The organism is Marinomonas sp. AWM4_232 (genome assembly GCF_056158325.1).
Genome location: NZ_JBSWTA010000001.1, coordinates 923,874 through 981,544 on the forward strand (window position 1 = coordinate 923,874; position 57,671 = coordinate 981,544).

Below are 57,671 nucleotides of genomic sequence, written 5' to 3' on the forward strand. Positions count from 1 at the left end.
AAACCTGATCGAAGGTTTGAACAATGCTTTAGTGAAAATGCAGGAAGACGAGCAAGCACGTCAGGCTGAAATCGAAGAGAAAGCACGCCAAGCGGCTCAAATCGCTAAAATGATCGAAGAAAGTGGTCTTACGATCGACGAAATCGCTTCACTAAGTGGCACTCGCTCTAATCCAACAAAAGGCAAAACTGTTAAGCCTAAATACCGTATCGAATGGAACGGCGAAACAATCGAGTGGAGTGGTCGTGGCCGCACACCAAAAGCCTTCCAAGAGTACTTTGATGCTGGCAATTCTCGCGAATCTGCTGAAATCAAATAATTTTAGCATTGCTAGAAAGGTCATACTTTCTATCGCTAAATAAAGTATGACCAAATAAAAAACCGACGCAGTATTATTACTAACGTCGGTTTTTTATTATTTGGCTTTTTAGCCTGCCTACTCTGCGCTTAAGCAAGCTTAGAATAAATCAAATCCCACACGCCGTGACCTAGGCGCTCACCACGCTGTTCGAACTTGGTCAATGGACGCCATTCTGGACGGGGATGGTAAGTATTTTTGCCCGCAGTATTCTCATACTGAGTTTGGGCCTCCATCACTTCCATCATGTATTCTGCATACGGTTCCCAATCTGTTGCCATGTGGAAAACACCACCCACTTTTAATACGTTCGCTACTTGTTGTGCAAACACTGGCTGAACAATACGGCGTTTATTGTGCTTCTTCTTGTGCCATGGATCAGGGAAGAACAATTGGAAAGTCGCAGCTTGGCCTTGTGGTAAGCAATCCGCCATAACTTCGATAGCATCGTGACAGTAGACACGAATGTTTTGGATTCCCGCTTCCGCTGCCAGCATCATTAGTTTCGCAACACCAGGTGGGTGCACTTCAATACCAATGAAGTCTTTCTCTGGAGCGTTCTTCGCCATTTCAACCAGTGATGCGCCCATGCCAAAACCAACTTCAATCACGACATCCGACTCGCGACCAAACACTTCTTGGTAATCAATTCGGCCTTGGTCTGCTTCCAAACCATAGGTCTTCCAGTTTGCATCGTATGCGCGTTGCTGACCTTCGGTCATGCGTCCACCACGGACCACAAAGCTTCGAATGGTTCGCTTTTTGATTTCAGGGTTTGTCGGTTGTTGTTCGTCTTGCATGAAATTGCCAATCTCGAGTTCAAATTTAAGGCGCGTATAGTACTAAAATCGAAAAAGAATGTCTGTTAATTCACCACTTTCTTATTCCAGCTAAGAAAGCTTTTTATCAATACGGCCCAACCTAGCAAATACATCAGGCCACCGATCGGAGTGATGGCACCTAAAACACGCATGTCGGTTAAAGTCATCACCATCAGGGAGCCTGCGAATAAAGCATTACCCAAGGCAAACAAACGAACAGCCCAGAAACAGCGTAGACCAACAACCATTAATACGACTACAAAGAGGCTCGCAAGACTATGATACATCAAATACTGACAAGCCGTTTGCCACCACTGTAGTGCCTGTTCTGACACCATGGCCTTCAGTCCGTGGGCACCAAACGCGCCAGCGGCAACCGATAACAATGCTTGCCCTGCGGCAATAGCCCCCCAGCGTTGTACGCTCATGGATACGTTATTCACATTCGATCCTTGGGATTGTCCTGAAATTATTGGAAGACGTTTAAATAGCCATTACTACCAACAGCGTAGTAGGTGTTGCCAGTACCAAATGCTAACGCCAAGACCGCTGAGCCCGTTGGACGCAAAGTATCTTTTAAATACAGATCCCAAGAACGCAGGACATCACCAGTAGCAACATTAACAAGATTCACACGACGGTTTTGCTGACCAAGTAACAACTGTCTATTGGAGGCGGAAAACACCGCCTGACTGATGGTCACATTACGGGACTGAAGTGCCCCTGTGTCAACGGTACTGACCTCCGCTCCGGTCAAACCAGACCAAACTTTGGCATCACCCAATTGCGCCGCGGCAAACACGTACGCGCCATCATCGGATAATTTCACCGTAGCCACGTTGTTATCTAACTGCCATCGCTGACGGGCTTCGCCAGTCGTTAAGTCCCACAGAATCACTTGGTAAAGGTCGTCACCAGTTAAAGCGTAACGTCCATCGGGGGTAACATCTACCGAACGCACAATAGCTCCGGTGCGAAGTACATGACGCACGCCGCCGTTTTTGATATCAAAATAGCGAGCAGTTTGATCGTCCATTCCGACCAGTGCAAAATCGCCATTTCGAGTAAGTTTGAGGGATTTGATCGAACCCGGAGTGTTCCAAAAGCCAACCGATTGGCCCGTCACAGTACTCCAAAGTACCATGGTGCGATCACCACCGGTGGCGGCAAAATCACCACTTGGATCGATATCGACACTGATTAATGGGGTGGCTTGTCCTGCGCTATGATTCCAGTTGTAGACCCGCTGTGAAGGGGTGTTTTTCCAATAACTGCCGCCATGTTGGATGGAGCCAACCAGAGCACTTGCGCCATTATCACTCAGCGCCGCTGAGTATAAACCTTGCACCGCCATGGCACTGGTTTTAACTGGTTCATCTGCGGAACACGCCACCAGTAACGAGGCACAAAGTCCCGCTAGAGTCCATCGACTAAGCGCTTTGCTCACTATGCGCTTCGTGCAGTTCCTCAATAAGTTGATTCTCGTAAGCAAATCGTTCATCCATCAAAACACCTAGGGCTTGAAGAGCAAAAGGCAAGTCAACAAGATGCTTATTGCAGTGCTCTTTCGTGTCGTATTTGTCATTGAATTCTAGCACGATACTGGTGTTAGCCGTAATTTCAGGCATCAGCTTGTGCAGACACTGCAACGCGGAGTCATCGTGAAACTCTTTCGCTTCAAGTGCTAACTGCTCGTATACCTCAAAATGCCCAGTGGAGACATAGTCCACCAGCATTTCACAAAACACCAACACTTTTGGCGTATCCGTCGGGGTGTACTCGCCAATGTCACGCAGGCTAACAAATGTCTCTACGAGTGCTTTTCTGTGCTGTAGCCAACGGTCGATGATCTCATGGACACCACCCCATCTTTCTTGCGCAGTCTTGCAACGTTCTAACATGACTTGTCTCCTCACTACGTTCTTATTGTGGTGGCCTACGAGGCGAGATGAGTCGCCTCTTCGCTCCCTGAAACCTAGCTTTTGTCGTTCGTTCTAATGAGTTTTTAGCATATTCCGATCTACATGCCCCTGCAAGAGACACTCTGACGCGTTTTGTTAACAATCTCTAGTGTTGTGTAACTAAGATCATTGAGCCGCTAAAATCATTTTGCTTTGAGTGCAACCCAAAGATTGGCCAGCGCCATACCGACAAAAGCCACTAACGTCCAACCTGGGATGCTCAGACCCAAGAAAGTCCACACCACATCTCCACACTCGCCCGTTCCCATTAACATTGCTTCAAGGATCTCTTGCCATGGAAACACTTCGAACATGTAACTCAAGCCTGGCAAACAGGCGGGAAGCTCTTCTGTAGGAAGACTTTGTAAGTACAAATGACGAATCGCCAAACCTGCACCAAATAAAGATAACACGACGATCGGCCAAGCCAGTTTCTTATGCCACGAAATACTGTCTCGTAAGGCTGATATAAAAGACACAACCCCAACAGCAAAAAAAGCGATACGCTGGAACATACACAGTGGGCAAGGCTCTAAACCCATTTGATATTCCATATAAAACGCGACGCCTAACAACGCGAACGCAACAAATGCTATCAAACCATGAAAACGGCGTGCTGATAAGAACGCAACCATAGTGAAAATATCCTTTTATTAATGCTTAACAGTGAACAGTTCCAAGCTAGACAGTAAAATCGTCAGAAAGTGCCTTGTACTACTGCCATATAAATAAGATGAGGGGTAGTATACTGACTAATGCTGTGAATTCGAGAGAGGAACTATGAAGCACATCACGAAATTAGGACTAAGACCGTTGCTGGCCGCACTGGCATGTCTGTTGGCTTTCATGACGCAGCCTGCGTTAGCTGAAGACGAAGCGGCACCTGTGATGCCAAGCTATATTGAGCTAACACCAGACTTTATTGTCAACTACAACGCTTCAGGATCACGCTTACATTACATCAAGACCAAAATCAGCCTACGTACTGACAGTGCCCGTGAAGGAGTTATTCTCGCGAACATGCCGCTTGTGCGTGATGCTTTAGTTATGTATCTCAGTGCACGCACCAAAGACCAAGTCACTGGCGCCATTGCCAGAGAAGAAACGCGTGAGCAAGCCAAAGTGGCGATCAATGAAGTACTTAAAGAAGAAACTGGCGCTGAGCCAGTGATTGACGTGCTGTTTTCGAGCTTTGTAACACAATAAGTAGATTTTCAGTCGCGGGTGCAACCCGCTCGTACGACCCGATTGTATCGGGGAGGAAAGCTTTTTTATCGCGGGTGCAACCCGCTCGTACGATTCGATTGTATCGGGGATGAAAGTTCTTTATATCGCGGGTACAACCCGCTCGTACGACCCCATCCCATCGGGGGATAGAAGCTCTTTTTATTGCAGGTACAACCCGCTCGTACGACCCGATTCCATCGGGGATGAAAGTTCTTTTTATCGCGGGTACAACCCGCTCGTACGACCCGATTCTATCGGGGATGAAAGTTCTGTATATCGCGGGTGCAACCCGCTCGTACGACCCGATTTTATCGGAGATGAAAGCTTTTTTATCGCGGGTGCAACCCGCTCGTACGACTCGATTGTATCGGGGATGAAAGCTTTTTTTATCGCGGGTGCAACTCGCTCGTACGACTCGATTCTATCGGGGATGAAAGCGCTTTTTATCGCGGGTACAACCCGCTCGTACGACACGATTCTATCGGGGAGGAAAGCCCTTTTTATCGCGGGTACAACCCGCTCGTACGACCCGATTGTATCGGGGAGGAAAGCCCTTTTTATCGCGGGTACAACCCGCTCGTACGACCCGATTGTATCGGGGAGGAAAGCTTTTTTTATCGCGGATACGACCCGATTGTATCGGGGAGGAAAGCTTTTTTTATCGCGGGTACAACCTGCTCGTACGATGCGGATTTTTCTATTAAAGCTCTTGGATATCGTTCGGGTCTACATAACCCTGCAAACGATCAGTCGGTTCGTTGTTGAAGAATTTATCCATCTGCTCTAGCAAATATTTACGCGTATCCGGTTGCATCAAGTTTAGGTGTTTTTCATTGATGATCATGGTTTGCAGAGCTTGCCACTCAAGCCAAGCTTGTTTTGAAACATGCGCCAAGATCTCTTGACCTTTAGCACCTGGAAGCGGCGCACGCTCTAGACCCTCTAACTCTTTCTGATACTTTTTACAAAATACGGTATTCGCCATGCCACTCTCTCATTCGTTTAACAGCTGATTCTATTACTAGGTTAATGGCGCTAACCTTACAGATTTCAAGCGGCTAGAACAATGCGCTAACCATGCCGCCTACAACAAAGACAATAACCACTTGCCAAATAGCGGGTTGTTTTACTCGGAGCCATGCGAACGCAAGTAGAACGATGACAGCCTGCCAGATCCCAGTCACACTAGCAGGCAAGATTGGGAAAATTAATGTCGCAGCTAATAGTCCCACAACGGCAGCATTGATCGCGTTCACGGCACCTTGCACCTGTGGATAATGCCCTACTCGCTGCCAAAAATGCTGACCTACTAACATGAGCAATAAGCCCGGTAAGAAAATCGCCAAGGTTGCCAGCAGCCCCCACAGTACCAAGCCACCTTCAGGGGCGAGTATCGCTCCAATATAAGTTGCCAAGGTAAACATTGGCCCCGGTACGGCCTGTGCAGCGGAGTAAGCTGTTAACAGATGAGTGGTTGAGACAAAGTTGGCCAGTTGCTCTGACATCAAGGGCAACACCACATGACCACCACCAAACACAAGACTTCCAGCTTGGAATAGCTGCGCCATAAGCGCTGCGCCGCCGTTACCGTTTATCAATGCAGCCATAACGAACAGAGCAACAAAGAGCCCTAAACTCACATAAGCAATATGCCGAGACACTGGCCCAGAGAAAGTTTTGGTCGGCGTATCAGCAAGCCAAACAGCCCCCACAGCTCCCGCTAGTAATACCAGCAGTAAACCACTCAAGCCAAAAGGCCAAAGTAAGATAAATACCATACTAAGCAAAGCGACTAGGCGAGTACGGTAGCTTTGACAAAACGAACGCCCCATGCCCCAAATGGCATCTAAAATCACAACGACTGCCATCAGTTTTAATGCGGCCAATATCCCTTGAAACACCACACCATCGGCAAATTGGCTGCCCAGTGCGGCAAATAAGCACATCAAGACAACGGAAGGTAAGGTAAAGCCAACAAATGCCGCCACGGCACCCAAAATACCACCTCGGTGATAACCCATGGCAAAACCGACTTGGCTGGAACCTGGCCCTGGCATAATCTGACTCAGCGCCACCCACTGGGCGTATTCCGTCTCAGTTGCCCAACCTAGGTGCTCGACAAACTCTTTTCGAAAATAACCAATATGCGCTGCTGGCCCACCAAAGCTGGTGCAACCAAGCAAAAAGAATTTCCAAAATACGCTGAAAAACATGGTCGTTTTGATGTCTCTATTAAATTTAATTTGAATTGAGTCAAGTTAAACTAAATTAACTGGCGCATACTTTGGTAAGTCTCCAATATCGTTCTCACGGGTGCAGGCAGCCCAAGCGCCAAAGCTTGAGCACGGGAGAACCACTGGTACTTACCTTGCTCCTGAATGGTGCTAGAAGCAGTTACCCAAAGCTCTGATGGCACAATATCTAAGTGATAATGGCTAAAGGTATGACGGAACGATGACAGACTGATGACATCCTGCACGCTTACCTTGAGCCGCTGTTCCGCTGCTTGAATAATGTCTTCGTCCTGAGCGACTTCCGGCAGGCTCCATAACCCCCCCCAAATACCAGTAGCGGGGCGCTTCTCAAGTAATACTTGGTCATCTGCCAATAACACCAACATTTGGGTCGTTTTTACAGGCTTCGCGGCTTTCTTAGGTTTAGATTTCGGGAAGTCTGTGGGCACGCCAGTTGCCAAGCCATCACAATCTTCCTGCAGGGGACATTCACCACAACGGGGTTTAGAGCGAGTACAAAGCGTCGCTCCCAAGTCCATCATCGCTTGAGTATACTCACCGCAACGATCAACGGGCATGTAATGCTCGGCCAGTTCCCACATGGCAGCTTCCGTTTTACGCTCGCCAGGCCAAGTGGGCACCGCATGATAACGCGCCAATACACGCTTTACGTTGCCATCTAAAATAGCCAATGACTCGTTTCGAGAAATCGATAAGATCGCCGCTGCGGTTGAACGACCGATACCTGGAAGTTCACACACACCCTCTTGAGTTATGGGAAACTCACCTTGCCAATCGTCCACTAACTTTTGCGCCGCTTTGTGCATGTTACGGGCGCGGGCGTAGTAGCCAAGCCCGCTCCAATGAGAAAGTACTTCGTCTTGAGGCGCTTTAGCCAACGCGTATACATCAGGGAAAGATTCCATAAAACGCTCGTAATAGGGAATCACTGTGGTGACTTGGGTTTGCTGAAGCATGATTTCAGAAATCCAGACACGGTATGGGGTTTTATTTTGTTGCCAAGGAAGGTGCTTGCGCCCGTGCTGGTCAAACCATCCCAGCACTCTTGGCGCAAAGTTGTGTTTCGGAATCATCGACTACCGTTAATTAAAAAAGTTATTAAGTTTGTTCTTTAGCTTATCCTCAAGCTCTTGTTTTGCTTCCTGCTTTTTCTCCTCTAAACGAGCTTTTTCTGCGTCAAGCTTCTCTTGGGCACGCGCTTTTTCAGCGTCCAGTTTTTCTTGAGCACGAGCTTTTTCCGCATCCAGCTTTTCTTGAGCGCGAGCTTTTTCGGCCTCAAGTTTGGCTTTCGCTTTAGCGATATCTTCTGCAGCAAACGCTTTAACAAAGCCTTTCACATCAGGTCGACAAAGACCCGCTGCATCCTCTAAATAGTTGCCCTCACAGACAATCGGGAATTTAACGTTGGCGATGCTTTCACTCACAGCACAGCTTTCATCCAGACCACTGCCAACCAGCGCCACGTACGTTTCGTACTTCAGACTGTTTGTTGGTAGAGAGATAGTACCATCGCCCGTCACTCCTAGGGTCAGCGACTGCATGGTGAGTCCTGGTGTCGACACTTGACCATTGACGATTTTCGCTGGGATACGCATGGTTTCAAAAGGCGTATCGTCTTGGAATGAGTCGTCATTCAAAGATTCAGTACGAGCCAACGCAATGCCTTTACATACCATCTGGGTGTAGTTAGTACCGATCAAAGCACCGTCAGCAATGTTCACTAACAAGTCGCCATTCAAGTTGCTGATCAGGTCATCAGTACGATTACCTTTAGTCGTCAGATCACCACTTAGATTGGTCGCACCACGTATTTTCTCAAGTGCCATAAAGTCATTAAGCAGCGGCAGAATTTGCACGCTATCAATGCTAGGTGACACGTTAATGCGAGGCGTTTTCCCCGTTACATCTAACAGGGCTTGCACAGTCGCTTGACCATCATAAAGACTCACTTGGGCTGGCGCGACGCGTACTTTACCATTGGCTTGGGTAGAATCCAGCTCCAGTTTGTCTAACTGTAGATTTTTTATTTTGATGTTATCAAACGCCACACCAATATGACCGTTTAATGAGCGTATCAATTCCACTGGAATCAGATCTTGCTCAGTGCCAGGCGACGCGTCCGCTGGCGCAGTGGCTTCTTCTGCATTTTGCTCAGCGTCTTTAGCTGGTGGTAAATAGCGGTCTACATCTAAGTTTTTACCCGCAATGGCAATGTCCCAATTAAGTGGATCAAGATTCACTAACGCATTGGCTTCTATGGCAGTGTCATCAAACATAATGGAGATTGGCTGCGCCTTGATTCGTTGTGCAGTGCCTTCTGCAACAATATTTAAACTGGCTTTTTCAAGCACGGAATCGTCAGCCATTTCAGGTAGCGCAATCTTTAACTTCGACAGCACTGCTTTTGGTGAAAACTGCTCCACATCCACCACTGCATTAAACTCTGGAGCGCTGAGCACTTGGTAAGCATTCACTTGCCCTGTAATATTCATACCCAGTGTATTGATTGCCAGCCCTTCAATGGACGCGTTTTCTTGAGGCAAATCAAAATCCAGTTGCGCCACATTCAGTTTCATATCCAATGGCGATACGGGCAACGTTGCGCCACTGACAGAGCCGTTAAGCGCTAGATTGGCCAATGAGACACTTTGGCGCTCTGCGAAAAGAGTGAAGTCTGCACCGAAATCGACTTCTGCCGTCAAAGGATTAGAGCCATCCAAGTTGGACTGCGTGATTTTAGCATCCAACTCCATTGGCCAAGACTCGTCCAAGCGTACATTTTTAAAGGTCACATTCGACACCACATCAGAGCGCATGCCGGTACGTTCATCTTCGTAGATGATGTGTGCATTCACCAAAGCCAGTTCATCCAGAGCAATCTCAGGCATGGTAAAGCCACTATCGCCACTGCTGTCAGTGGTCGTGTCAGTTGAAACGTCTGCGGTACTGGTTCCAGCAGTTTCCACTTGCCAATTTGGATGGCCGTTTTTGTCAACTTTTAGGTTAGCGGTGAGGTTTTCAAGGCGTACCGTGTCTACTTCAATTTTCTGTTGAAAGAGAGGCACTAACTGAACACCAAATTCTGCTTTAGAAAAGCTCATTAATTCAGGGTCATTACCTAGTGCGACACCAAAATTCTCAAGACTCAGACCTACTCGCGGATAGATCGACCAATCAATATCACCATCCATCCGTAATGTCACATTGGCTTTATCTTTGGCGATTGTCTTCAGTTCATCTTTGAACTGATTTGGATCGATAAATACCAGTACATAGATAATGGCCGCTACGATCAGTACTACGAGCGCCGCCAGCAACAAACCTAAACGCTTAACCCAAACCATATTGATTCCCACCCTTGGTAATCGAGAATTAGAGGACTTTTCAAATCATAGCATCTTAATTGTCTTTTTCGATCCACCTAATAGGTAGGAAAAGCATAGAAGCAAAGCCGTGCACGTTTTATAATAGCGTTCAAATCACATTCACTGGGTTGAAAACCTGATTTAAAAAGCGGAGAGTTCCCTACATGTCCAACCGGATTGCAACCGTCGAACGCAATACGCTTGAAACGCAAATTAAAGTCACTGTGAACCTTGATGGCACAGGTAAATTTAACTGCGAAACTGGCGTTCCTTTTCTTGATCACATGCTGGATCAAGTTGCTCGTCATGGCCTTATAGACCTTGATATTCATGCTGTTGGCGACCTACATATCGACGCGCACCATACGGTTGAAGACTTAGGTATCACACTTGGTCAAGCATTTGATAAAGCAGTGGGCGATAAGAAAGGCATCCGCCGTTACGGCCATGCTTACGTTCCATTAGACGAAGCCCTTTCACGCGTAGTAATCGACTTCTCTGGTCGTCCAGGTCTTGAAATGCACGTACCGTTCACGCGTGCCTCTGTTGGCGGTTTCGACGTTGATCTATTTTCAGAGTTTTTCCACGGTTTCATTAACCATGCAAAGGTAACTTTACACTTAGATAACCTGCGCGGAAAAAATACTCACCACCAAGCAGAAACTATCTTCAAAGCGTTCGGTCGTGCTTTGCGCATGGCATTAGAACAAGACGAGCGTATGGCAGGCCAAATGCCATCGACTAAAGGCTGCTTGTAATAGGATCCACCTACTCATGAGTACACAAACAAAGTCTATTGTTGCTGTGATCGATTATGGCATGGGCAACCTTCACTCTGTTGCCAAAGCCCTTGAGCATGTAGCAGATGAAAATACTGAGATCGTTGTCACCAGCGACCCAGCTGTCATTGATGCGGCTGACCGTGTTTTGCTACCTGGCGTTGGTGCGATTCGTGACTGTATCGCTGAAATGAAAGCACAAGGTCTCGTGCCAGCAATTCAAAAAGCCATGGCAGAAAAGCCCTTTATGGCGATCTGTGTTGGCATTCAATCCTTGATGGCACACAGTGAAGAAAACGGCGGCGTGGATTGTTTAAACCATTTTGATGGCAATGCTCTGTTCTTTGGCAACAGTCATAAAGACATGGACGGTACGAAACTGAAAGTACCGCACATGGGTTGGAACCAAGTGACACAAACGATGAACCACCCTCTTTGGGAAGGCATCGAAAGCGGCGCGCGCTTCTACTTTGTACACAGCTACTATGTGGTTGCAGGCAACAAAGACGAAGTAGCAGGCACATGTCACTACGGCCATGATTTCTGTGTGGCATTGGCGCGCGATAACGTATTTGCCGTGCAATTCCACCCTGAGAAGAGCCACAAAGACGGTTTGCAACTGTACAAAAATTTCATCCACTGGGATGGCAAGCCTTAGTCCACTAGATAGGAAATAACAATGGGATTAGCTAAACGTATTATTCCGTGCCTAGACGTGGACAATGGCCGCGTTGTAAAAGGTGTTCAATTCGTTGATATCCGTGACGCAGGTGACCCTGTTGAGGTTGCTAAGCGCTACAACGAACAAGGCGCTGACGAGATCACATTCTTGGACATCACCGCAAGCTCTGATGACCGCGAAACAACGGTACACATGGTAGAAGCCATCGCTGCTGAAGTATTTATTCCACTAACTGTAGGCGGTGGTATCCGTACCTGTGAAGACATTCGTCGTATGCTAAATGCTGGCGCAGACAAAGTGGGCATCAATACCGCTGCGGTATTTAACCCTGAGTTTGTTCGCGAAGCGGCAGAACGCTTCGGTTCACAATGTATCGTTGTGGCGATCGACGCTAAGAAAGTGAGCGCAGAAGGTGAGCCAGATAAATGGGAAATCTTTACCCACGGTGGCCGTAAGCCAACGGGCCTAGACGCCGTTGAATGGGCTAAGAAAATGGTTGATCTGGGCGCAGGTGAAATCTTGCTAACCAGCATGGACCGTGACGGCACTAAAAATGGCTTTGACCTTGGTGTGACACGCGCGATCAGCGAAGCGGTTCATGTACCTGTGATTGCCTCTGGTGGCGTAGGTAACCTACAACACTTGGTTGACGGTGTGACTGAAGGTAAAGCGGATGCAGTTTTGGCCGCCAGTATCTTCCACTTTGGTGAATACTCGATCCAAGAAGCGAAGGAAACCATGCAAGCTGCGGGTATTGAAATGCGCCTTTAAGCTTTCAGCTTTCTACAAAAATGGCCGCAAAATGCGGCCATTTTTATTTCTACTGTAGGACCGCGGTTTCCGCGGGAAATAGACTTTCCGTGCCAGCAAAAGCGTGTTCCTGCGCGCAGCGCAGTCCTACAGAGCTCAGTTTTAACAAATCGTAGGACCGCGGTTTCCGCGGGAAATAGACTTTCCGTGCCGGCAAAAACTTGTTCCTGCGCGCCGCGCAGTCCTACAGAACTCAGTTTTGACAAATCGTAGGACCGCGGTTTCCGCGGGAAATAGGCTTTCCGTGCTAACAAAAGCTTGTTCCTGCGCGCAGCGCAGTCCTACAAAGCTCGGCTTTAACAAATCGTAGGATCGCGGTTTCCGCGGGAAATAGACTTTCCGTGCTAACAAAAGCTTGTTCCTGCGCGCAGCGCAATCCTACAGAGCTCGGCTTTAACAAATCGTAGGACCGCGGTTTCCGCGGGAAATAGGCTTTTCTGTGCCAGCAAAAGCTTGTTCCTGCGCGCAGCGCAGTCCTACAAAGCTCGGCTTTAACAAATCATTGGACCGCGGTTTCCGCGGGAAATAGGCTTTCCGTGCCAGCAAAAGCTTGTTCCTGCGCGCAGCGCAGTCCTACAGAGCTCGGCTTTAACAAATCGTAGGACCGCGGTTTCCGCGGGAAATAGACTTGCCCTATAGAAGCTGCTTTTTAATGGCTTCGGCGATTTCTTCAGATTTTGAGTCGTGGTAAAGGTATTGCTTAATCTCGTTATCTTTGCCGATTACGTATAGACGCGCACTGTGGCTGACGGTGTAGTTTTTCGCATCACCTTTTTCAATACGGTAAAACGCGCCATATTGACGTACAACTCGGTCAACCTCTTCTTTTGTGCCTGTTAGACCAACAAAGCTTGGATCAAAGAAGTGGACGTATTCTTCTAGGTGATCTGGCGTGTCACGCTCAGGGTCAACACTGACGAATACTACTTGAACCTGTTGTTTCAGCTCTTCAGGTAGTTGCTTTAGACCAACTTTGACGTTGGCCAAGGTGAGTGGGCAAACATCTGGACAGTGTGTGTAGCCAAAAAACAGCAGTTTAAGTTTGCCTTCGTAATCACTTAAGGAAGCAGCTCCCGTTGCCGAAGACAAAGTAAAGTCCCCACCTATTTTCCCTGGCGTTGGGTTGGAGTCATTGCTTTTTTGGAAAGCCAATAAGGTTCCCACAACAGCCAGAATGGCCAACATAGCAAACAGCACTATGGGTTTTAGCTTCATGACGAAATCCTAAGGTTGCATGAGTGTAAATTGATAATGTAGTGGCTCAACGTCCGCATCAGGCACTGAGATCGCTAATTGCCAAGACATCGCTGAGGTAGTGCAAACCGGTATACGCAGCTCACCTTGATAAAGGTTTGTTTGCGCAACTCGTGTTAATTGAGTTTGGGTTATCCCCATATACATTTCTTGTCCGGTCAATGCCGCATTGAAATACGGCACTTGCTGCTGCGCATTTTCAGGTAAACGAAAGCGAACCAGCATGGGCTTATTTGCAACAATCGCAGATTCAAACGTTAGCTTAATGCCAGCGATTTCATCGCACATCCCTGTATTCACGTCACAATGTATGGCATCTGAAGAAGCAACGTTATCGACGGAGAACCAGCTGAAGGCGACCAAACCCGCCAAGATAAAAGCAATGCTAAACAATTTGATTAATGGAGTATGCATACACCAAAAAGTTCCTTTGTATTTGACGGGCTATGATGCCACAGAACGTCAATTCTGTAATCTTTGCGCAACTGCTTCGTGGTTTTCTTGCCGTGTGAAAGAAATGCCTTGTACAATCCGATCATCTTATAATTCGAATTAGGACAATTCCTCTTGTTGCGCAACATACATGACGCTCTGGCAAAACTCGACCAAAGCATGACTCAAAGTGGCGATCTGTCCGCTATCACTTTTCACCGAGGCGTAGAACGTGAAGCACTTCGCGTGTCACGACAAGATGGAAAAATCTCTCAGTTACCACACCCTACTGCGTTGGGATCACCTCTGACTCATTCTTCAATCACGACGGATTACTCTGAAGCATTGATGGAGTTTATTACTGGTGTCCATGACTCAGTAGAAGGTGTGATCAGCGAGCTACGAGACATTCATTTAATGACCAACCGCGTGCTTGATCAGCAAGACGAATGCCTATGGCCTGGCAGCATGCCTTGTGCTTTATCAAGTAACGCCGAAGTGCCGATTGCGTATTACGGTGAGTCGAACTCAGGCAAGCTTAAGCGAGTTTACCGAGAAGGCTTATCCAACCGCTATGGTCGCATCATGCAATGCATCGCAGGCATGCACTACAATTTCTCTTTTAGCGATAGTTTTTGGACGTTTTTAGCGGATTATCGCGGTGTCGACATTAGCACAGAGGAAGCATTAAAAGAGTTTAAGTCGCAGCAGTACTTCGCTTTGATTCGAAACTTCCGCCGTAAGTCTTGGATGCTGTCTTTACTGTTTGGCGCTTCCCCTGCGATTGATTCGAGCTTCCTGCCTAGCAAGCCAGACAAGCTCACCACATTAGGTGATCGGACTTGGGCGGGACTTAACGCCACTTCTCTTCGAATGAGTGACATTGGCTATCAGAATAAAGCCCAAGATGGTTTGTTTGTGTGTTACAACGAAGTGGATACCTATATCAATACGATCAAAGGGGCGCTAAAAACCCCTTATCCAGCTTATGAAAAGATTGGCGTAAAAGTAGACGGCGACTACAGACAGCTGAGCCATAATATTCTGCAGATAGAGAACGAATACTACAGTGACATCCGCCCGAAACGGGTTACGAAATCTGGTGAACATCCTAGTGCGGCGTTACAAAAGCGTGGCGTTGAATACATCGAAGTCCGAATTATGGACCTTGATCCAACGTCGCCGATTGGCATGAAGCCAGAGACACTGTATTTCTTAGATACCTTTTTAATGTGTTGCATGTTGCATGGAGACGACCGTCTTGGACTGGATGAGTGTCAGCAGCTACGTAAGACACAACAAGAAATCGCAACTCATGGTCGTGAGTTGGACACACCGTTTGATTTTGGTTTTGGTCCGATTCCACTGCGCGACAAAGTGTCTGAGCTACTGTCTCACATGCACGAGATCGCCAAGTTCTTAAGTGATCAAACTGGAAACTCAGCCTACTTAGACAGCTTGGGGCATCAACAAAACAAGCTAGCTAATCTGGATACCTTGCCAGCAGCACAAGTTTTACAGCAGTGTGAACAATACGGCAGTTATCAAGAAGCTATGCTGTCAATCGGCAAAGCCCAACAGCAAGCATGGCTAGCACAAGAAGTGTCGCCAGAATTACAGCAGCAGTTTAAAGACTGGGCGGAACAGTCCATCGCGGAACAAGCTAAAATCGAAAGCTGCGATCAAGTGGACTTTGATACATTCCTTAAGCACTACATGCAGCCACAGTAGTATCCGTGGTTGCATGCTATAGCTCATGATTAAGATCGTGTTTGAACGATAGGAACGACATAAAAAAATGGCTTCCCTACCTTAAGTACGGAAGCCATTTTCATATCTAGGTAAAGACTAAAATAGTGGCGTTATAGATTTACAGGAATCTCTGTCGGATTCTCAAGGTCCAACCACTCGGCAAGTTTCAATCGCAATTCATCCACACCATCGTTATTAAGGCCTGAGAATGTCTGCGCCGATCCTTCTACACCTCGCTTTTTCATTTCCTGTCTAACTTTCAACATGGTTGATTTTGCTGGCCCACGTTTAAGCTTATCGGATTTGGTTAACAGTGCGTGTACTTTAACGCCATTGGCCGCTGCCCACTCTAACATCATCTCATCGAACTCTTTAAGTGGATGGCGAATATCCATGACCAACACCACGCCCACTAACGAGCGGCGGTTCATCAGATAGTCCTGCATATGTGCTTGCCAATTCTCTTTCATGGCAACAGGGACTTTGGCAAAGCCATAACCTGGTAAATCCACCAAGCGACGATCATCCACATTAAGCCCAAAACAGTTGATTAACTGAGTACGACCAGGAGTTTTTGAAGTACGCGCAAGTTTACGCTGGTTTGCCAGGGTATTAAGTGAGGTAGATTTACCGGCGTTTGAACGGCCAGCAAAAGCCACCTCTAAACCTTGGTCTAAAGGACATTGAGAAAGCTTTTCCGCACTTTTAATAAAGTAAGCGGATTGAAATACGGAGTCGAATGGCGTCATAGATTGATATCAGTCAATGAGAAATTGTATCGCGTTATAAGTTTTTGCACAGTTGTATATAATGCGAGCCATTCTGCTTACTGGCTCAACGAGGCTGTGCCCGGTTCATACTGGTAAGCATAACAGAAATCGAAACATCTTGATGCCAGAAATAAGATGTTCAGCAACGTCGGTTTAAGCACATTCAGAGGCAGCGAATGAAAAAAGTTCTTATCGGTCTGTTAGTAACAGTTGGAGCAACATCCGTTGCGATCGCTGAAGGCAACCCTGAAGCAGGAAAACCACTCACCGCAGTGTGTAGCGCCTGTCATGGAGCAGATGGCAACAGCTTGGCACCTACATGGCCAAAACTAGCTGGTCAAAACGAGTCATACTTATTAAAGCAAATGTCAGACATCAAGTCTGGCGCTCGAAACGTTGCGCAGATGACCGGACTATTAAACGGTTTATCTGATCAAAACTTGGCCGACATTGCCGCTTACTTTGCCAGTCAAAATGTTGTCGTTGGCCAAGCAGATGCTGCCTTGGTTGAAGCGGGGAAAAACCTATACCGTGACGGTAACCCAGCAACCGGTGTACCTGCTTGTATGGCGTGTCACGGACCTGCAGGCAAGGGCCTCAACTCAGCGAGTTTCCCACAGTTAAGTGGTCAACATGCTGACTACACAGCAGCACAACTGAAACTGTTCCAGTCTGGTGAACGCAACAACGATGCGGCGAAAATCATGCAAAACATTGCGTTTAAAATGAATGAGCGTGAGATCAAAGCCGTATCAAGCTACATCCAAGGTTTGTATTAAAAACAAGGCTGTTAGCAGGCGACACCTATATGGTTTGCTTTTTCTTGATACAAAATCCTCCTTTGGGAGGATTTTTGTTATTAAATCCATGTAAACTCATTGTGGCAAACGAACTTTTTGTACGTTGAAGCATCCTATTACTATCCTCTTTTACGGGTGCAATTGAGCTATCACATTTTAGGAGCAAAACATGAAGAAGCTTTTTTCAGCCTTAATGGTTGCCTTACTATTGCCTATCGCAAGCGCTTGGGCGCAAGACTACAGCGATGGTAATGGCTACACTACAATCAAAAACCCAGTTCGTATCGCTAACCCTGACAAAATCGAAGTCGTTGAAATCTTCTGGTATGGCTGCCCACACTGTTACAGCCTAGACCCAATCACTCAAGCTTGGAAAAAAACCATCGCAGACGACGTTGACTTCAAATACATGCCAGCTGTATTTGGCCGTAACTGGTTAGCGCATGCTAAGGCATTCCATGTTGCTGATATTTTAGGGGTTGAAGAGAAGTTGCATGCAGACCTGTTTAATGCGATTCACCAAGATCACAAACGCATGAACAGTGAAGATGAGTTAGCGGAGTTCTTTACAAACTACGGTGTTTCAGAAGATGAGTTTCGAAAACAATACAATTCTTTTGCTGTAAACAGCCGCCTTTCTCAAGCAGATGCTAAAATTAGAGCGTACGGCGCTCGTGGCGTTCCAGGATTGATCGTTAACGGTAAGTACTTAGTCACCGCAGCAACAGCAGGCGGTAATAATAATATCTACTCCGTGGTTGACTACTTGATCGAGCAAGAACGCCAAGCGAGTAAGTAATAATGATTTAGGATGTACTCATGGCTCCAGCTCAGGACATAGTGATTGAAAACTTACTTAAAGCCCTTTCGCGCACCATTATGCTTGCCGAAGGAAATGATTCTGAGCTGGATAAGCAGCTGCAAAACATCCGCGCAAACTTAGGTAAATCCCAAGAACCAGAGGTGCTCCAGCAAACACTTCAAAAGCTGGAACCTATGGTTCTTAAATACGATGAAGACCGTCTTGCTCGTGCCCAAGCCTTCCGAGCGCATTTGCTACTGTTAATCGACACCATCGACGATCTACCAAATATTCAACTGCCAGCGCCCGAGAAAAAGCAACTGGAAAGCGATATTAGAAAATTGTGGCAATCTGCCTCTCATTGGCCAGAATTATTGGCGAAAACTATTGAGTTAGCGTCAAATGCTTTAAAGAATCCAGTCACCCAGAACAAAAACTACTCGTTGCTTGGACGCCTTTTTCGGCGCAAAAAAACACCTGAAACTCACAACAGTAATCAGTCTGACATCATGTCCCATGTCAGCCATACTTTAGCCGCCCTACTGACAAATATCTCTCTTCCAGAGGTTTATCGAGATCAATTACTGGACATTCAAAAAGCCCTAACAGGTAATAAAGACCTTAACCACTTACCTGCTTTGCTTGATGAAGTAATCAACCTAATCATGGTTGCTGTTGGTAAGACTCAAGAAGACTTAACAACCTACTTGAGCCAATTGAACCAGCAATTGGCAAGTATTAATGCTTCGATCTTGAGCAATTACAAAGTCCAGAAGAACATGTCTAGTAGTCGAAAAGATTTCAACGACACCTTTATGAAGCATGTGGACTCTACGCAAACAGACGTTCGAAATGCGACTGATTTGGATGCTTTAAAGCATTTAATTGATGAACGTATGCATACCATTACCGAAGCGATGACTTCGTTTCAAGATAAGATGCAAAGCCAGGAAAAGCAGGCAGCTCAATCCATTACTCAGCTTAAAAACAAAGTGAATCGAATGGAGCAGGATGCTAGTCAACTGCGCTCCAATATGCAGGAAAAGATTGCTCAAGCTCTGTCTGATGCGTTAACAGGTCTACCAAATAGAGCCGCTTACCAAGATACGATCTTTCCGCTATTAACTTCTGCGGCACAAACTAAGCAACCTCTTTGCATTGCCATTTGTGACGTGGACCACTTTAAGCGAATCAATGACACATGGGGGCACCTTGCTGGAGACAAAGTGCTGCAGCTTATGCCAAAGCAAGTTCAGAGCAGTCTTAAAAAAGAACATCTTGTTTATCGCTACGGTGGCGAAGAATTTATTATTGTTTTCCCTATGACCACATTGGATGAGGCGTATCAATACTGTGAAAAAATTCGTCTAGCAGTAGAGAAAACGCCTTTTAATATGAACGGCGACCCCATTTCAGTCACGATTTCCATAGGCGTTAGTTTATTCAATGGAAAAGAATCTCACGATGAGTTGTTCGAACGAGCAGATAAAAACCTCTACCAAGCGAAAGAACAGGGGCGCAATGGTGTTATTCGCGATAATTAAGTGGCTTTATCGTGCAACCTATCCAAAGACGCGGTTACAATACCTAAATTAACGATTTTAAATCTGTCCGCCTAAAGATGTATTAGGAACGAACTGTTATGCAAGATAAAGACAACACCACCCATTTTGGCTTCAAAGAAATTCCAACGGATCAAAAAGTGGACGCCGTAGCGCAAGTTTTCCACTCAGTTGCTGCGAAATACGACATTATGAACGATCTAATGTCCGGTGGTATTCATCGCCTATGGAAACGACACACCATTAGTCAGTCCGGCGTCCGTGCAGGACAAAAAGTTTTGGACATCGCGGGTGGCACAGGCGACCTAACCGCCAAATTCTCGCGTCTTGTTGGTCAATCAGGTCAAGTCGTATTAGCAGACATCAACGATTCTATGTTAAAGGTTGGTCGTGATAAGTTAGCAAACCTTGGCATCGTCGGTAACGTGCAGTGCGTTCAAGCCAATGCTGAAGAACTGCCTTTCCCAGACAATACATTTGATTGCATTACCATTGCCTTTGGCCTTCGCAACGTCACAGACAAATCAAAAGCGTTAGCGTCCATGCAACGCGTATTAAAACCAGGTGGCCGTTTATTAGTACTTGAGTTCTCAAAACCAGAAACGGAATGCCTGAGCACTATTTACGATCAGTACTCTTTCCGCTTGTTACCGTTTATGGGCAAAGTGATTGCCAATGACTCAGAAAGTTACCGCTACTTAGCCGAATCCATCCGCATGCACCCTGACCAAGAAACCCTAAAGGGAATGATGGAAGAAGTGGGCTTTGAACGTGTCAGTTACCAAAACATGACTGGCGGAATCGTAGCATTACACAAGGGATTTAAATTTTAATCATGTGGAACAGTGCCACTCGTTTTCTTCGGATCGTTGCCACCGTTATACGCTACCGTCTTGATACCTTCATACCGATTCAGTTATTGCCTTGGTATTTAAAGTATTCGGTCGGTTTAGTTTTAAGTATTGGACGTAAACGTCTAGATAAGAATCGCGGTACACGTTTGCGTTTAGCGCTGGAGTCTCTCGGCCCGATTTTTGTTAAATTTGGCCAAATCTTGTCTACCCGTCGCGACCTATTGCCCGATGATATCGCAGGCGAACTGGCTAAGTTACAAGACCGTGTTCCGCCGTTTTCTGGTGAATTGGCCACGTCCATCATCGAGAAAGAGCTGGGTGCAAGCGTTGATGAAATATTCAAAGCCTTTGACCGCAAGCCTTTGGCTTCTGCCTCCATCGCGCAAGTGCATACCGCAACACTAAAGTCTGGTGAAGAAGTCGTTGTTAAGGTTATCCGACCTAATATCGAAAAGACCATCCGACAAGATATTAAGCTGCTGTATACCCTCGCTCATTTCGTTGCTAAAACCAGTTCAGATGGGCGCCGTTTACGCCCAGTAGAAGTCGTACAAGACTACGAATACACCATTCTAGATGAGCTAGATCTTGCCAAAGAAGCCGCTAATACCGGCCTATTACAGCGCAACTTTGAAAACTCAGACTTGCTCTATGTGCCGCAAATATACTGGGATTACAGCCGTCGCAACGTGATGGTGATGGAGCGCATCTCAGGTATTCCTGTCGCAGACATCCCGGCATTGCGTGACAAAAACGTCAATATGAAAGTGCTGGCAGAGAGAGGGGTTGAGATCTTTTTCACCCAAGTGTTCTCACACAGCTTCTTCCATGCAGACATGCACCCAGGCAATATTTTTGTCGATCCATCGAACCCTGATAAACCTAAGTACATAGCCATTGATTGCGCCATCATGGGCAGTTTGGACGATGCGGACAAAAATTACTTGGCTCGCAACCTACTCGCATTTTTTAAGCGTGATTACCGCATGGTAGCTGAACTGCATGTTGAAAGTGGCTGGGTCCCTAAAGGCACACCTGTGCATGCATTTGAGTCTGCGATTCGCAGTGTTTGTGAGCCCATGTTTGCCAAGCCGCTCAAAGAAATTTCTTTCGGGCAGGTATTACTTGGCCTCTTCCAAACAGCGCGACGTTTTAATATGGAAGTTCAGCCACAGCTTGTGCTGCTTGAGAAAACGCTGCTTAACATCGAAGGTCTAGGTCGTCAGCTTTATCCTGATCTGGATTTATGGGTCACTGCGAAACCGTTCTTAGAGCGTTGGATGAGTGAACAAGTGGGACCGAGACGTTTATTGGAAGAGGTGAAGAAACAAGCACCTGAGTGGGCTGCCCATCTACCTCAGATACCTAATCTTGTGTTTTCAACAATGACCCATTTGTCGCAGCAAGAAATCAGGATCCAAGATCAAACTCAGGCGTTAGAACAAATTCGCAAAGAGTTACGCCGTTCGCGACGCAACCAACCCTTTAAATTACTAGGCTTACTCGCTTTGGGTGCTGCTTGGATTACTACCGATAACATTGCGCTAGAGCATCTAGCACAAGCGGATATTTTAAGTTTGGCCCTGTTTTTAGGCGGCGTATACCTGCTAGTATTAAAACCGTAACATTTGAGAGACTATAATGAATATTGATGTGTTGGCTGAACTTGCCACTACGTTAGAAGAACGAAAGTCTGCCTCTGCTGACTCGTCTTACGTCGCTAGCCTACATGCAAAAGGGTTGAACAAAATCCTTGAGAAAGTGGGTGAAGAAAGTGTCGAAACCATCCTTGCCGCCAAAGATGCGCAGGCAACTGGGGATAAAAAAGACGTTATCTACGAAACCGCAGACCTTTGGTTCCATACACTTGTGATGTTGTCTCATCTGGAACTTGAACCTCAAGATATTTTAGATGAGCTGGCGCGCCGTTTTAATTTGTCTGGCTTAGAAGAAAAAGCCAACCGTACTAAGTAGGAGTTCCACTATGGGTGGCATCAGTATTTGGCAATTATTAATCGTCTTAGCAATCCTAATCTTGATCTTTGGCACTAAGAAACTGAAAGGTTTAGGGTCTGATCTAGGTGGCGCTGTTAAAGGCTTTAAAGAAGCCGTTAACAACGACGAAGAGCAAAAGGACGGCCAAACCCAAGCGAAGGCTATCCAGGACGAAAAGAAACAAGACGATAAGAGCGCTTAATCTGTGTTCGACATCGGCTTTTCAGAATTACTGGTTGTTTTCGTTGTCGGGCTATTAATTCTGGGTCCAGAGCGATTGCCTATTGCAGCGAAAACAGCTGGGTTATGGATCCGTAAAATTCGTCGTAGCATCCAATCTGTGCAACGAGAAATCAATGCTCAGTTGGACCAGGAAGAGCTGCAGCGCTCTATTAAAGAAACCAACGACCGAATTATGCGTGAAACAGCCCAGTTTGAGCAGGATGTTGAAGCTCCCTCACCAGCCAAATCAACTACTTCGGCAGCACCTGAAGCTTCTCCTGAGAATGTTCAGACTCCCGAGAACGCGCCAGCAACGACCACTAAATCAACGGACGAGACTCAGTCTCGCGCTTAGTTTACATTGGGAACACCCAAATGAGTCACGAAGAATCCGCTCAAGCCCCTTTGGTTACACACCTAGTTGAGCTAAGAAATCGCTTGTTAAAGTCCGTATTACTTGTGCTGGTTATCTTTGCAGGCCTGTACTCTTTTGCTAATGAACTCTACTTGTTTATCTCTGAACCTCTGAGAGCTCTCCTTCCAGAGGGCAGTTCGTTGATTGCAACAGAAGTCGCTTCCCCCTTCTTAGCACCACTAAAACTGACCTTCGCTCTCGCCGTGTTAGTTGGCATTCCTTATATTCTGTATCAGGCTTGGTCGTTTATCGCCCCAGCTCTGTACAAAGAAGAAAAGACCGTCGCAATACCTCTGCTGATCTCCAGTGTAATTTTGTTTTACTGCGGTATTGCCTTTGCCTACTTCGTGGTTTTGCCATTAATTTTTGGCTTCTTCACATCTGTTGGTCCTGGCGAAGTCGCTGTCATGACAGATATTAACAACTACCTAAATTTCGTGCTTAAGCTGTTCTTCGCTTTTGGCGTGACATTTGAAATTCCCGTAGCGACTTACCTGCTAATCAAAGCAGGAATAGCCACCGTAGCAGGACTTTCGAAAAAACGCCCTTACGTGTTCTTAGGTTGTTTTGTAGTTGGCATGTTAATCACACCACCGGATATCTTCTCACAGACTTTATTGGCCATCCCAATGTGGCTGCTATTCGAGTTAGGTCTGCTTGCTGGTCGTAGCGTGCCAGTCGAGGAAGACGAAGAAGAAACCGAGACAAGCAAGGCTTCATAAGCCTTTGTACGAGCGGGTTGCACCCGCGATAACAGTTCCCTTCCCCGATGAAATCGGGTCGTACGACCGGGCTGTACCCGCGATAACAGCTCCCTTCCCCGATGAAATCGGGTCGTACGAGCGGGTTGTACCCGCGATAACAGTTCCCTTCCCCGATGAAATCGGGTTGTACCCGCGATAATAGCTCCCTTCCCCGAGCAGATTCAGGTCAAGCTGAAAGTTAATCCAACATGAAAGTCACAGGGCCATCGTTGGTGAACTGAACTTTCATATCCGCACCAAAGCGCCCTGTTTCAACTTTGTCATATTGCGCGCGCACTTTCGCAACGAAGTCATTAAACAAGCGCTCGCCTTCTTCTGGAATAGCAGCCGTGGAGAAACCAGGACGCAGGCCTTTTTTGGTTTCTGCGGCTAAGGTAAATTGCGAAACCAATAAAACCCCGCCACCTATTTGCTGAACATTTAGGTTCATTTTACCTTCGTCGTCACTGAACATTCGATACTTTAAAAGCTTGTCCGCTAGGCGCTGGGTATCGGCTTCCGTATCCCCTTTCTCGATTCCAACCAACACCATTTGCCCATGATCAATTGCACCAACGATCTCGCCATCTACTTCGACTTTCGCAGCCAAAGAGCGCTGCACTAAGACTTTCATCCATTTGCTCCTATTATGTGTTCAGTGATTTTGTTCTACACAAATCGCAGGCAAAATAAAAGCGCCCTAAGGCGCTTTCATTCCGCTCAAGACCTTGCGGTCTATTTGCTGCTGCTCGATAACGTATTAACGACCTGCGCGTTTACGCTCGTTTTCAGTCAACAACTTCTTACGTAGACGGATGCTTTCTGGCGTTACTTCCACCAGCTCGTCATCTTCGATGAACTCAAGCGCTTGCTCAAGTGTATGACGTACAGGTGGTGTAAGCGTCAACGCTTCGTCTGTACCAGAAGCACGAACGTTCGTTAGCTGCTTAGCTTTAGTAGGGTTCACTGTTAGGTCGTTTGAACGAGAGTGCAAACCGATGATTTGACCTTCGTATACTTCTTCACCGTGACCTTTAAACAGACGACCACGATCTTGAAGGTTGAATAGACCGTAAGACAATGTCTTACCTTTCACCATACTGATCAATACACCGTTCTGACGACCAGACATATCACCATCTTTCACTGGACCGTAGTGATCGAAGATGGAAGTCATGATACCTGAACCAGAAGTCAGTGTTAGGAACAAGCCACGGAAACCGATCAAACCACGAGAAGGGACGATGAACTCAAGGCGAACACGGCCTTTACCGTCTGGCTCCATGTTGGTTAGTTCAGCTTTACGCAGACCTAGCTCTTCCATGATCGAACCTTGGTGTTGCTCTTCTACGTCGATAACCACTTGCTCATATGGTTCTTGAATAACACCGTCGATCTCTTTCTGAACTACTTCAGGACGAGATACACCTAGCTCAAAACCTTCACGACGCATGTTTTCGATCAATACCGATAAGTGAAGCTCACCACGGCCTGATACGATGAATTTGTCTGGAGAATCACCTTGTACCACACGTAGCGCTACGTTGTGGATAAGTTCTTGGTCTAGACGGTCTTTGATGTTACGAGACGTTACAAACTTACCTTCTTTACCAGCGAATGGTGAGTCGTTAACCATGAACGTCATGCTCACTGTTGGCTCATCAACCGTTAGTACTGGCAATGCCTCAACACAATCAGGATCACAAAGCGTGTCAGAAATACTTAGGCCGTCGATACCTGTGATACATACGATATCACCTGCCGCAGCTTGCTCAGTATCAACACGTTGTAGACCGTGGTAGCCCTTAACGTTAAGAACACGACCTTTACGCTCTTTACCATCAGCAGATTTAACGACTACTTGCTGGTTTGGAGACAGTTTACCACGTGTAATACGACCGATACCGATAACACCTACATAGCTGTCGTAATCCAATGCAGATACCTGCATTTGGAACGGTGCTTCTGGGTCAACTTCAGGCACAGGAACATTATCAACGATCATTTGGTAAAGTGGTTCCATGCTGTCTTCTAACGCTTCTGGATCGTTACCAGACAAACCGTTCAATGCTGACGCGTAAATAACAGGGAAATCTAACTGTTCTTCTGTCGCACCAAGAGAGTCAAATAGGTCAAAAACTTGATCCATTACCCAGTCAGGACGTGAACCTGGGCGGTCAATCTTGTTGATAACAACGATTGGCTTAAGACCACGCTCGAAGGCTTTAGAAGTTACGAAGCGAGTTTGTGGCATAGGGCCATCCACTGCGTCAACCAATAGTAATACAGAGTCAACCATCGACATTACACGCTCTACTTCACCACCGAAGTCGGCGTGTCCAGGTGTGTCCACGATGTTGATGCGGTAATCATTCCATTTAATAGCGGTGTTTTTCGCTAAGATGGTGATACCGCGCTCTTTTTCTTGGTCGTTTGAGTCCATGATACGCTCAGAACCCATTTCTTTACGGTCTAGCGTACCGGATTGACTAAGAAGCTGGTCAACCAGCGTTGTTTTACCATGGTCAACGTGCGCGATGATCGCGACGTTACGTAACTTACTGATATCAATAGACATTAAAATTTCTCTGCATTTAGCGACATGGAATGAGGCAACACGGCAAGCGGGACTTCGGTACGCTAACTGCCGCCTAGATTCATCATTCGGGGTAAAATTCGCGCAATTGTACCCTTATCTTTGTGAACTTCCTATGAAGTTCCCGAAAAAATACAAAAAAAGTCCAAATCGTTTCAACTACCGCAATTGCCCATAACTAGTTTTTAGGAACGGTTACCTGACGCCAAAATTGCTGAGCAATACTTTCCATCTTTTCCGACAATTCATACAGCTCATCACAAGCCCCAGAGTTTTCTCGACAGGTCTCAACAATACCTGCAGCATCGGTTACGGCATTTGCAATGCGCTGGTTAATCTGCACAGCGACTTCGCTTTGTTGATTCATAGCTTCGGCGGTTTGCAAGGCTTGATGATGGATCTGCTCCAAGCCTTCTCTCACTTCTGAAACAGCCGTATCGGCTCGCGCGGACTCGTCATAGTGACGCTCTACCGATGCAACAGCAGCATCCATTTTTTCACAGGGGACTTATCTAATATGCGCTCTTCTCCTTGTTGCCTATAAGCCATACTTTAACGTCCTCCATTGATAGAGGTCGAGTTTATATTTCTGTAGAGCATTAATATTGACACGTGTCATAGTTCCCAAAAAAGACACATATCATTACATTGCAATGAAAAATTGATGATTTGATCAATTAATTCTGGATTTACGTTTACAGATATGAGTTATTAAATGTTTATTTTTGCCTAGTTGGTTTATAAAATTTACTTACTAGATACTCATAAGGTGCGTTATGGACTCTTTGTATGGAATTAAATCCACTATATACAGCTAAAAGATACGCAAAGTTTTATCAAGACAAGTCTTCAGGCAAGACTAAATTCTATAAGCAGCTAACGCATCTGCAACCTGGCTTCCCACTATTAGAAGTACTTAAAAACGAACACATTTTGTTAAACCGTATACGTCACTACTCTATCGAAAGAGCAGTTGGCATTACGAGCGTGGATCGTTCAACACTACTAGAATTAGAGTATTTCGAAGGCAAACCACTAGAAAGCTGGATTCAGTCGAGGAAGATACCATTAAGTGAAGCTCTTAATATAGCTATTAAGATCTCCGAAGCAGTTAGTTTCGTACATAACTCAGGCTACATTCACTACAACCTTTCAGCTAAATCGATATTGCTTTCGATGCAACCAACACAGATTTGCATTTGTCGATTTACCTATGCTATCGCTCATAACAGCCGATTACACAAGGAGCATAAGTACTTCCCATCGCAATCAAGCGAATTCTTAGCGCCGGAAATAAATATTAGCGAAACGATATTTGCTAATGAGCAAATTGATATCTATGCACTAGGTCTCATATTTGAAAGCTTAATTAAGTCATCTATCGAAGCTCAAAAACTCAATAATGAGCTATCTGACTTAATCTATGCAAAAGATATTATTGAGAAACTAAGTGCAATCACAAATAGAATGAGTGCTAAAAGCCAAAGTGAACGTTATAAAGATTTGAGTTCAGTATTGGTAGACTTGAAAATTTGCAATGAATCACTCCTTGGAGGCTCTCCATTACCTGATTTTGAAATTGATGAGTGCAGTTTCTCCACGAAAGTGTTTCATCACTTATTGCCTGAGCGACAAACTCAACTTAAAGAACTCTGCCAAACACTTGAAGAAAACCAACGTGCAAGCAAAAGTCAGTACATACATGTCCAAGGACCATCAGGCATTGGAAAGTCAACTTTTATACAAGCTGCTTTTCGAGAACAATCACAGAAAATCTTGTTTGCAAAGATAAAATTTGATCAATATCAATCTGTGGCGCCACTTGAGCCACTTTTTTTGTTGTTAAGAACACTGATAAAACATACTTTACTGCTGGCGCCAGATAGCTTATTAAAAATAAAGCAACACCTAAATAAAGAGCTAAGTAGTTACTCAGGAGTACTCGTATATCGGATTCCTGAACTGAGTTTTCTTATTGATATCGACGACTCTAGACCTCAACTCCAAGCAAAAGAGTCTAAAGCCTTTTTTCAACACTCACTTGTCACCATTCTTAATACCATCACGAGATTCTCTAAACCCGTTTGCTTATTTTTGGATGATGTTCAGTGGGCAGACAGCAACACATTTGACTGGCTTGAAGAAAGTTATGACCAGCTTCAACGATGTAGCATAATTTTAGCCTATCGCAATACATCTGCAGACTTATCGGATGGCCATAAACGGCACATATTGTCGCTAAAGAAGCTGCATACCCAACAGCATTCGATAGAGTTGGCTCCTATTTCTGAGGAAGCCCTTGTAAGAACATTTTACAAGCAATGTCAACTCACAATTCCCAAAGCTAAAAAGTGGGCGCAAGACATTATAAGGAAAACGCAGGGAAACCCTTTTTTTGTAAATGAATACCTACAACAAGCACAAGATAAAGGCTTTATTTCCCTAGATTTGAAAAACGGTGATTGGTTATTTGATAGCAACCAACTGGAGGTTATTCCTATCTCCAGTAATGTATTGGAAACCCTATCTCAGCGTTTCAATGAGTTATCAGCAGAACAGAAACAACTACTTTCTATTGCATCAAGTGTTGGAGCAACTGTACCAAACCACCTTTTAGAAGCTCTAATCCCCCATAAAAATGTCGCAGACCTGATTAAAAATAGTATTGATGCTGGATGGCTTCTCCCAACACCTTCGAGTATGACGACGTTTCGTTTTGCCCATGATAGGCTTCAGCAAGCAGCACATAATACACTAAGTAATGCCTCTACTCTAAAAACTCATTTTGACATTGCCCACTACTACAAAAAGAACTCTCAATCTGGTGAAGCCTTATTGAAATGTGTGCACCACTTTCATTTATCTATGCCATTAGTAAAGTCCGACGAACTAAAGGTAGAGATTGCAGAGCTGAATATACTGGCAGCCAGAGAAACTAAGCAACGAGGCGACTTCGAACGTGCTTACCAGCATGTGAGACGATCATTTGAGCTTTTGTCCAAAACCGCACCTAATTTATTAACCAGTGAGGTTTTTCAAGAACTCGGAGAGTGTTGTCATTTATATGGTCTAACTGAGGAAGCTGGAGAGTATCTCCAGGCGGCATTACAGGCATCAAGTACACCGCTTGAACGTAGTGTTGTGTATGACCTCCTCATAAAACTAAATACTGACGTTGGACAATATGATGCAGCATATGCCATGGGGCGAGCAGCGCTACAGGAATTAGGTATTAAGATACCTGCAAAGTTTAGTCCGCCGCTACTTATTGCCTCGCTCACTCAGTTAACCTGGCAACTTAAAGGGAAGTCCACGATAGACTTGTTTGACCTTCCTAAAGCGGAAGACCAAAAGATTATTGTCATTATTAGTCTTTTATCTGCTCTTCAAAAAGCAGCTTATCAAATTCGGCCAGAACTTTGCGTCTACTTAGCCACAAGACAAGTTAGCTTATCAATAAAATATGGAAATAGCCCAGATGCGGCTATTGGCTACATGGTATTTGGCGTTATTTTTCAATGCGGCATTTTAGGTCGACGTCAGGCAGGGGTTGATTATGGACAACTATCTTTAGCTCTGCTGGACAAATATAACGCCAAAAGGCTGGCCTCTGAAGTTGGTTTTGTTTATGGCTACTTTGGTCATTCCTGGAGTTTCCATACTTATGAGACTGAAGCGCTATGGAAAGATGCGATAAGCCAAGGAACAATGGTTGGCGATTGGTTTCACGTGGCCTGCGCAAGAGTAGGCTTGATTCAAAACAAGTTGATGAGAGGCGCTTCATTGGATGAATGCTTGGTCGACTGCAATTTTTCCATTAATGACCTGCAACGTCGCAATACGCACTTTCATATTGACCTTTTGCTCGCAATCAAACAGCTGATTCTTCGCCTTAAGTTTCGTCCACATCACCATCATGAACTGTGGTCTGACAGTCGCCTAAAAGAGCACGAAGAGCGCTTGTTAATGCAAGGCGCGAAGCACTTTGCACACATGTACTTTATTAACAAAATGGTTCTCGGCTTTTTACAGGACGATCTTATGATCGCTGAAGAGGCTTTGCTTAAAGCGATCTCTTGCAACAAAAACTCAAAAGGATTACTACATAGTACCGAGCACTTATTCCTTGAGACACTGATTATCCTTCGTAAAGCCGATAAGAAGCTAGCCCCTTTACCTAAGGCAATCCATAAGCTTCGACAAACCATTAAGCAATTCGAAGAATTTAATACACGTTGCTCAGATAACTTTTTGGACCGCCTATTACTGCTAAAAGCTGAGCTTTCATATCTGATTGGCGAGTCCTCCAAAGCGTTCAAGCTGTATCAAGACGCGTCTCATGCAGCAGGTTTACAAGGACATTTAAACATTCAATTCCTAATACACATCCAGCTATCAAGGAAATATGAGTCCAGCAACCAACGCATTGCTGCGCACAGCCATCAAAACAGAGCTTATGAACTCGGATGTAAATGGGGAATTTTCGGTGAAGAGCAAGACTGGAGCAGCGCATTACTCCCAAACGCTACACTAAATCAATCCACCGCCAAACTAGCTCTGTCCACGGAGGCCATTGCGCAGACCAGAAGACTTGAAGACTTGATGGACAAAATCATTCAGATTATGCAAGCAAATACTGGCGCCAAGCGTGTTGTACTTTTGATCGAAGAGCAAAAAGAGCTAAAAATTGTAGCGGACTCCAATCATGAAAAGTACGCACATCAACCGAGCTTAAACGAACCACAACCCTTCACAGGTAAGTTACCAGCCTCGATCATTCATTACATATACACATCTAAAGAGGCTCAAATAATCGAGAATGCGACCAATGATGCGCTTTTCCAAACAGATAGTTATTACTCCGAATACAATGTCAAATCAGTGCTTGGCGTACCACTCATGCTTCAAGGTGTACTAAAAGGCGCCATATACTTAGAAAACAGTGAAATTCAAGGCGCTTTCAACCGCCAGCACTTAGACTTTATCTACTTCTTACGAGGACAAATTGCGATCTCTATTGAAAACATTCGCATTTATCAAACTCTGGAAGATCGGGTAGCAAAAAGAACCCAAGATATTGAAGCTCAAAAACAAGCTCTACAGAGCCAAAACCAGACGATACACAATCTGAACAAAGAGCTAGAGCGCGAGAATTCTAACCGTCGTCAAATTCAAGAAGAGCTGCATCAAGTCAATCAACAATTAGAGAAGTTAGCGCTGACTGACCCTCTCACCCAAATGCCAAACCGTCGCTGCTTCGATAACTATTTTAATGCACAGCAAGTCATCAGCCGTAAAAACAATCAATCACTCGCGATTGTTTTATGCGATGTTGATTACTTTAAAAACTATAACGACCATTATGGGCATGAGTCAGGTGACATTTGTCTGAAAAAAGTCGCCTCCTGCTTCCAAGCATTACCGCTATCTGAGCGAGATCTTGCCGCAAGGATCGGAGGTGAGGAGTTTGTCATAGCGCTAGCAGACCATTCGCAAGAAGATATAGAACAGCTAACCAAAGAAATCCATAAAACACTTGGAACAAAGCAAATTCCACATGAGACCTCTATTACAAACCCATTTGTCACTATAAGCATCGGAGTTAGCTACAGCGACGACAGCAATTTATTTAGTTCATTAATAAAGCAAGCAGATAAGGCGTTATACCAAGCTAAACATCAGGGTAGAAACCAGACTGTTTTTCATAAGGAAAAATCTGAAGCGACAAGCTAAACATCAAGAGGAGCTTTTAATGAAATACCAGAAATGGATTTGCCAAAGTGCTTTTGGCAGCGTTTTATTATTATCAAGCTACACTTTCGCTACTGAGAGTGTGAATCTGGATACAGAGGAAAAAGTGGATCCTTATGCCATAAATAATGGCCTGATTCCGCCTAAATCAGTATACGATGGCCCTCTTTTTATACTGAACGTCGAGTACCCATCACCCCTACCTGAAGACATAACTATCCCAGGCAGGCATGTACTGAACGGTAAACCAATAAACAAAAACAACGCGCCCTAGCATCAATATAAGCGCACCAAATCGGTGCACCCATATTCACCTCGGCTGAGCTGCCCTAAGGCAGATACACACCTACGTTTTCATTGCCTTTAGATAATAAGTGCGATGCGTGAATGCGGCTCATCACGCCTTTGCCACAATACAGTAGGTAAGTCGCATCTTGGTCTAGGGTTGACCACTTGGTGCTTAGAGTGAAAAACGGCACATTAAGTACTGGACGCCCTGATACTTTAACTGGGTTGCGCTCAACTTCATCTGGGTGGCGAATATCAATAATGATCTCATCACCTACCGGCATGCGAACAACGGGTACTTCACCTTGGTATTGCTTGTTCACATCTTCAATTACATCTTGAATCGACATCACTCGAGCATTGTTGACAGCATTGTCCAATACGTCAAAATTGAACTTCGCTTCCTCACGTTCCACTCGATGCATTTTTGCACGTGTGGTTGGCTTCACTGAGATAACACCACAAAATTCCGGCATACTTGCCGCAAATGGCGCTGTACCGATTTCTTTGGCTTTATCGATGATTTCTTGCTTGTTCATGGTTACTAGAGGACGGATCACCAAATCATCCGTTACATTGTCGATGACTTTTAGGTTGACCAATGTCTGACTGGACACTTGAGCAATGCTTTCACCGGTTACCAATGCCTTAGCGCTAACCCCTTCCATCACTTTAGATGCCGCACGCAACATCATTCGCTTAAGGATGACCCCCATTTCAGAGTTATCAACATTATTTAGGATCTCACCCACCACGTCCTCAAAAGGAATCGTGATGAATTTCACACCCAAATTAGAGCCGTATTTTTCCCACAAGAAATGAGACACTTGCTTCACGCCAATCTCGTGTGCATCGCCTCCTAGGTTAAAGAAACAAAAGTGAGTTTTAAGTCCGCGACTCATGGTCATAAATGAACTAACTGTTGAATCATAGCCACCGGAAATCAGTGATAGCACCGCATCCTGAGATCCTAATGGGTACCCCCCCAGACCTTCGATACGCTGTTCGATCATCCATACACGATCATCACGGATATCAATAGGAACCAACACTTCTGGATTCTTTAAGCGTACAGCCAAGGCCCCACTACGCGCCTTAAGAGACCCACCAATGTGTCGCTCTGCTTCCACAGAACTAAAGTCATGCTGACCGACACGTTTAACACGCACCGCAAACACAGAATCTTTCAGCACGTCACCGTAAGACACCATAGCCTCATCAACGATGCCATCCAAAGTCGTCAATGGGAACTCACGAACGTATTGAAAATGCGCAATACCTGCGATGTTACGCAGCGATTCAACAAACACTTCTCGCTGAGATTCGTGATCAGAAAGGACTTCTATATAGTCCCAGTTTCCTGCCACTGTCACATTTTCATCATGATCACGTAGCACGTGACGAATATTTTGACGCAGCTGCTTTATAAATGCTTTGCGAACAGGACGGCTCTTAATGGTGATTTCTGGAAAGAATTTAACGATAAATTTCATTGGGTGTGTGTTTTTCGTACAGTCAGTCTTGAAGGGCGCACAGTATAAAGCATATCTCAGTGAAACCAACCCCCATCTTTGCACCAAAAAAACACATCAACCTCTATATATGCACCATATTGGTTCTCCGGCATTTTCATTTCGGATTAATAAAGTGCAAAAGGATATTCTTAAAATTGCACATTAAATATAAACCATTGATATCATTGAAATTTAATGTTCGCCCAAAATTCTGGCACAACTTGTGCTTTGTATTTTCGCAACAACGCTTCATTGTGAAGCAGAATTGAATGCCGAAAGAAATTTCGTTTACACAACATTGGAGAACAATTATGTCAAACAAGACTCTTGGTTTGATCGCTGAGCACGACGTAAAGTGGATTGACCTACGTTTCACTGACTTCAAAGGTAAAGAACAACACGTAACTATCCCAGCTGCAGGTGTTGACGAAGAATTCTTCGAAACTGGTCAAATGTTTGACGGTTCCTCTATCGCAGGTTGGAAAGGCATCAACGAATCTGACATGATCATGATGCCACAGGACGATACAGCTCTGCTTGATCCGTTCACAGAGGACTCCACTGTAATCCTTCGCTGTAATATCATCGAGCCTGCGACGATGCAAGGTTACGATCGCGACCCACGCTCTGTAGCACTTCGCGCAGAAGAGTTCCTTAAGTCTACAGGTCTTGGCGACACTGCATTCTTCGGCCCAGAGCCAGAATTCTTCATCTTTGATGATGTTAAATGGCACGCAGACATGTCTGGCTGTAGTGTTCAGATCAACTCTGAAGAAGCTGCTTGGTCAACTAACAAATCTTTCGAAGGCGGCAACACTGGTCACCGCCCACGTGTTAAAGGCGGCTACTTCCCAGTACCACCAGTTGATTCTCACCACGAGATCCGTACTGCAATGTGTGCTGCTATCGAAGCAATGGGCCAAGAAGTTGAAGTACACCACCACGAAGTTGCGACGGCTGGTCAGAACGAAATCGGTGTTAAATTCAACACTCTAGTTAAGAAAGCTGACGAAGTTCAGGTAATGAAGTACTGCGTACACAACGTTGCTCACGCATACGGCAAAACGGCTACGTTCATGCCTAAGCCAATCGTTGGTGACAACGGTTCTGGTATGCACGTTCACCAATCTTTCTGGAAAGATGGCGAGAACCAATTCGCAGGCGATCAGTACGCTGGCCTATCTGAGATGGCGTTATACTACATCGGTGGTATCATCAAGCACGCTAAAGCAATCAACGCTTTCGCAAACGCTTCTACTAACTCTTACAAGCGTCTTGTACCAGGTTTCGAAGCACCAGTTATGCTTGCTTACTCTGCTCGTAACCGTTCTGCTTCTATCCGTATCCCATATGTTGCGTCTCCTAAAGGCAAGCGTATCGAAGCGCGTTTCGCGGATCCAACCGCTAACCCATACCTATGTTTCGCAGCAATGTTGATGGCGGGTATCGACGGTATCAAGAACAAGATTCACCCAGGGGATGCAGCTGACAAAGATCTATACGATCTACCAGCTGAAGAAGCATTGGCTATCCCTACGGTTGCAGGTAGCCTTGAAGAAGCTCTTAACTGCCTAAGCGAAGATCGCGCATTCCTAACAGAAGGTGGCGTATTCTCTGATGACATGATCGATGCTTACATCGCACTTAAGTCTCAAGAAGTTGAGCTAGTAAACATGACAACTCACCCAATCGAGTTCGACCTTTACTACAGCGTATAATTTCTCGTAATACTTTATACCGAAAGCCCCGACCTATGTTGGGGCTTTTTTTTGCCTTTTTTTAATGCGTCAGCCATATTGCGCACTATTTTAGTGCGCACATGAATGCTAAATTACTTATAAAGCTCAGTAAAATAAGGCTTTCACAAATGCCCAATGTTGGTTCGTATTTTGCAGTGCTTTCTTTATTCACGCGAATGCGGCTCTAAGTGCGTGCCAAGCAACGCACTCAAATGCATCACTCAAAGCGATTTTAAGAGGCTATATCGGTGTACAGTTTACTGATCGACCATTTATCCACAGCGGTTTTACAGCTAAACAGGGAGCTTTGTATTGAGTATCTCAACCCGTCGGCAGAAATGATGCTGGAAGTTAGTCGACGCCGTATCTACGGCCAAGATTTGGCATCGGCTCTGAGCGAAGACGAAGCTAGTCGCAACGCTTTGCTCGCTGCAATTGAGTCTGGCCACGCTTTCACAAAGCGAGAAGCTGAAATCACGTTAACCACAGGAAAAACCTTACTCTGTGACTACAACGTAACACCAGTGATGGGGGCTCTCAATATCACCGATAGTCTGTTGATTGAGTTACACCCACGAGACCGCATGAAGCGCATCTCAAAAGAAGATGAATTAATTGCCAATCACCAAACCAGTAAAGAGTTGGTGCGCGGCTTAGCCCACGAGATCAAAAACCCATTAGGTGGTATTCGTGGTGCGGCGCAACTGATCAGTAAAGTGTTTGATGATGAAGGCTTAAAAGATTACACCCAAGTGATTATCGAGGAATCCGACCGTTTAAGAGATCTCGTCGACCGCTTACTTGGGCCACGTCAATTGCCACAATATAAGCCTTTGAATATTCACCGGGTAATTGAACGTGTTAATCAGCTTATTTCCGTTGAATCGGAAGGTCAGATCAAACTCATACGAGATTACGACCCAAGTATCCCAGATATCGTTGGCGACGAAGCCCAGCTTATCCAGTCAGTCCTAAACGTCATGCGTAATGCAATGCAGGCACTGATATCACAACAAGAGAACTTAGAAAAACAAATAACCGTATCCACTCGCACCCTGCGCCAGTTCACCATCGGCGCCAAACGTCACCGTTTAGTGTGCCGTTTGAGCATTGTTGATAACGGTCCCGGCATCCCGGACAACATAATGAAAACGCTGTTCTATCCAATGGTGAGCGGACGTGCTGATGGCACAGGATTAGGATTATCCATCGCGCAATCTGTTATTCACCAACACAACGGCATCATTGAATGCAACAGCCAACCACAGCACACAGAATTCAACATCCTAATACCGATCGAAAAATCGGTGACGGGCTAGGAGGAGCACATGTCACAGCAAGAAACCGTTTGGATCGTCGATGATGATCGTTCAATTCGTTGGGTATTAGAGAAAACCCTTGAACAAGAAGGCATTCAATGTCGCCTGTTTGAATCCGCTGAAGCCTTAGCCAGTATGATTGGCAAAGAGCAACCCACTGTCATCATCAGCGACATTCGTATGCCAGGTATGGATGGCCTAGCACTATTAAGTCAATTGCAGAAAGATCACCCTTACATTCCAGTGATCATTATGACAGCACACTCGGACCTAGAGAGTGCGGTAGCTTCTTATCAAGGTGGTGCGTTTGAATATTTACCAAAGCCATTTGATGTGGAAGAAGCAGTCAGCTTGATAAAACGTGCGATTTTACATCACAACAAATCCAAGCCTGAGATTCTTAACGAGGAAGAAAGCGAGCCACTTGCACAGACGGAAATTATCGGTGAAGCACCCGCGATGCAGGAAGTCTTTCGCGCCATTGGCCGTCTTGCCAATTCAAACATCACCGTTTTGATCAATGGTGAATCAGGCACCGGTAAAGAGTTGGTTGCGCAAGCCCTACATCGCCATAGCCCAAGAGCGGCTAACCCATTTATTGCTCTTAACATGGCTGCTATTCCCCACGATCTCATCGAGTCAGAATTATTCGGTCACGAAAAAGGCGCTTTTACTGGGGCTAATACCCAGCGTAGAGGACGATTTGAACAAGCTAATGGCGGCACTCTGTTTCTCGATGAAATCGGTGATATGCCAGCGGAAACGCAAACACGATTATTGCGAGTATTAGCCGATGGTGAATTCTATCGCGTTGGTGGCCATACCCCAGTCAAAGTGGATGTACGCATCATTGCAGCGACCCATCAAGACCTAGAAGGGTTGGTAACAAAAGGTTCATTCCGTGAAGACTTATTCCACCGCTTAAACGTTATCCGCATTCACTTGCCTAAGCTGGCTGAGCGTCGTGAAGACATACCTAAACTAGCTCGCCATTTCTTAAGTCGAGCGGCAGAGGAACTTCACGTTGAGCCAAAAATCCTGACCAAAGAAACCGAGAATTACATGAGTCGTCTCGATTGGCCCGGTAACGTACGTCAGCTTGAGAACACGTGTCGCTGGTTAATCGTAATGGCTTCAGGCCGAGAAGTACTGATCGAAGATTTACCCCCTGAGTTGCTCAATGCAACACCATCTGAGCGCCCGTATGGTTCTTGGGAAGACGCATTGAAAAACTGGGTAGACAGTGCATTGGCAAGCGGCCAAAAAGGCATCCTTGAGCAAGCCGTACCTAAGTTCGAACGCATTATGATCGAAACAGCCTTAACTCATACCGCAGGCCGTCGTCGCGATGCTTCGCTTTTACTTGGCTGGGGACGCAACACCCTGACACGTAAAATCAAAGAGCTGGGCATTGATAACTCCGACAGTGACGACGATTGATTTCGCTACTGTTTACTATTAAGCGCTGATTGGCGCTGCCCTCTAAACGACACCCCGCTCTAGCGCATAGAAGGGTGTCGTTTATAGACTTTTCCTATCACTTTTTCTTGCATTTCTGACAACAATACCCTTACATAAAGAGTACTGAAACGGCACTAAAATAAGGATTTACTTATGTACCCAACTCTTGAGTCAATGGGCATTAACAGCTTTGAAAACATCGAAAAGTACACCCTTCGCTACGAAGGTGGCTTTGACGTTCTAAAGATCTACTACCGTCGCGAAAAAGGCTCTTTGCTACCAAAAAGCAAGAAGTTCAAATTCGGTCGTGCTACTCGCACTGTATTGGCAGATGGTGGACAACAGCAATACCGTGAAGTTAGTGAGCCTTCACTAGTTGTTTTGCGTGCGGTAGACGAACTTGGCCGTCTATTAGGCCAAGAGTTTGAAGATAAGCTAACCAAAGAAGACCTAGTTAAAGAACTAGACCATCTTGAGCGCGTTATGACGAGTAAGATCGCTGAAATCAAAGAGAAAATCGAGCAACTTTCGTAAATCTCTCGCAACGGCAGCAACAGCGCTGGCCGTTGACTCAAGTTATCAGTAAACTCCGTGACACGTTTTTACGGAGTTTACCATGCTGATCTCATCTAACCCTGACAAAATTGCAGACATCCTGCGCCAAGGTGGCGTGGTTGCCTACCCAACTGAAGCCGTATGGGGCTTAGGCTGCGACCCATTTAATGAACAAGCCGTCCATAAGATTCTTAATCTAAAATCACGTCCAATTGAAAAGGGGCTGATCCTGATTACAGGCGATGCACAACAGCTGACGCCTTGGCAAGCATGCCTTCCAATCGATGCATACAAGCGCCTGATTTCCAAAACAGATTCCCCCACCTCTTGGGTGGTGCCAGACACGACCATTACACCCGCCTGGGTTCGCGGTGAGCACCAAAGCGTTGCCATTCGCTTAAGTCAGCATGTTCCTGTAATTGAGCTATGCAATGCCTATGATGGTGCCATCGTTTCCACCTCAGCTAACCCTGCAGGCTTAGAGCCAGCTAAAAGCAAAGCAGAGGTACTGGCGTATTTCCAGGATCGTTGTGACGCCATCTTCGATCAGTCTGTAGGCGATGCAGCAAAACCTTCACAGGTGCTGGATATCCTCACGGGGAAGCAGTTTCGCGCATAAAAAAACCGAGACTTGAGCAGACTCGGTTTTTGGTTCCCCTTTATGATATTTTTAGGTGGTCCTTTTCGCTTTGGCTCATCTAGCGTGAGCCTTTAATCATCAGTGGCCGCCCAGATACGCTTCACGTACTTCAGGGTTTACCAGCAACTCTTCACCAGTCCCCGTGAGGCGAATCTCACCATTAACCATCACATAGCCACGGTCTGCAAGCTTCAGGGCATGGTTGGCGTTTTGCTCCACAAGAAAGATCGTCATGCCTGTGCTGGCCACATCTTCCAAGATCTTGAAGATCTGCTTAACAATGATCGGCGCCAATCCCAAGCTCGGCTCGTCCAGCAATAACAGCTTTGGACGACTCATCAACGCACGTGCGATGGCAAGCATTTGTTGCTCACCACCAGACATGGTGGATGCTCGTTGATTACGGCGCTCTTTGAGGCGTGGAAACAGCTCAAACATGCGTTGCATGTCTTCGTCACAATGCTCCATACCAATCGGTATCGTTCCCATCAAAAGGTTTTCTTCTACCGACATACCAGGGAATATTCGACGCCCCTCAGGTGATTGCGCTAAGCCGTTTGACGCCACGTAATGGGCTGACTTTTGTGAGATATCTTCGCCTCGATAAATGATTTGACCGCCTGAGATTCTCGGCTGACCAAAGATCGACATCAACAAGGTAGATTTACCAGCACCGTTGGAGCCGATCATGGTAGCGATCTCACCTTCTTTGACATCTAGACTGACTTTTTTAAGGGCTTGAATCGGTCCGTAGTGAACATCAACATCTTTAAACTCTAATAGGGTTGTCATAGAGTCACCTCTTCACCTTCTTCAGCACCTAAATAAGCCGCGATGACTTTAGGATTTGATTTAATATCATCTGGCCCACCTTTAGCGATCACCTCACCATGGTCCAGTACTACGATGTAATCGGAAATGTTCATGACCATCCCCATATCGTGCTCGATCAACAGCACCGTGGTGTTGTGCTCATCCCTTAACACGCGAATCATGGAAGCCAATGCTTCCGTTTCCGATGGGTTAAGACCTGCAGCAGGCTCGTCCAAGCACACAATTTCAGGGTTCGTACACATCGCACGGGCGATTTCCAAACGACGCTGCTGGCCGTAAGAAAGCTCCCCCGCTAAACGGTTAGCAAACTCAGTCAAATGCACCACTTCCAGCCAATAAAAGGCACGCTGCAAAGCTTCTTCTTCTGACTTTTGAAATGCTTTGGTATTCAGAATACCCGCCATCATGCCGCGGTTAACTCGCATGTGCTGAGCTACCAGTAGGTTTTCAACCACCGACATTTCTTTAAACAAGCGAATGTTTTGGAAAGTACGCGCCAAGCCAGCACGGTTTACTAGGTGTGATCCGCCGAACATCTTATATTTCACACGCTCAAAGAAAGACGTAGGTGATGTGAAATCGCTGCCTTTAAATTTTTCACCCAACACCTTTACAACACTGGTTTGCTTGCCACCAGCATTCAAAAGAATGCTACCACCTGTTGCTTTATAAAAGCCCGTCAGACAGTTAAAAACCGTGGTTTTACCCGCACCATTTGGGCCAATCAGTGCAGAAACTGAGCCTCGTTTGATATCAAAGGTCACGTCATTAAGCGCTTTAATACCACCAAAGTGCATCACCAAGTTTTCAACTTTTAGAATGTTATCTTGGCTCATTTAACCGTCCCCTTTCTCGTCGCAAAACCAGTACGTGTGACACGTACCAAACCGCGAGGCTTCCAAATCATCATCACCACCATCAAGATACCGAACATCAAAACTCGGTAATCGGCGAACTCACGCAGCATTTCTGGTAGAACCGTCAAGACAAAGGCCGCGATCACAACCCCCACTGTCGAGCCCATACCGCCTAATACCACGATCGCCAATATCAAAGCAGATTCGAAGAAAGTGAATGAAGTAGGATTTACAAACCCTTGGAATGTAGCAAAAAAAACACCAGCTAAACCACCCGTTGAGGCACCTAACATAAACGCTGATAATTTCACCAATACATGGTTAAGACCAAGCGAACGACAGGCGATTTCATCTTCACGTAATGCTTCCCAAGCACGACCTATGGGCATACGAGTAAGGCGGTGCTTAATACCTAAAACAGCTAATACTACAAAAAGCAACACTAAATATATGAAAATATATTTGTAAGAAGAATCGTAAGGAATACCGAAGAAATTATGAAAAGTCTCCCCTTCCACTGCTCTCCTTTTAAACTCAAGACCAAAAAAAGTTGGTGCAGGAGCGGAAATACCGCTAGGGCCGTGAGTAAATTCGGTCCAGTTGGTCAGCACCAGTCGGATGATTTCACCAAAGCCTAAGGTTACGATGGCTAAGTAGTCACCATGCATTCGTAGCACAGGGAAACCGAGTATCGCCCCAGAGATGGCCGCCATAATGGCCGCAAGTGGCATCATTGACCAAAAACCAAGTCCAAGGTTTTCATAACCAAGTGCTAAACCGTAAGCGCCGATGGCATAAAAGCCTACGAAGCCCAAATCCAGCAAGCCTGCTAAACCCACCACGATGTTCAAGCCCAAGCCTAGAAGAACATAGATCAAGCCCAAAATTACGATGGTTAGAACATACTTAGACGCGATAAAAGGTGCGAATAAACCAATGAGAATCACCAAAGGAATAATAAAACGCATTTTGCTTTTATAGTCTGGCGCCGTAACCACAACCCCATCATCTTTCGTAGACTGGCGGTATAAAAAGGCTTTACCAAACTCTGTTTGTGAGAACACAGACAAAGCAAAGCGCCCCGTCATGACCACCGCAACAATTGACGCAACATCTCCAGCACGTAAATTGAATTCATAGCCATCCAGCAGTACGCCCACCACTGGGCCGAACACAATCAGTGCTAACAAGCCAGCGATGATGGTGTCTTTCGCCGCCGACGCCATGCTGATTCCATTTGTTTGTTGGCTCATTACACTTTCTCCACTTCAGGTTTACCCAGAAGACCACTTGGACGGAAAATCAAAATAATCACCAAGAGAGAAAAAGAAAATACGTCTTTGTAGTCTGAAGAAATAAGGCCTGCAAAGAGCGCTTCTGATAGCCCTAAGATAACCCCACCAAGCATGGCACCTGGCAAGGAACCAATCCCACCTAGTACCGCAGCAGTAAACGCCTTAATACCGATGATAAAGCCAACATAAAAATCAAAAGCCCCATAATCCAGTGTAACTAATACACCAGCTAGCGCCGCCATAGCCGCTCCAATAACGAAAACAGACGAGATGATTCGATCAGTATTGATACCCAGAATCGAAGCCATTTTACGGTCCTGCTGCGTCGCACGACACATACGCCCCAGCTTCGTCTTTTGAATAATGTAAGTAAGTACACCCATTCCTAAGAAGGCAGCAAACAGGATAAACAATTTCATGTAAGTGATTTGCACGAAACCATCACCCACATCGAAACGAATAGCACCCGTTAATAATGTAGGAACACCTTGCTGGCGAGCCCCCTGTGAGATCTGCACATAGTTTTGCAGGATCAACGACATACCGATAGCAGAAATGAGTACCGAAAGTCGGCTAGAGTTACGAAGCGGTCTATAAGCCACTCGTTCTATTACCCATCCATAGGCGCCGGTTACGACGATAGTGAAAATAAGCGTCCCAAAAATAATGATCGGGAACGATTCCATACCAAAAAATGTAAGTAAAGCGATCGCAATAGCGGTGAGATAACTAGAAACCATGTACACATCACCATGGGCAAAGTTGATCATGCCGATAATGCCGTAAACCATGGTATATCCGATTGCGATGAGTCCGTAAACAGAGCCAAGTGTTAGGCCGTTCACCAACTGCTGAAGAATGATATCCATCGAAGAAAACCTCTAAGGGAGATTGGAGCAGGGAGAGTTAGAGGCGCCCATAAAGCGCCTCTTAAATCAATCGATGGCGATGATTAGTTATCCATCATTGAGTATTTGCCGTTCGCATCCCACTCGTACATGACGTAGTCAGATACCAACAGGTCACCTTTATCATCGAACTGCTTAGTTCCCATTACAGTGTCAACTTTGTTGCTGTGTAGCCATTCAGAGGCAGCAACAGGATCAAGGTCGTTTGCACCCAAAGCAGAAGCCACAACTTGAAGTGCTGTGTAAGAGTACATTACATACCCCTCTGGTTCGATACCTTCTGAACGGAATTTGTCAACCACTTCTTTACCAGCAGGGTATGAGGTTGGATCCGCACCAAATGTCATCAATACGCCATCTACGTAATCTGGAGAGCCAGCTACTGAAACAAATTCTTCCGACACAATACCGTCACCAGAGATAAACTTCGCCGTTAGACCTTGTTCACGCATTTGACGTACTAGTGGGCCCGCTTCAGAGTGTAAACCACCGAAGTAGACTACATCTGCGTCAACTGAGCGAATCTTTGTAACTAAAGCATTAAAGTCTTTTTCGCCTTTAGTCAGTCCTTCGTAGAGTGCCTCCTGAACACCATAATTATTCATGACTACCTTCATAGCATCAGCAAGTCCTTGGCCATAAGTGGTTTTATCATGAATAATAGCTACTGTTTTACTTGGGTAATTTTCAACTATGTAGCTCGCTGCCACATCTCCCTGTTGATCATCACGACCACACACTCGGAAAACATTAGGCAAAGCTCGGTCAGTTAGAGTAGGATTTGTAGAGGCAGGTGTTACCATAAGCACACCTGCATCAGCGTATATATTAGATGCAGGAATAGAGTTATCGGAACAGAAATGGCCCACAACCGCCACCGCTTCATCTGAGTCAACCAGACGGTTTGCAACAGAGATAGCTTGCTTGGGTTCACACGCATCGTCAGCTTTTACAAGCTTAATCATTTCGCCATTGATACCACCTTTCGCATTGATATCCATTGCAGCTTTTTCAGCACCTAGCCATAACTGCTCTCCGAAAGTAGCCGAAGATCCAGTCATCGGACCCGCAACACCAATTACCACATCCGCTTGTGCAACAGCCGCCGCGCTTGCGACAGCTAATGAAATAAGCGTTTTTCTAACAACTGCTTTAGACATGCTATGAACTCCTACTCATTTTGGTTTTATCGTTATTCTAAAAATAGCAAGAAGCGTTCCAGAAACTCACATCCCTATAAATTGCTATAAAAACGCAAGAATCATGGAAATTTATTTTCAATTGTGCACTACTAGTGAACACAAACCATACTCTTTGAATAAAAATCGGTCAATAACAGGGCATGAAAATAAGAATATAAATTGAGTAGAAAGTTACAAAATTCAGATAAAAAATCTAAAAGCGGGCCTTCACATGAAATATTTAACTGACATCAGTACAAAAAATCAGCCAAAGAAGATAAAAGAACTCCTAGGAAGTCTTAATTAGCTCATCAAAACTGCTATTTTAGCAGCTGATTAATGGTCACTAATTGTGCAGAAAGCGGAGCATTTAATCGCTTTTGTAAGTAGTCTGTCGTCTCAGGGTAAGGGTGCCCTATGGCGATGGCACTGCCATGTTCGTGGGCCTTTTTGAGTAGCTTTTGGAATTGTAAATCAATTGCTTTTTGCGTTCGCACATTATCCAAAAAGACGTCACGAGTTACTGTCGGCACGCCTCTCTCGGTAGCTACCACATGGGCCACGCTTTTAGCACTGGTTAAGCTGTCAATAAAGAACAATGAACGCTCAGCCATAACATCCATAACCCACTCCATATGTTGCCTATGTGTGGTGAGCAAGCTTCCCATATGATTATTAGCGCCTGTTACATTGGGCACGCTGTCTAAATCCGCACGCAGCGTTGCCTTAAAGGATTGTTCATCCATTTTGACATACAAGCCACCAGGACCCAGTTTCAGCTCACGCTCATTTTCCATAGGGGCATGTAGAATGGTAACACGCTCCTGCAACCTTGCTTTCTTTGCGGCTTTCTTAGCGTAGGGAGTTTCCGGTAAGATCGCCAACGCGACAGGCAGTGGCAAAGCTAATGACGCGTCCATCCCTCTGCGGTTATAACCCACATCATCGATGACCACCGCGATCTTTGGAGGCTTTGGTAAAGCATCCATTTCTGACATCGCGCTAGGTGAAATGACAGGATCTGCTGTCGTAGACTGCACTACCTCTTCTTTGGAAAGCTTTTTAAATAAAGGCGGCCAAGGGTGCGACGCTTCTGGAGCAGGTAATACAAAAGGAAACATCCCTTTTGTTTGAGTATTAGATGGCACCTGATCTAACTTAGGAAAAGGCAACAAATCCTTCTGCGTCACATCAATCTCGTCTGCTCCGGCCCATGACCACGACGAAAAGCCTAACAAAACACCTAAAACAATACTGCGTTTAAACATTAATGAACCAAAAACTGCTGCGCACTCTGCAATACGGAAAACGCCTGAAATAATTGAAAATCGTTCGTCGCTAACTCGTTTAACTTATTGTCTACATCTGAGCTGGTGCGCTCTTTACCACCCGTACCGTTGCCAAGATGCCCTTTCAATTCAGCCTCTTTGATGAAAAAGCGTCCTTTTTCAACCTCTACTTTAGCCTGCGGGATGACCATATCAGGCATGATACCTTGTGCCTGAATCGAACGACCGTTAGGTGTGTAATAGAGGGCGGTGGTTAACTTGACTGCTGCGCCACTGGTTAGGGGTACGACTGTCTGCACTGAGCCTTTACCGAATGTTTCAGTACCTAAAATCAAGCCACGCTGATGATCTTGAATCGCGCCAGCCAACACCTCAGAAGCTGATGCAGAGCCTTCGTTCACCAACACGACTAGCGGTGCATTTGGGAGCAAGGTTGTGTCGGCACTGGCTTTAAACTCTGTTTTTGAATATTCGTGTCGCCCATCCGTATAGACAATCATCCCCTCGTCAATCAGCGCATCGACCATACCGACCGCGCTCTGCAACACCCCGCCTGGGTTATTGCGCAAATCGATGATTAAACCTTTGATCGTGTGCTCTGCCTGAAGCGACGTCAGCTCTTTCCTAAAGTCTTTGGCAGAGTTACCTAAAAACTGACTCACTCGAATGTAAGCGATGTCGTTGCCAAGCCATTCACTACTTAAACTACTGTCTTCAATTTCCGCACGTTTGATTGAGTATTGTTTGATTTCACCATCGCGATCAATGTCCAGTAAGACTTCCGTGCCCTGCTTGCCGCGCATCAAAGTCACGACTTCTTGCAAGCTGGTGCCCGATACCAACTGATCGTTAATACGTACAATGACATCCCCCGCTTTGATCCCTGCCTTTGCGGCTGGGGAATTATCAATCGGAGAAACCACGGTCAGTTTGCCCTCGACCATCTCAACTTCAATACCGATACCGGCATAGTTGCCTGAGGTTTGTTCATCAAACGCTTCAACCTCTTCTTTGGTCAGGTATTCGGAGTGAGGGTCTAGCGAGGACACCATACCTTTAAGAGCTTTATTGAGGATCGCTTCATCATCCAAGGCTTCGACGTAGCCTGCGCTAATGGTTTCGAAGGTTTCAACAAACGTCTGAATCTGCGCCAATGGGATCGGTGCTGGCTCAGCTTCCATTTCAGGTGCGGCCCAAGCAGAGTTCAGTAATAGTGCTCCAGCCACTCCCATGACTAGGTGACGAGTGAAAGCAACCATGTTCAAATCCTTATTCAATATTGATACTAGCCCTTACGAAGCCAAGACAGTGCTGAAACCGGCTCGCCATTATGACGGATGGCAAAAAACAGTCCGGATACATTTCGACCACCAGAGCTGCCCGCCGTCGCAATGACGTCGTTGGCGTTAACCCACTCTCCAACTTCTTTGAGTAAGCTTTGATTGTAGCCGTATAACGACATGTAGCCGCTGCCGTGATCCAAAATAATCAAGAAACCAAAACCACGCATCCAATCGGAAAATACCACTCGACCATGGTGCACTGCGCGGACATTGTCTCCCGTATTGGCTGCTAACGTGACGCCGCCTAAATTAATCTGTGAATTATCTGGCATACGTTTGATCACGTTAAGAGGCGGAATTAACTTTCCTTTTTGTGAGCCAAATGGGGTTTCTTGGTCAGGAATCTGTATATCTGCCAAGGCTTGCTCTAGTTGTTTTAGCAAGGACTGCATTTGCGCCTGGTCTTGCTGCAAGCGTTTGGCTTTTTGATCCCCAGAATTTAAATCAGTTTCAATTTTCGCCAATATTTTTTCACGTTGGCTTTGTTCTTCGCGTACTCGCGCTTGCTGTTTCTCTAAGTCAGACTGTTCTTGAACCATTTGAGCGCGTTGGCTACGAATGCTTTTCTCGATCAAATTAAGATCATCGACTTCTGAACTAAAGCCGTTAATAAGAGACTGGCGGGCAGTGGAAAAGTAGCGGTTGTAGTGGATTAAGCGCATGGACTCATCGACAGGGAGGTCATCCAGTAGGAAGCGAACGCCTTCGCTGCTACCAGAACGATAAACCGCCCGAAGTTGGGCGGCTATCTGTTGGTATTGCTGTTGAATGCTTTGCTGAAGACTGCGTTGCTGCGTTTGCAAGTTCTGCAGTTGCTGCGCACCTTTTTCTAGGCTTTTTTGTAACTCCAAAATGCGCTTAGACAAGTCATTAATCGTTTTCTCTTTGCTTTCAAGCTGTTGTTCGACACTCGAACGTTCGCTTTTAAGCTCTTTGAGCCAACCATTTAACTTAGCCAGATCTTGCTGTAACGCTTGGATCTGCTGGCGTGCTTCTTCGGGTGTTTTCGGTTCCGCTGCCCAGCTTGCGCTGGACAACATAACCATGAGCATCAACAAACAGGCTTTAAACCCCATGATGATTCCCTTTGACATTCATTAAGAGCGTACCAATAGACTGCGGCCCGTCATCTCTGCAGGCACATCCATGCCCATCATCTCTAGCAAGGTCGGAGCGATGTCACATAAAGCGCCTTCCTTGATAGACCAGCTTGACTCTGGTGTCACCAACACTAGTGGTACTGGCTCAAGTGTATGAGAAGTCAGCGGCTGAGTGCCATCGTCACTTAACATTTGTTCAACGTTACCGTGGTCGGCCGTAATCAAACATTGGCCACCATTTTTCTCAAGCGCCACAAGAATACGACCCAAGCATGCATCCACAGCTTCCACTGCAGCAACAGCCGCTTCGAAGATACCACTGTGGCCAACCATATCGCCGTTGGCAAAGTTACAGATGATGGTGTCGTATTTGCCCGCTTCAATCACTTCAACCAGCTTGTCAGTGACTTCTGGCGCGCTCATTTCCGGTTTTAGATCGTAAGTTGCGACATCAGGAGATGGGATCAATTCACGTTCTTCGCCATCAAACACCGCTTCCTCGCCACCATTAAAGAAGAAGGTAACGTGCGCGTATTTCTCTGTCTCAGCAATGCGAAGTTGCTTTTTACCTGTTTTCGACAGCACTTCACCCAGTGTATTACTCAATGCCACTGGTGGGTAAGCAACTGACGCATTGATGTCTGAAGCATATTCGGTAAACGTCACAAAACCTGCAAGCGTTGGTGCCGCTTTGCGTTCAAAGCCAGAAAAGTCCGCGTCAGTAAAGGCACGAGTTAATTGACGCGCACGGTCAGGACGGAAGTTAGCAAAAATCACCGCATCGCCATCTTCAATCGCAACCGGTTCGCCAATGACAGTCGCTTTTACGAACTCATCGTTTTCATCACGCTCGTACGCCGCATCAATAGCAGCTTTAGCTGACTCAGCTTGGTACTCCGCTTGGCCAAGTACAATAGCGTTGTAAGCTTGTTCAACACGCTCCCAACGATTATCACGGTCCATCGCAAAGTAACGTCCCGTTAGCGAAGCAATACGGCCTACGCCAAGATCTGACAATTTAGCGTCGATCTCTGCAAGCGGGCCTTGAGCGGAACGCGGTGGTGTGTCACGACCGTCGGTAAAGCCATGAATGTAAATGGCTTTCGCCCCTTGGCGCGCAGCCAATTCACTCATTGCCATAATTTGTTCGTGGTGACTGTGTACACCACCAGGAGAAACAAGACCAAGAATATGAACGGCTTTACCCGCCGCCACGGCTTTGTTTACGGTCTCAAGCAGGGCTTCATTTTCAAAGAAGCTACCATCGTCGATGGCTTTGCTGATACGCGTAAAGTTTTGGTAGACCACACGCCCTGCACCTAGGTTCATATGACCTACTTCAGAGTTACCCATTTGACCTTCAGGTAGACCAACCGCCATACCTGATGTCTTGATCAGCGTATGAGGACGCTCGCCCCAAAGCTTATCCCAGTTAGGCGTGTTCGCAGCTGCGATCGCATTCGATGTAGAGGTTTCGCTGTAACCCCATCCGTCTAAAATAAATAATGCCGTGGTTTTCTTGTTCATAATTACGTATCCCGATCTGTAATTTGGCCATTACATCGATACTACCATAGGCGTCCTAGAGCTTTACAGCCAAGGACAGCCTATGGACGTAATTAATTCTTACTAACGCCTGCTACACTATTCAGCAGCCAATCGCGGAAGGTAACGACCTGCTCGAGGTCAGCCTTATCGCCGGGATAAGACAGAAGGTATTCATGAGGGGTATCAATCGGAGCACCAAAAGGTGCGATAAGTGAGCCGTCTAACAGACTTTGCTCGGCAATAATGGTTGGTAAAATCGCCACACCCATACCATGCTTCGCCGCTTCCAAAAGCATATGAAAATGGGCAAAAGCTGGGCCAGCCAGAGAATCACTCTCTAAATCATGGGCCGCTAACCAATCTGGCCAGCCATTGATTCGTGATGAGAGGTGCAACAGTGGGTATTCAAGTGCATGTCCCGCGCTAAAGGAGGAACTGTCAGCCCCATCCAATAAACTTGGCGCACAGACTGCAACCACTTGCTCACTTAAAAGATGATGACTGACCGCCCGAGGCCAATGATCACCGCCGTAGTGCAAGATGATATCAATGCTTTCTGGGTCGATTTTTGCCGCATCATCAAGGGAACGAACTTTGATTTGAAACTGTGGGTGCAATTTCTGGAAAGCGACCAATTTAGGCATGAGCCAGTAGGACGCAAAAGTTGGCAATGCGGAGATGGTCAGCGTGGTTTTTTCATCTTCTCGATGCAACATACGCAAACTTGCATTTTCCATGCTGTCTAATAGCGGCACGACTTCTTTGTAATAGGCTGCGCCAGTGCTGGTCAACACCAGACGTTTATTCAGTCGAATAAACAAATCACGGGACAAGAACTCTTCCAAGTTACGTATTTGTCGGCTGACCGCACTCTGCGTTAGGTGAAGCTCCTGCGCTGCACGGGTAAAGCTAAGATGTCTAACAGACGCTTCGAAACATTTTAGCGCTGTGGAAGAGGGGATGTATCTCCGCATTCGTTTGCCATTATTACATTGAAGTTAGGGAAAGGCTGTAACTGTACCGCAAGTCTCAGCATTCGCCTATTATGACCGGAAAGGAATGTGTTGTAATTACGCATTCCTTTGTTTTTATTGCGAAATCATACGGCTAGACTGCTAGTCTAAAACATGAGTTCGCTGACCCACATGATAAGTATGAGCCCCTACTTCGTAAAACATACGTTTCACTTCACGTAACGGGATATCACGTAGTGTGGTCATTGGCGCAGACAAACTATCACGTCGACCTGTGAACCACTCAGCAAGCTCTTTGCCCATGATCGTTCCAGGACCAATGCCGCGACCGCTGTACCCTGCCACACTGAACAAACCACGCTGCAACTGTTGGCAGTGAGGCAAGTGGTCTTCACTGTAAGCGATCTTACCGGTCCAGCTAAACTCCCATTCTACTTTTTGCAGCACTGGCCATAGTTCTTTTACACGCTGAGACGCCCAGCTCGCATGGTAATGCTTTTCACCGCCCATACCACCAAACACAAGACGCCCTTGCTGGTCCATACGGAAGGAACTCATGACCGTACAGGTATCCCAACAGCCCTCTTTGTTTGGCAAAACCACTTTCAGTTGCTCTTCCGTTAAAGGCTTAGTCGCTAACTGACTATAAAAAATTGGCACAAACTTACGTGCTTCATTTTTGACACCATACTCACCGTATGCGTTGGTGGCTAAGATAACACGTTCTGCTTTTAAACTGCCTTTCGCCGTTTTAACGACCCAACTTTCGCCATCAGGAGTAATGTTTTCGACAGGAGACTGATCAAATAGCTGCGCACCTTCTTTCACAGCAGCATGAGCCAGTCCGCGTGCATAACCTAGCGGTTGAATCGTTCCAGCGCGAGGGTCAAACAGAGCTGAATTGAATTTCTCAGAACCGATTCGAGCTTGTGCATCCGCTGTATTCAACAGCTCCACCGGCGCGCCTCGTTGTTGCATTTGCTCACATCGACGCTTCAGCTGAGTTAAACCTGCTTTGCCAACACCACAGTGCAAAGTACCATTGCGGGTTGCTTCGCACTCGATATTGTATTCTTCGATCAATCCAAAGACATAATCAGGGGCAACCGCTAAGGCATCGTATAAGGCTCGCCCTGCTTCTGCACCCAACTGGCGGTCTAAGTCATCCGGCTCCAACCAAAGACCCGCATTGGCCAAACCAACATTGCGTCCAGAACCACCAAAACCTACTTCAGCGGCTTCTACCAGTGCAACCGAGACACCAAACTTAGCCAAATGAAGGGCCGCTGACAGACCGGTAAAACCACCGCCAACGATGGCTACATCGACGTCTAGATCCTGATCTAACGCATTAAGAGTGGGAGCAGCCGGCGCACTGGCGCGCCACAGAGAGTCACAAGGTTGCAAAGACATAGAGACGACCTCTTAAACAAAACAGGCAAATAAAAGACCCAAACCAAAATAGGCGAGCAAACACTCGCCTATTTCACCACTGGAGCGCAGATATCGATTATTCGAACACGATACCTTGTGCCAGAGGAAGATCACCACCGTAGTTGATCGTGTTTGTCGTACGGCGCATGTAGTTACGCCATGCATCAGAACCTGACTCACGACCGCCGCCAGTCTCTTTCTCACCACCGAACGCACCACCGATTTCTGCACCAGAAGTACCGATGTTAACGTTGGCAATACCACAGTCAGAACCAGCAGGAGACATAAACAATTCTGCTTCACGCATACTTTCTGTGAATACAGCAGAAGACAGACCTTGTGGCACTTCGTTTTGGATCTCAATTGCTTCTTCGAAGTTGCTGTACGTCAGTACGTACATGATTGGCGCGAAGGTTTCTTCATGAACAATTGGCGCATCGTGAGCAATACGAACGATCGCTGGCTTCACATAGAAACCACCTGCTGGAACACCGTCCGTCACACGGTCACCACCGCAGATGATCTCGCCGCCTTGAGCCTTCGCTGCTTCTAGTGCATTTTGCATGCGCGCAAAGCTGTCTTCATCGATAAGTGGCCCAACTAGGTTACCTTCTTCTAGTGGGTTACCAATGCGTAATGTGCCGTAAGATTTCGCCACACGCTCAACCAAACCATCCACAATCGATTCGTGGGCAATCAGGCGACGCAGTGTTGTACAACGTTGGCCTGCTGTACCCGCTGCAGAGAACACGATCGCACGCAATGCAAGATCAAGATCCGCCGTTTCAGACACGATCATAGCGTTGTTGCCGCCAAGCTCTAGTAGAGAACGACCTAGACGTGCAGCAACGGTTTGCGCAACCGCTTTACCCATTGCCGTAGAACCTGTCGCAGACACCAGAGGGAAAACAGGGCTTGAAGAAATCGCTTCGCCTAAATCGCGGCCACCGATCATGACACTAACAGACGCTTTTGGAATGTCTGGCATCTCAGCGATAACGTTTTGTGCGATTTGGTACATGGCTAAGGCACAAAGCGGCGCTTTTTCAGAAGGCTTCAATAGGATTGGGTCGCCACATACTAGACCTAGCATCGCATTCCATGCCCAAACTGCCATCGGGAAGTTAAACGCCGTGATCACAGCAACCGGACCAAGGGGTTGCCATTGTTCCATCATGCGGTGTCCCGGACGCTCAGAAACAATCGATAGACCGTGTAGCATGCGCGATTGACCGACAGCGAAGTCACACACATCGATCCATTCCTGAACTTCACCTAGTGCTTCAGGCAAAATCTTACCGGCTTCTAGGGAGATCACTTGCGCCAATTCATTTTTGTATTTACGCGCTTCTTCACCGATACGGCGAACCAATTCACCACGTCGTGGTGCTGGGATAACACGCAGTGCTTTAAATGCTTCTTGAAGTTCAGCATTCACGGCATCAAGCTGTGCTGGCGTCGCGTTGTTAAATTGAGACAACTTAGCGCCATCGATCGGGCTGTGTGCAGAGAATGCAGCGCCTTGGCCCAACGTTACTTGGTTACCGGTTAGGACACTGTAAAAAGTATCGCCCTGCTTTAGCGTATTAACGCCCAATGTTTCTAAACAAGCTAATGTCATGGTTAAACCTCATTAAGTGTTTTTCATTTCAATGAGATTCACAGTACTCTCATGACCTATCGATGAGAAATATTGATTTTATACCTTAGGTCTAGCTTTTTCCTATAACCAAACCCATACTAACAAAAACATAGACTTCCAAGGTGATTATTCATGGACATTCGCTCCTTGCGCTACTTCATTGCCGTATTCGAAGAACGCAGCCTAAGCGGCGCGGCAAAGCGTTGTTTTGTTGCACAACCCTCCATTTCTGCCACCCTAGCGCAACTCGAAGACGACCTTGGCACGCAGTTATTTGTGCGCCACTCCAAAGGCGTTACCGCCACCGACAGTGGCGCGCAGCTGTATCCTCAGGCATGTAAAATGGTCAATGATATGAATGCCCTAAGAAGCATGTTCTCCGATTCCAGTGCGCCATTGGAGCTGTCCATTTCACTCGCGCCATTTTTATCCGGAGCCCTCGTATCACAAGTATTGAAAACCCTACTGGATGAAATCCCTGGTCTCACATTCAACCTAGTGGACGAATCGGAACAGGCAGACCTACGTTTTACTTGTAACAGCTACACCAGCGAAGACGACGTGTTTTATCCCCTTTGGGAAGACAACTATGTCATCGCCATGAACAACGACCACTGGCTAGCAGAGTTTCCTTCTCTTTCGATTAAACAAATCGACAAACTGGCGTTTATTTCTCGTAAGCCCTGCGACATCCAAGAATCTTGGAATTATCTGATGCAAAAGCAAGGCGTCGTCATGGACGTGCGGGCGCAGGTCAAAACAGAGGAATACGCCCTCGACTTAGTGGCGGCTGGATTGGGGATCTCCTTAATTCCAGAACACTCTCTGCGTGAGCGTAAAGACGTGGTCATCCGACCGATCAATGACGTAACGCTAAAACGCGTGGTTGGTATCGCGCACTCTAAGCAAACCAGCTTCCCAGCTCATTTGATCAATACGATCTTAAGCGTGAAGCAACAATTACTGAGCAGCCATTTGTAGTGAGTTAAGCTTGAGTAAAAAGCATTAATCAAACTTAATGCATGAATTTTAAGTATGACAAAATGCTTTTTTACCTTTTGCACGGAAGCAAATGGCGGCCTAAAGTGGCGTTATCGGTCAATCGCCAAACTTATAAAAACAGGAGAGCCTCATGCAAGTTAATCAATTTTTCGCATCACTTTGGGACACTTACACCGACATCGCCCCACAAGCTGAGCGCATTCAAGCACTATTCAAAAGCCACGGCGAAGAAGTGATCAACGACCACATCGCCTTCCGTACATTTGCTCACTCACCGGTGTCTTTGGAAAAGCTACAACCAATCTTTGAAGAAATGGGTTACGAAGCCTACGGTGCGTTCCGCTTTGAATCCAAGCACCTTAAGGCCCGTTGCTACAAACACACATCCGAAGTAGATGCGCCAAAAATCTTCTTATCCGAGCTACTGACCGAAGAGCTACCAGAAGAATGCCAAGACATTATTGCTAAACTGGTTGCGCAAATCCCAGAAGACGCGGCCTCTGATCCGGCTGTTTTTTGGAAAAAACGTCTATGGGACGTGCCTTCACTAGAAGACTACCTAACACTTGTGGAACACAGCGAATACGCTGCTTGGTTAAGCACCATGGGTATGCAAGCCAACCACTTCACTGTCAGCATCAACCACCTGAAGAAATTCCCAACCATCGAAGCCGTTAACCAACTGCTGCAAGATGAAGGCTACACATTAAACAGCACTGGCGGTCTAATCAAAGGCTCTCCAGAGCTTTACCTACAGCAGTCTTCCACTATGGCAGATAAAATTGACGTGACCTTTGCTGGCGGTGAAACACGCACGATCCCAAGCTGTTTCTATGAATTCGCCTTACGTCATAAACAAGCTGATGGCACATTGTTTGACAGCTTTATCGAAGGCAACGCAGATAAAATCTTCGACTCAACTAACACTAAATAAGCGCTTTCTAGCGTGACTACAGAGTGTTTTATACGGCCCTTTAAAGGGCCGTATTTCATTGTAGGCGAGGCACTTCCAGCTATAGATAAAACGTAAGTATGTACCCTAATCTCGCACCGTGTATAATGCTTCGCAGTTATTTTATAGGCTTAAATACACATGATGAATCAACTAATTGAATTTTCTATTAACCATTGGGAAATGGTCGCAGTATTTGTTGCCATTGCTGCCACACTGATCTTCGTTGAAACTCGCGGCGGCGCACGTGGCCTGACCAGCGCAGCAGCAACAAACTTGATCAACGACAAAGACGCAGTGGTTGTGGACATTCGCCCAGCGAATGAATTCCGCACTGGTCACCTAACAGGATCTATCAACATCCCTTCTGCGAAGTTAAAAGATTCTGCTAGCACCCTAGAAAAACACAAATCGTCCCCCATTATCTTAGTTTGCAAAACTGGTATGACAGCGGGTTCAAGTGCAAAAGAGCTGATCAAGTCAGGCTATGATGTGTACAAGCTGCAAGGCGGCATCACAGAATGGCAAAACGCTGGTCTACCACTGGTTAAAAAATAATTTAAGGGGTCCGCAATGGCGAATGTAACCATTTATTCAAGTAATTACTGCCCATTTTGCACCCATGCAAAGCGGTTGTTGCAAAATAAGCAAGCGGACTTCGACGAGATTAATGTTGACGGCAACCACGCTTTACGCCAAGAAATGAAGGAAAAAAGCGGCCGTCACACAGTACCGCAAATCTGGATTGGAGACCGTCATGTGGGTGGTTGCGACGACCTATATGCGCTCGAAAGTGCAGGCGAGCTTGACGCTTTGCTTGCCTCTAACTAAAACACCAAGGAACTATCATGGCTGAAGAAAACAACCAAGCTCAACCACAACTACAAATTCAACGTATCTTCCTAAAAGACGTGTCTTTCGAATCGCCACGTTCTCCTCTTATCTTCCAAGAAGAGTGGAAGCCTGAAGTAGGCCTTGAGCTAAACACCAAAAGCCGTCAAGTTGGTGAGAACCTATACGAAGTGGTTCTAGACATCACTGTAAATGTTAAAAACAACGACGAGCCAGCTTACCTAGTTCAAGTTCTACAAGGTGGCCTATTCACCATCGCTGGTTTTGAAGAGCGTCAACTTCACCACGCACTGGGTGCATTCTGCCCAGGCACATTGTTCCCATACGCTCGTGAAGCAATCGACTCTGTGATCGCTAAAGGCAGCTTCAACCCAGTGATGCTTGCACCGATCAACTTCGATGCACTGTACCTAGAAAACCTACAGCAACAACAGCAAGCAACTGAAACTGCTCAGTAATCGCTACCGTTCTTAGGTTTAATAAAAAAATCCGATTGAGACGACTCAATCGGATTTTTTTGTGGGTGTTTGTTGAGGGTTGTACGACCCGACTCCGTTCGGGGAAGCGGTCTAGCAGGCCAGAGGCATCGATGTTACTGTGTTCCTTGTACGACCGCGCTGCACGCGGGAACGGGGATGGTGGTTAGCTGTTTACCGACTGCTAGTAATTTTTGTCGGAGACTAATTATTCACATCATCTTCTGACAACATTTGGCGGCAATTACGCACGGTTAGCACA

56 protein-coding genes (2 of these 56 cut by a window edge) are annotated in these 57,671 nt (G+C 46.1%); 27 read left to right on the forward strand and 29 right to left on the reverse strand.

The window, feature by feature from the left end; all coding sequences use genetic code 11:
* Positions 1-319: the 3' portion of an H-NS histone family protein gene (locus ACXAC1_RS04330; RefSeq protein WP_475059193.1), read on the forward strand. The gene continues 80 nt to the left of window position 1, outside the view; the window shows 319 of its 399 coding nt (coding positions 81-399); its start codon lies off the left edge, out of view; it ends in the stop codon at positions 317-319.
* A gap of 128 nt (positions 320-447) precedes the next feature.
* Here the strand turns inward: ACXAC1_RS04330 and trmB are convergent, their stop codons facing one another.
* The 5 genes from trmB to ACXAC1_RS04355 form a co-directional block, all read right to left on the reverse strand.
* Positions 448-1,158, reverse strand: coding sequence for a tRNA (guanosine(46)-N7)-methyltransferase TrmB (gene trmB, locus ACXAC1_RS04335; RefSeq protein ID WP_475059196.1), 711 nt, complete (start codon positions 1,156-1,158; stop codon positions 448-450).
* Between the two features lie 65 nt (positions 1,159-1,223).
* Entirely contained in the window at positions 1,224-1,622 is a 399-nt protein-coding gene (locus ACXAC1_RS04340; RefSeq protein WP_475059199.1) for a DUF423 domain-containing protein, read from the reverse strand.
* A 26-nt stretch (positions 1,623-1,648) separates the two neighbouring features.
* Complete coding sequence (locus ACXAC1_RS04345) at positions 1,649-2,626, reverse strand: WD40 repeat domain-containing protein (protein ID WP_475059202.1); 978 nt, start codon at positions 2,624-2,626, stop codon at positions 1,649-1,651.
* Positions 2,610-3,080: a sigma D regulator gene (gene rsd / locus ACXAC1_RS04350; protein ID WP_475059204.1), complete on the reverse strand. Its 471-nt coding sequence runs from the start codon at positions 3,078-3,080 to the stop codon at positions 2,610-2,612. The genes ACXAC1_RS04345 and rsd overlap by 17 nt, the downstream gene beginning before the upstream one ends.
* 203 nt (positions 3,081-3,283) lie before the next feature.
* Positions 3,284-3,775 carry a disulfide bond formation protein B gene (locus ACXAC1_RS04355; protein ID WP_475059207.1) on the reverse strand — a complete coding sequence of 164 codons (492 nt, stop codon included), beginning with the start codon at positions 3,773-3,775 and terminating at the stop codon, positions 3,284-3,286.
* Positions 3,776-3,920: 145 nt separating this feature from the next.
* Between ACXAC1_RS04355 and ACXAC1_RS04360 the strand changes: the two genes are divergently transcribed.
* Positions 3,921-4,346 (forward strand): flagellar basal body-associated FliL family protein, encoded by a 426-nt coding sequence (locus tag ACXAC1_RS04360; RefSeq protein WP_475059210.1) that lies wholly within the window; start codon positions 3,921-3,923, stop codon positions 4,344-4,346.
* 721 nt (positions 4,347-5,067) lie between these two features.
* Here ACXAC1_RS04360 and ACXAC1_RS04365 read toward each other — a convergent pair.
* From ACXAC1_RS04365 to ACXAC1_RS04380, 4 genes are all read right to left on the reverse strand, one after another.
* Positions 5,068-5,352, reverse strand: a complete 285-nt coding sequence (locus tag ACXAC1_RS04365) for an oxidative damage protection protein (protein ID WP_228191368.1) — start codon at positions 5,350-5,352, stop codon at positions 5,068-5,070.
* A gap of 73 nt (positions 5,353-5,425) precedes the next feature.
* Entirely contained in the window at positions 5,426-6,580 is a 1,155-nt protein-coding gene (chrA, locus tag ACXAC1_RS04370; RefSeq protein ID WP_475059212.1) for a chromate efflux transporter, read from the reverse strand.
* A gap of 50 nt (positions 6,581-6,630) precedes the next feature.
* Positions 6,631-7,695: an A/G-specific adenine glycosylase gene (gene mutY, locus ACXAC1_RS04375; RefSeq protein WP_475059215.1), complete on the reverse strand. Its 1,065-nt coding sequence runs from the start codon at positions 7,693-7,695 to the stop codon at positions 6,631-6,633.
* A 9-nt stretch (positions 7,696-7,704) separates the two neighbouring features.
* Entirely contained in the window at positions 7,705-9,966 is a 2,262-nt protein-coding gene (locus ACXAC1_RS04380) for an AsmA family protein (RefSeq protein WP_475059218.1), read from the reverse strand.
* Between the two features lie 185 nt (positions 9,967-10,151).
* Here ACXAC1_RS04380 and hisB point away from each other — a divergent pair, with 185 nt between their 5' ends.
* Genes hisB through hisF form a run of 3 tightly spaced genes read left to right on the forward strand, consistent with a single transcriptional unit; the run spans position 10,152 to position 12,219 of the window.
* Positions 10,152-10,745 carry an imidazoleglycerol-phosphate dehydratase HisB gene (gene hisB / locus ACXAC1_RS04385; protein WP_133562067.1) on the forward strand — a complete coding sequence of 198 codons (594 nt, stop codon included), beginning with the start codon at positions 10,152-10,154 and terminating at the stop codon, positions 10,743-10,745.
* 16 nt (positions 10,746-10,761) lie between these two features.
* Positions 10,762-11,424, forward strand: a complete 663-nt coding sequence (hisH, locus tag ACXAC1_RS04390; protein WP_475059221.1) for an imidazole glycerol phosphate synthase subunit HisH — start codon at positions 10,762-10,764, stop codon at positions 11,422-11,424.
* Between the two features lie 21 nt (positions 11,425-11,445).
* Positions 11,446-12,219 (forward strand): imidazole glycerol phosphate synthase subunit HisF, encoded by a 774-nt coding sequence (hisF, locus tag ACXAC1_RS04395; protein WP_067212746.1) that lies wholly within the window; start codon positions 11,446-11,448, stop codon positions 12,217-12,219.
* 672 nt (positions 12,220-12,891) lie between these two features.
* Here hisF and ACXAC1_RS04400 read toward each other — a convergent pair.
* Together ACXAC1_RS04400 and ACXAC1_RS04405 are read right to left on the reverse strand one after the other, a co-directional pair.
* The gene (locus ACXAC1_RS04400) at positions 12,892-13,473 is read right to left on the reverse strand and encodes an SCO family protein (protein ID WP_475059224.1); all 582 of its coding nucleotides are present in this window, start codon (positions 13,471-13,473) and stop codon (positions 12,892-12,894) included.
* 9 nt (positions 13,474-13,482) lie between these two features.
* A complete protein-coding gene (locus tag ACXAC1_RS04405) occupies positions 13,483-13,926 on the reverse strand; it encodes a hypothetical protein (protein ID WP_475059227.1) in 444 nt (147 codons plus the stop codon).
* A 153-nt stretch (positions 13,927-14,079) separates the two neighbouring features.
* Between ACXAC1_RS04405 and gshA the strand changes: the two genes are divergently transcribed.
* Entirely contained in the window at positions 14,080-15,675 is a 1,596-nt protein-coding gene (gene gshA / locus ACXAC1_RS04410; RefSeq protein WP_475059230.1) for a glutamate--cysteine ligase, read from the forward strand.
* Positions 15,676-15,806: 131 nt separating this feature from the next.
* Here gshA and yihA read toward each other — a convergent pair whose 3' ends face one another.
* Positions 15,807-16,445, reverse strand: coding sequence for a ribosome biogenesis GTP-binding protein YihA/YsxC (gene yihA / locus ACXAC1_RS04415; RefSeq protein ID WP_133562059.1), 639 nt, complete (start codon positions 16,443-16,445; stop codon positions 15,807-15,809).
* Positions 16,446-16,642: 197 nt separating this feature from the next.
* Between yihA and ACXAC1_RS04420 the strand changes: the two genes are divergently transcribed.
* The 9 genes from ACXAC1_RS04420 to tatC all read left to right on the forward strand — a co-directional run bounded on the left by ACXAC1_RS04420 (position 16,643) and on the right by tatC (position 23,838).
* Positions 16,643-17,245 (forward strand): c-type cytochrome, encoded by a 603-nt coding sequence (locus tag ACXAC1_RS04420; RefSeq protein WP_228191487.1) that lies wholly within the window; start codon positions 16,643-16,645, stop codon positions 17,243-17,245.
* Positions 17,246-17,435: 190 nt separating this feature from the next.
* A complete protein-coding gene (locus tag ACXAC1_RS04425; protein ID WP_475059233.1) occupies positions 17,436-18,065 on the forward strand; it encodes a thiol:disulfide interchange protein DsbA/DsbL in 630 nt (209 codons plus the stop codon).
* Positions 18,066-18,085: 20 nt separating this feature from the next.
* Positions 18,086-19,612 carry a GGDEF domain-containing protein gene (locus ACXAC1_RS04430; protein WP_475059235.1) on the forward strand — a complete coding sequence of 509 codons (1,527 nt, stop codon included), beginning with the start codon at positions 18,086-18,088 and terminating at the stop codon, positions 19,610-19,612.
* 98 nt (positions 19,613-19,710) lie between these two features.
* Positions 19,711-20,463 carry a bifunctional demethylmenaquinone methyltransferase/2-methoxy-6-polyprenyl-1,4-benzoquinol methylase UbiE gene (gene ubiE / locus ACXAC1_RS04435; protein ID WP_475059237.1) on the forward strand — a complete coding sequence of 251 codons (753 nt, stop codon included), beginning with the start codon at positions 19,711-19,713 and terminating at the stop codon, positions 20,461-20,463.
* Between the two features lie 2 nt (positions 20,464-20,465).
* On the forward strand, positions 20,466-22,109 hold the full coding sequence (ubiB, locus tag ACXAC1_RS04440) for a ubiquinone biosynthesis regulatory protein kinase UbiB (protein ID WP_475059240.1): 1,644 nt from the start codon (positions 20,466-20,468) through the stop codon (positions 22,107-22,109).
* A 16-nt stretch (positions 22,110-22,125) separates the two neighbouring features.
* The gene (locus ACXAC1_RS04445) at positions 22,126-22,458 is read left to right on the forward strand and encodes a phosphoribosyl-ATP diphosphatase (RefSeq protein WP_475059242.1); all 333 of its coding nucleotides are present in this window, start codon (positions 22,126-22,128) and stop codon (positions 22,456-22,458) included.
* A gap of 10 nt (positions 22,459-22,468) precedes the next feature.
* Complete coding sequence (gene tatA, locus ACXAC1_RS04450) at positions 22,469-22,681, forward strand: Sec-independent protein translocase subunit TatA (RefSeq protein ID WP_475059244.1); 213 nt, start codon at positions 22,469-22,471, stop codon at positions 22,679-22,681.
* Between the two features lie 3 nt (positions 22,682-22,684).
* The gene (gene tatB, locus ACXAC1_RS04455; protein WP_475059246.1) at positions 22,685-23,056 is read left to right on the forward strand and encodes a Sec-independent protein translocase protein TatB; all 372 of its coding nucleotides are present in this window, start codon (positions 22,685-22,687) and stop codon (positions 23,054-23,056) included.
* Between the two features lie 20 nt (positions 23,057-23,076).
* Entirely contained in the window at positions 23,077-23,838 is a 762-nt protein-coding gene (gene tatC, locus ACXAC1_RS04460; RefSeq protein WP_475059249.1) for a twin-arginine translocase subunit TatC, read from the forward strand.
* Between the two features lie 220 nt (positions 23,839-24,058).
* On the opposite strand, the gene dtd is transcribed toward tatC, so the two are convergent.
* The 3 genes from dtd to ACXAC1_RS04475 all read right to left on the reverse strand — a co-directional run bounded on the left by dtd (position 24,059) and on the right by ACXAC1_RS04475 (position 26,948).
* Complete coding sequence (gene dtd / locus ACXAC1_RS04465; protein ID WP_475059252.1) at positions 24,059-24,493, reverse strand: D-aminoacyl-tRNA deacylase; 435 nt, start codon at positions 24,491-24,493, stop codon at positions 24,059-24,061.
* 126 nt (positions 24,494-24,619) lie between these two features.
* A complete protein-coding gene (gene typA / locus ACXAC1_RS04470; RefSeq protein ID WP_475059255.1) occupies positions 24,620-26,437 on the reverse strand; it encodes a translational GTPase TypA in 1,818 nt (605 codons plus the stop codon).
* A gap of 196 nt (positions 26,438-26,633) precedes the next feature.
* The gene (locus ACXAC1_RS04475; protein ID WP_475059258.1) at positions 26,634-26,948 is read right to left on the reverse strand and encodes a hypothetical protein; all 315 of its coding nucleotides are present in this window, start codon (positions 26,946-26,948) and stop codon (positions 26,634-26,636) included.
* A gap of 296 nt (positions 26,949-27,244) precedes the next feature.
* Here ACXAC1_RS04475 and ACXAC1_RS04480 point away from each other — a divergent pair, with 296 nt between their 5' ends.
* Positions 27,245-32,188, forward strand: coding sequence for a diguanylate cyclase domain-containing protein (locus tag ACXAC1_RS04480; protein ID WP_475059260.1), 4,944 nt, complete (start codon positions 27,245-27,247; stop codon positions 32,186-32,188).
* Positions 32,189-32,207: 19 nt separating this feature from the next.
* Positions 32,208-32,480 carry a hypothetical protein gene (locus tag ACXAC1_RS04485; RefSeq protein WP_475059263.1) on the forward strand — a complete coding sequence of 91 codons (273 nt, stop codon included), beginning with the start codon at positions 32,208-32,210 and terminating at the stop codon, positions 32,478-32,480.
* Positions 32,481-32,535: 55 nt separating this feature from the next.
* Here ACXAC1_RS04485 and thiI read toward each other — a convergent pair whose 3' ends face one another.
* A complete protein-coding gene (gene thiI / locus ACXAC1_RS04490) occupies positions 32,536-33,987 on the reverse strand; it encodes a tRNA uracil 4-sulfurtransferase ThiI (protein WP_475059265.1) in 1,452 nt (483 codons plus the stop codon).
* A 332-nt stretch (positions 33,988-34,319) separates the two neighbouring features.
* Here thiI and glnA point away from each other — a divergent pair, with 332 nt between their 5' ends.
* The 5 genes from glnA to tsaC all read left to right on the forward strand — a co-directional run bounded on the left by glnA (position 34,320) and on the right by tsaC (position 39,701).
* Positions 34,320-35,726 (forward strand): glutamate--ammonia ligase, encoded by a 1,407-nt coding sequence (gene glnA, locus ACXAC1_RS04495; RefSeq protein WP_475059268.1) that lies wholly within the window; start codon positions 34,320-34,322, stop codon positions 35,724-35,726.
* 269 nt (positions 35,727-35,995) lie between these two features.
* Positions 35,996-37,066 (forward strand): nitrogen regulation protein NR(II), encoded by a 1,071-nt coding sequence (gene glnL / locus ACXAC1_RS04500; RefSeq protein ID WP_475059270.1) that lies wholly within the window; start codon positions 35,996-35,998, stop codon positions 37,064-37,066.
* A 9-nt stretch (positions 37,067-37,075) separates the two neighbouring features.
* Positions 37,076-38,506, forward strand: coding sequence for a nitrogen regulation protein NR(I) (ntrC, locus tag ACXAC1_RS04505; protein WP_475059273.1), 1,431 nt, complete (start codon positions 37,076-37,078; stop codon positions 38,504-38,506).
* A 174-nt stretch (positions 38,507-38,680) separates the two neighbouring features.
* On the forward strand, positions 38,681-39,061 hold the full coding sequence (locus ACXAC1_RS04510) for a DUF3461 family protein (protein WP_475059275.1): 381 nt from the start codon (positions 38,681-38,683) through the stop codon (positions 39,059-39,061).
* 82 nt (positions 39,062-39,143) lie between these two features.
* Positions 39,144-39,701: an L-threonylcarbamoyladenylate synthase type 1 TsaC gene (tsaC, locus tag ACXAC1_RS04515; RefSeq protein ID WP_475059278.1), complete on the forward strand. Its 558-nt coding sequence runs from the start codon at positions 39,144-39,146 to the stop codon at positions 39,699-39,701.
* A gap of 99 nt (positions 39,702-39,800) precedes the next feature.
* Here tsaC and ACXAC1_RS04520 read toward each other — a convergent pair whose 3' ends face one another.
* The 12 genes from ACXAC1_RS04520 to amaB form a co-directional block, all read right to left on the reverse strand.
* The gene (locus tag ACXAC1_RS04520) at positions 39,801-40,514 is read right to left on the reverse strand and encodes an ABC transporter ATP-binding protein (protein WP_475059281.1); all 714 of its coding nucleotides are present in this window, start codon (positions 40,512-40,514) and stop codon (positions 39,801-39,803) included.
* A complete protein-coding gene (locus tag ACXAC1_RS04525; RefSeq protein WP_475059285.1) occupies positions 40,511-41,392 on the reverse strand; it encodes an ABC transporter ATP-binding protein in 882 nt (293 codons plus the stop codon). The genes ACXAC1_RS04520 and ACXAC1_RS04525 overlap by 4 nt, the downstream gene beginning before the upstream one ends.
* The gene (gene livM, locus ACXAC1_RS04530) at positions 41,389-42,666 is read right to left on the reverse strand and encodes a high-affinity branched-chain amino acid ABC transporter permease LivM (RefSeq protein ID WP_475059287.1); all 1,278 of its coding nucleotides are present in this window, start codon (positions 42,664-42,666) and stop codon (positions 41,389-41,391) included. Before livM ends, ACXAC1_RS04525 begins: the two co-directional genes overlap by 4 nt.
* The gene (locus ACXAC1_RS04535) at positions 42,666-43,577 is read right to left on the reverse strand and encodes an ABC transporter permease subunit (protein WP_475059290.1); all 912 of its coding nucleotides are present in this window, start codon (positions 43,575-43,577) and stop codon (positions 42,666-42,668) included. Before ACXAC1_RS04535 ends, livM begins: the two co-directional genes overlap by 1 nt.
* A gap of 83 nt (positions 43,578-43,660) precedes the next feature.
* The gene (locus tag ACXAC1_RS04540; protein WP_475059293.1) at positions 43,661-44,776 is read right to left on the reverse strand and encodes a branched-chain amino acid ABC transporter substrate-binding protein; all 1,116 of its coding nucleotides are present in this window, start codon (positions 44,774-44,776) and stop codon (positions 43,661-43,663) included.
* Between the two features lie 341 nt (positions 44,777-45,117).
* On the reverse strand, positions 45,118-46,065 hold the full coding sequence (locus tag ACXAC1_RS04545) for a divergent polysaccharide deacetylase family protein (protein WP_475059296.1): 948 nt from the start codon (positions 46,063-46,065) through the stop codon (positions 45,118-45,120).
* On the reverse strand, positions 46,065-47,345 hold the full coding sequence (locus tag ACXAC1_RS04550) for a S41 family peptidase (protein WP_475059299.1): 1,281 nt from the start codon (positions 47,343-47,345) through the stop codon (positions 46,065-46,067). Before ACXAC1_RS04550 ends, ACXAC1_RS04545 begins: the two co-directional genes overlap by 1 nt.
* Before the next feature lie 26 nt (positions 47,346-47,371).
* A complete protein-coding gene (locus ACXAC1_RS04555; protein ID WP_475059301.1) occupies positions 47,372-48,505 on the reverse strand; it encodes a murein hydrolase activator EnvC family protein in 1,134 nt (377 codons plus the stop codon).
* 21 nt (positions 48,506-48,526) lie between these two features.
* Positions 48,527-50,056, reverse strand: a complete 1,530-nt coding sequence (gpmI, locus tag ACXAC1_RS04560) for a 2,3-bisphosphoglycerate-independent phosphoglycerate mutase (RefSeq protein ID WP_475059304.1) — start codon at positions 50,054-50,056, stop codon at positions 48,527-48,529.
* Positions 50,057-50,148: 92 nt separating this feature from the next.
* Positions 50,149-51,051: a LysR substrate-binding domain-containing protein gene (locus ACXAC1_RS04565; protein WP_475059307.1), complete on the reverse strand. Its 903-nt coding sequence runs from the start codon at positions 51,049-51,051 to the stop codon at positions 50,149-50,151.
* A 141-nt stretch (positions 51,052-51,192) separates the two neighbouring features.
* Complete coding sequence (locus ACXAC1_RS04570) at positions 51,193-52,464, reverse strand: NAD(P)/FAD-dependent oxidoreductase (protein WP_475059309.1); 1,272 nt, start codon at positions 52,462-52,464, stop codon at positions 51,193-51,195.
* Positions 52,465-52,561: 97 nt separating this feature from the next.
* The gene (amaB, locus tag ACXAC1_RS04575; RefSeq protein ID WP_475059311.1) at positions 52,562-54,106 is read right to left on the reverse strand and encodes an L-piperidine-6-carboxylate dehydrogenase; all 1,545 of its coding nucleotides are present in this window, start codon (positions 54,104-54,106) and stop codon (positions 52,562-52,564) included.
* A 153-nt stretch (positions 54,107-54,259) separates the two neighbouring features.
* Between amaB and ACXAC1_RS04580 the strand changes: the two genes are divergently transcribed.
* The 5 genes from ACXAC1_RS04580 (at position 54,260) to secB (ending at position 57,391) form a co-directional block, all read left to right on the forward strand.
* Positions 54,260-55,108, forward strand: a complete 849-nt coding sequence (locus ACXAC1_RS04580; protein WP_475059314.1) for a LysR family transcriptional regulator — start codon at positions 54,260-54,262, stop codon at positions 55,106-55,108.
* A gap of 151 nt (positions 55,109-55,259) precedes the next feature.
* The gene (locus ACXAC1_RS04585; protein ID WP_475059316.1) at positions 55,260-56,063 is read left to right on the forward strand and encodes a 2-oxoadipate dioxygenase/decarboxylase family protein; all 804 of its coding nucleotides are present in this window, start codon (positions 55,260-55,262) and stop codon (positions 56,061-56,063) included.
* Between the two features lie 159 nt (positions 56,064-56,222).
* A complete protein-coding gene (locus tag ACXAC1_RS04590; RefSeq protein ID WP_133561993.1) occupies positions 56,223-56,639 on the forward strand; it encodes a rhodanese-like domain-containing protein in 417 nt (138 codons plus the stop codon).
* Between the two features lie 15 nt (positions 56,640-56,654).
* Positions 56,655-56,912 (forward strand): glutaredoxin 3, encoded by a 258-nt coding sequence (gene grxC, locus ACXAC1_RS04595; RefSeq protein WP_475059318.1) that lies wholly within the window; start codon positions 56,655-56,657, stop codon positions 56,910-56,912.
* A 17-nt stretch (positions 56,913-56,929) separates the two neighbouring features.
* On the forward strand, positions 56,930-57,391 hold the full coding sequence (secB, locus tag ACXAC1_RS04600) for a protein-export chaperone SecB (RefSeq protein WP_475059320.1): 462 nt from the start codon (positions 56,930-56,932) through the stop codon (positions 57,389-57,391).
* Between the two features lie 222 nt (positions 57,392-57,613).
* Here the strand turns inward: secB and ACXAC1_RS04605 are convergent, their stop codons facing one another.
* Positions 57,614-57,671: the final stretch of a type II toxin-antitoxin system RelE/ParE family toxin gene (locus ACXAC1_RS04605; protein ID WP_475059322.1), read on the reverse strand. The gene runs 236 nt beyond the window's last position; the window shows 58 of its 294 coding nt (coding positions 237-294); its start codon lies beyond the right edge, outside the window — the gene reads right to left on this strand; it ends in the stop codon at positions 57,614-57,616.

Coding starts and splice junctions, on each gene's coding strand:
- ACXAC1_RS04510 (WP_475059275.1), top strand. CDS start 38,681: ATGTACCCAACTCTTGAGTCAATGGGCATTAACAGCTTTGAAAACATC.
- ACXAC1_RS04480 (WP_475059260.1), top strand. CDS start 27,245: ATGGAATTAAATCCACTATATACAGCTAAAAGATACGCAAAGTTTTAT.
- trmB (WP_475059196.1), bottom strand. CDS start 1,158: ATGCAAGACGAACAACAACCGACAAACCCTGAAATCAAAAAGCGAACC.
- ACXAC1_RS04570 (WP_475059309.1), bottom strand. CDS start 52,464: ATGTCTTTGCAACCTTGTGACTCTCTGTGGCGCGCCAGTGCGCCGGCT.
- ubiE (WP_475059237.1), top strand. CDS start 19,711: ATGCAAGATAAAGACAACACCACCCATTTTGGCTTCAAAGAAATTCCA.
- hisB (WP_133562067.1), top strand. CDS start 10,152: ATGTCCAACCGGATTGCAACCGTCGAACGCAATACGCTTGAAACGCAA.
- ACXAC1_RS04355 (WP_475059207.1), bottom strand. CDS start 3,775: ATGGTTGCGTTCTTATCAGCACGCCGTTTTCATGGTTTGATAGCATTT.
- ACXAC1_RS04550 (WP_475059299.1), bottom strand. CDS start 47,345: ATGGTTGCTTTCACTCGTCACCTAGTCATGGGAGTGGCTGGAGCACTA.
- ACXAC1_RS04405 (WP_475059227.1), bottom strand. CDS start 13,926: ATGCATACTCCATTAATCAAATTGTTTAGCATTGCTTTTATCTTGGCG.
- secB (WP_475059320.1), top strand. CDS start 56,930: ATGGCTGAAGAAAACAACCAAGCTCAACCACAACTACAAATTCAACGT.
- ACXAC1_RS04365 (WP_228191368.1), bottom strand. CDS start 5,352: ATGGCGAATACCGTATTTTGTAAAAAGTATCAGAAAGAGTTAGAGGGT.
- grxC (WP_475059318.1), top strand. CDS start 56,655: ATGGCGAATGTAACCATTTATTCAAGTAATTACTGCCCATTTTGCACC.
- ACXAC1_RS04525 (WP_475059285.1), bottom strand. CDS start 41,392: ATGAGCCAAGATAACATTCTAAAAGTTGAAAACTTGGTGATGCACTTT.
- ACXAC1_RS04540 (WP_475059293.1), bottom strand. CDS start 44,776: ATGTCTAAAGCAGTTGTTAGAAAAACGCTTATTTCATTAGCTGTCGCA.
- gpmI (WP_475059304.1), bottom strand. CDS start 50,056: ATGAACAAGAAAACCACGGCATTATTTATTTTAGACGGATGGGGTTAC.
- ACXAC1_RS04555 (WP_475059301.1), bottom strand. CDS start 48,505: ATGGGGTTTAAAGCCTGTTTGTTGATGCTCATGGTTATGTTGTCCAGC.
- rsd (WP_475059204.1), bottom strand. CDS start 3,080: ATGTTAGAACGTTGCAAGACTGCGCAAGAAAGATGGGGTGGTGTCCAT.
- tsaC (WP_475059278.1), top strand. CDS start 39,144: ATGCTGATCTCATCTAACCCTGACAAAATTGCAGACATCCTGCGCCAA.
- ACXAC1_RS04485 (WP_475059263.1), top strand. CDS start 32,208: ATGAAATACCAGAAATGGATTTGCCAAAGTGCTTTTGGCAGCGTTTTA.
- ACXAC1_RS04585 (WP_475059316.1), top strand. CDS start 55,260: ATGCAAGTTAATCAATTTTTCGCATCACTTTGGGACACTTACACCGAC.
- tatC (WP_475059249.1), top strand. CDS start 23,077: ATGAGTCACGAAGAATCCGCTCAAGCCCCTTTGGTTACACACCTAGTT.
- ACXAC1_RS04580 (WP_475059314.1), top strand. CDS start 54,260: ATGGACATTCGCTCCTTGCGCTACTTCATTGCCGTATTCGAAGAACGC.
- chrA (WP_475059212.1), bottom strand. CDS start 6,580: ATGTTTTTCAGCGTATTTTGGAAATTCTTTTTGCTTGGTTGCACCAGC.
- ACXAC1_RS04535 (WP_475059290.1), bottom strand. CDS start 43,577: ATGGATATCATTCTTCAGCAGTTGGTGAACGGCCTAACACTTGGCTCT.
- ACXAC1_RS04565 (WP_475059307.1), bottom strand. CDS start 51,051: ATGCGGAGATACATCCCCTCTTCCACAGCGCTAAAATGTTTCGAAGCG.
- ACXAC1_RS04545 (WP_475059296.1), bottom strand. CDS start 46,065: ATGTTTAAACGCAGTATTGTTTTAGGTGTTTTGTTAGGCTTTTCGTCG.
- mutY (WP_475059215.1), bottom strand. CDS start 7,695: ATGATTCCGAAACACAACTTTGCGCCAAGAGTGCTGGGATGGTTTGAC.
- ACXAC1_RS04400 (WP_475059224.1), bottom strand. CDS start 13,473: ATGAAGCTAAAACCCATAGTGCTGTTTGCTATGTTGGCCATTCTGGCT.
- ACXAC1_RS04445 (WP_475059242.1), top strand. CDS start 22,126: ATGAATATTGATGTGTTGGCTGAACTTGCCACTACGTTAGAAGAACGA.
- ACXAC1_RS04425 (WP_475059233.1), top strand. CDS start 17,436: ATGAAGAAGCTTTTTTCAGCCTTAATGGTTGCCTTACTATTGCCTATC.
- thiI (WP_475059265.1), bottom strand. CDS start 33,987: ATGAAATTTATCGTTAAATTCTTTCCAGAAATCACCATTAAGAGCCGT.
- ACXAC1_RS04520 (WP_475059281.1), bottom strand. CDS start 40,514: ATGACAACCCTATTAGAGTTTAAAGATGTTGATGTTCACTACGGACCG.
- ubiB (WP_475059240.1), top strand. CDS start 20,466: ATGTGGAACAGTGCCACTCGTTTTCTTCGGATCGTTGCCACCGTTATA.
- livM (WP_475059287.1), bottom strand. CDS start 42,666: ATGAGCCAACAAACAAATGGAATCAGCATGGCGTCGGCGGCGAAAGAC.
- hisH (WP_475059221.1), top strand. CDS start 10,762: ATGAGTACACAAACAAAGTCTATTGTTGCTGTGATCGATTATGGCATG.
- hisF (WP_067212746.1), top strand. CDS start 11,446: ATGGGATTAGCTAAACGTATTATTCCGTGCCTAGACGTGGACAATGGC.
- typA (WP_475059255.1), bottom strand. CDS start 26,437: ATGTCTATTGATATCAGTAAGTTACGTAACGTCGCGATCATCGCGCAC.
- ACXAC1_RS04360 (WP_475059210.1), top strand. CDS start 3,921: ATGAAGCACATCACGAAATTAGGACTAAGACCGTTGCTGGCCGCACTG.
- ntrC (WP_475059273.1), top strand. CDS start 37,076: ATGTCACAGCAAGAAACCGTTTGGATCGTCGATGATGATCGTTCAATT.
- ACXAC1_RS04420 (WP_228191487.1), top strand. CDS start 16,643: ATGAAAAAAGTTCTTATCGGTCTGTTAGTAACAGTTGGAGCAACATCC.
- tatA (WP_475059244.1), top strand. CDS start 22,469: ATGGGTGGCATCAGTATTTGGCAATTATTAATCGTCTTAGCAATCCTA.
- amaB (WP_475059311.1), bottom strand. CDS start 54,106: ATGACATTAGCTTGTTTAGAAACATTGGGCGTTAATACGCTAAAGCAG.
- ACXAC1_RS04590 (WP_133561993.1), top strand. CDS start 56,223: ATGATGAATCAACTAATTGAATTTTCTATTAACCATTGGGAAATGGTC.
- ACXAC1_RS04380 (WP_475059218.1), bottom strand. CDS start 9,966: ATGGTTTGGGTTAAGCGTTTAGGTTTGTTGCTGGCGGCGCTCGTAGTA.
- glnA (WP_475059268.1), top strand. CDS start 34,320: ATGTCAAACAAGACTCTTGGTTTGATCGCTGAGCACGACGTAAAGTGG.
- ACXAC1_RS04430 (WP_475059235.1), top strand. CDS start 18,086: ATGGCTCCAGCTCAGGACATAGTGATTGAAAACTTACTTAAAGCCCTT.
- ACXAC1_RS04475 (WP_475059258.1), bottom strand. CDS start 26,948: ATGGATGCTGCTGTTGCATCGGTAGAGCGTCACTATGACGAGTCCGCG.
- yihA (WP_133562059.1), bottom strand. CDS start 16,445: ATGACGCCATTCGACTCCGTATTTCAATCCGCTTACTTTATTAAAAGT.
- dtd (WP_475059252.1), bottom strand. CDS start 24,493: ATGAAAGTCTTAGTGCAGCGCTCTTTGGCTGCGAAAGTCGAAGTAGAT.